This is a genomic window from Amycolatopsis balhimycina FH 1894 (assembly GCF_000384295.1).
GTDB classification, from domain to species: Bacteria; Actinomycetota; Actinomycetes; order Mycobacteriales; family Pseudonocardiaceae; genus Amycolatopsis; species Amycolatopsis balhimycina.
This window is the reverse complement of record NZ_KB913037.1, coordinates 6,894,939-6,950,176: the sequence shown is the minus strand read 5'-3', so window position 1 is coordinate 6,950,176 and position 55,238 is coordinate 6,894,939. Positions and strand designations below refer to the sequence as shown.

The following is a 55,238-nucleotide window of genomic DNA, read 5'->3' as shown; positions in this document are numbered from 1 at the left end:
CCCGCGCGGAAGCCGGGAAAGTCCTGGTAGAACCCGGTGGGCGACACCAGTGGCCAAATTCCGACCACGGCCTCGACCAAGCCGAAGACGACGAGCAGTACGCGGGTGATGGTCCGTTGCATGACCACGGAACGAGACGGCGGGGCCGGGCGTGACACCCGCTAGGGTCGCGGAGGTGACCACCCCAGCCACCCGGGCCGAGGCGCTGCACCTGACCGGCGAACGAACCGTCCCCGGCATCGCCGAGGAGAACTATTGGTTCCGTCGTCACGAAGCCGCGTACGTCGCCCTGCTCCCCCACTGCGCAGACGCGACAGTGCTCGAGGCCGGCTGCGGCGAGGGCTACGGAGCCGGGCTCCTGGCCACCACGGCCCACCGGGTGCTCGCGCTGGACTACGACGTCCTGACCACCGAGCACGTCGCCCGCCGCTACCCCGAAATCGACGTCGCGCGAGCGAACCTCGCGTTCCTCCCGGTGCGGGACGGCGTGGTCGACGTCGTGGCCAACTTCCAGGTCATCGAGCATTTGTGGGATCAGGACGGCTTCCTGGCGGAGTGCCACCGGGTGCTGAAGCCGGGTGGCCGGCTTTTGGTCACGACGCCGAACCGGCTGACCTTCACCCCGGACAGCGACACGCCGCTGAACCCGTTCCACACCCGGGAGCTGGCGCCGTCGGAGCTGGCGGAGCTGCTCACCAACGCCGGCTTCGGCGTCGAGACCTTGCACGGGCTGCGCCACGGCGACGCCGTGCGTGCCCTCGACGAGCGGTACGGCGGTTCGATCATCGACGCCCAGCTCGACGTCGTCATGGGTGAGCTGCCCGGGCAGGCCGTCTGGCCGGCGGCGCTGCTCGCCGACGTCGCCGCGATCGAGGCCACGGGGTTCGAGATCCACGGCGACGACATCGACGCGAGCCTCGACCTGGTCGCCGTGGCGGTGCGCCGATGACGGACTACGAGGGGACGTTCTGCGCCGTCCTGCACAGCCACCTGCCGTGGCTGCCGCACCACGGCAGCTGGCCGGTCGGCGAGGAATGGCTCTACCAGGCGTGGGCGCATTCCTACCTGCCGATGGTCGACCTCCTCGAACGGTTCGCCGCCGAAGGCCGCCGTGACGTGCTGACGCTCGGCGTGACGCCGGTGCTCGCCGCGCAGCTCGACGACCCGTACAGCATCCGCGCCTTCCACGACTGGCTCGGCCACTGGCAGCTGCGCGCCCAGCACGCGTCGACGCTGTGGCGCGGTGACCCGATCCTGCGTGAGCTCGCCGCGGCCGAACACCGGACCGCGGTCCGCGCGGCCGAAGAACTCGGCACCCGGTGGCGGCACGGCTTCGCCCCCATCCTGCGGTCGTTGGTCGACAAATCGACGATCGAGCTGCTCAGTGGCCCGCTGGCGCACCCGTTCCAGCCGCTGCTCGACCCGCGGGTGCGCGAGTTCGCGCTGAACGCGGGGCTCGCCGACACAGCCCTGCGGCTCGGGTCACGGCCCGAGGGGATCTGGGCACCGGAATGCGGCTACGCGCCTGGCATGGAAAACGACTACGCGGCCGCCGGCGTGCGGCGGTTCCTGGTCGACGGCCCTTCGCTGCGCGGGGCGACCTGGGCCGCGCGGCCGGTCGGCGGCACCGACGTCCTCGCCTTCGGCCGGGATCTCGAGGTCACCTACCGGGTGTGGTCCCCGAAGGCCGGCTATCCCGGCCACGCCGCCTACCGCGACTTCCACACCTGGGCGCACGAGGTGGGGCTCAAGGCGTCGCGGGTCACCGGCAAGACGGTCGAGCCGCAGGACAAGGCGCCCTACGACCCGGCGCTCGCCGCGGACGTGCTGGGGCTGCACGTCAAGGACTTCGTCGAGACTGTCGTGACGCGGTTGCGTTCGTTGAAGGCGCAACACGGCCGCGAGGCGCTCGTGGTCGCCGCTTACGACACGGAACTGTTCGGGCACTGGTGGCACGAAGGACCGGCCTGGCTGGAAGGCGTGCTGCGCGCGCTGCCCGAAGCCGGAGTGCGGGTCACGACGTTGAAGGGCGCGATGGAAGCCGGCCACGTCGGCGAGCCGATCGATCTGCCTTCGTCGTCGTGGGGCTCCGGCAAGGACTGGCGTGTTTGGGACGGCGAGCAGGTCAAGGACATGGTCGACGCCAACGCGGCGTTGCAGGAGCGGCTCCTCGGCCTCGTCGCCGGATTGGACACCACGGCCCGGGACACCGTTGCCGACCAGGCCGTGGCCGAAGCGATGCTGGCGCTGGAGAGCGACTGGGCGTTTATGGTCACGAAGGACTCCGCCGCGGACTACGCGCGGCGCCGCGCCCAGGTGCACACCGAGCGGTTCGACGCGCTGGCCGGGCTGCTGCGCCGTGGCGACCGCGCGCGAGCCGAAGAGCTCGCCGCCGCCTACCGCGCCGACGACGGACCGTTCGGGCACCTCGACGCCCGGGCGCTGAAGCACGACTGAAAGGGGACACATCCTCATGGGGATCCACGAAATCCCGGTCAAGACGCTCGACGGGCAGGACAGCTCGCTGGGGTCGCTGGCCGGCCAGGCGCTGCTCGTGGTCAATGTCGCGTCGAAATGCGGCCTGACCCCGCAGTATTCCGGCCTCGAGCGGCTGCAGGAACGCTTCGGCGGCCAGGGCTTCTCCGTCGTCGGATTTCCGTGTAACCAGTTCGCCGGGCAGGAACCGGGCAGCGCGGAGGAGATCCAGACGTTCTGCTCGACGACCTACGGCGTCACGTTCCCGCTGTTTCAGAAGATCGACGTCAACGGCGAAGACCGGCACCCGCTCTACGCGGAGCTGACCAAGACGGCCGACGCCGACGGCGCCGCGGGCGACGTCCAGTGGAACTTCGAGAAGTTCCTCGTCGGCGCCGACGGCGAGGTCCTGGCGCGGTTCCGGCCGCGCACCGAGCCGGAGGACGAGATGGTCGTCAAGGCCATCGAAGCCGCGCTGCCGTCCTGACCGGGACCTGCGATTCGCCCGCGGAGAGACCGATTGCCGGGGCGGCTCGGACCGCCCCGGCGCGGTTCCGTCGACAGCCACTGACGACCGCCTGGTGATCAGCATCACATTCAGCCAGGATGTCCGTGGTGGGCCACCACGGGCCCGTCGACCTTTTCCGACTCGCGAGTAACCTCTGCGCATGCGTGTGCTGATGCTGTCCTGGGAGTACCCGCCAGTGGCCATCGGCGGCCTGGCCCGGCACGTGCACGCGCTCGCCACCCACCTGTCCCGACAGGGCCACGAGGTCGTGGTGCTCTGCCGGCACGCCGCGGGCACCGACGCCGGGACGCACCCGCGCACCGACCGCGTCGTCGAGGGCGTGCGGATCATCCGGGTCGCCGAGGACCCGATGCACGTGACCTTCGAACGCGACCTTGTCGCCTGGACACTGGCCATGGGGCACGCCATGATCCGCGCCGCGCAGGACCTGCTGCGCACCTGGCAGCCCGACGTCGTCCACGCGCACGACTGGCTCGTCGCGCATCCGGCCATCGCGATCGCCGAGGCCGCCCGGGTGCCGCTGATCGGCACGATCCACGCGACCGAGGCAGGGCGGCACTCCGGCTGGCTGTCGCACCCGCTGAACCAGCAGGTTCACTCGGTCGAGTGGTGGCTGGCGAACCGCGCCGACGCGCTGATCACCTGCTCGCAGGCCATGCGCCGGGAGGTCGCGCACCTCTTCGAGGTCGAGGCCGACGACGTCACCGTGATCCACAACGGCATCGAGGAACGCGGCTGGCAGGTGCCGGCCGCGGAGATCGCGCACGCCCGCGAGGTCTACAGCCCGGCCGGGGCTCCGCTGTTGCTCTATTTCGGACGACTCGAGTGGGAGAAGGGCGTGCAGGACCTGCTGGCCGCGCTCCCCCGCATCCGGCGCCGTCATCCCGGCACGCGCGTGGTCGTCGCCGGAAAAGGACGACACTTCGACGAGCTCGTCGAGCAGTCGCGGAAGCTGCGGGTGCGGCGCGCCGTCGACTTCGTCGGGCACCTGTCCGATCGCGATCTGCGGGCGGCGCTGGCCGCGGCCGACGCCGTGGTGCTGCCCAGCCGGTACGAGCCGTTCGGGATCGTCGCGCTGGAGGCCGCCGCGGCGAAGGCGCCCCTCGTGGCGTCGACGGCCGGTGGGCTCGGCGAGGTCGTGGTGCACGGCGAGACAGGCCTGGCATTCAGCCCCGGCGATGTCGCCGCGCTGGCCGACGCCGTGACGACGGTGCTCTCCGACGCGGACGCCGCGGCCGAGCGGGCGCGGGCCGCGCAGTCCCGGCTGGCCGCGGACTTCGACTGGGGCCGGATCGCCGAAGCGACCGCCGCGGTCTATCGGCGGACGAAGCCGGGCGAGCCGGTCGAACTGCCCCGGCCCAAGATCGCCACCGGCAACGCCTTCGAACCGGTCCCGGCCGAAATCCCGGAAGTGTAGGCGGACGCTCGCTCAGAAGTGGCAGGGCCGGACGCAGTCCGGACCGGCCGGGACGGTCGTGGTCGTGATTCCGTCCACGGCGAACGCTAGCGAAAACACGACGAAGAAGGTGGCGACGGCAGCTCTCAACCTGCTGGTCATGGGGACTCCTCGGGGAACGGCGGCGCGATCGGCGCCTCGCAGCGAGCATCCGCGCCGCCTCCCGGGGAAACAATAAGCGGAACAGCAGGGGCCGGTACGTATTCGCCTTCCGTGATCGGTTCGTCCGGTTCACCGGGTTCCGGTCAGGAGGCGGACCCGGACCCGCTCGCGCAGCGGTCCGTGCGGGGCCACCGCGTCCCGGACGCGCTCGGTGAACGCCGGCCTCGCCTCCGGCGCGGGCAGCCGGTCCGGGCTCATCGCCGAAAAAACGCCACCGACGATTTCCTCGACGGTCAGCGGCGCGGAGTACTCGACGACTCGCGCGTCCACGGCGTAGCCGGCGACGGCCAGGGCGTCCGCGTACCGCTTCTGGCTCGCCTCGTCCGTGCCGCAGGTCCGGTGCACCGGGGTGCCGAGATAAGCGGCGAGGACCTCCCGCAGCGCGGCCGACCACGCACTGCTCTGCAGCCACAGCGGCTCGCCGTTGGTCACCACCGCGACACCGCCGCCGAGACGCAGCAGCGGGCGGACCGCCGCGAACAGCCGCTCGTGGTCCATCCAGTGCAACGCCTGCGCCACCGTCACCGCGGCCAGCCGGCCGGGCCCCAAGACCGCGGCCAGCGCGCCGACGCCGGTGTCCGCGCCGAGCAGCCAGCGGACATTCGGCTCGTCGGTCGCGAGACGGGCTTGAGCGAGCATCGCCGGTTCCGGATCCATGCCGAGCACCGCTCCGGCGCGGGGCGCGAGCACCCGCGTGAGCTGGCCGGTGCCGCACCCGAGGTCGAGCACGACGTCGTCGCGGGTCAGTGCGAAGGCCCTGGTCAGTTCTTCGGCCACTTCGGGCGGGTAGCCGCGCCGGAACTTCTGGTAGTACTCGCTCACTTCGCCGCCGAACGCCGATGCCGTCATGCCCCGAGCCTGCCCACGGCACGCAGCGGCCGGGTGTGGTTCCGCGGAGAGCGGACTCAGAAGATCGGCAGCAGGACGCCGTGTTCCGGCTCCGGGCGCGGGCCGAAGATCCGGCGGTCGGCTTCGTCGATCGGGACGTCGTTGATGCTCGCCTCACGCCGGCGCATCAGGCCTTCGTCGCTGAACTCCCACAGTTCGTTGCCGTAGCTGCGGAACCATTGCCCGCCGGCGGTCCGGGACTCGTACTGGAACCGGACGCCGATGCGGTTGCCGCGAAAGCCCCATAGTTCCTTGCGCAAGGCGTAGTCCAGCTCACGCGCCCATTTCTCGGTGAGGAACTCGACGATCTGCGCGCGCCCGACGACGTGGCGGTCGCGGTTCCGCCACACCGAATCCTCGGTGTACGCGAGCGCGACGCGCTCTGGGTCGCGCGTGTTCCACGCGTCTTCCGCGGCCTGGACCTTCTGCCGGGCGGTGTCTTCGTCGAACGGCGGGAACGGCGGGCGCGGGGTCATGACGGGCTCCTTCCGGACGCCGAGAACGTGCGTTCTCAGCTGATGCCGCTAGACTAGAGAACGATCATTCTCAGCGCCAGGGCAGGTGACATGAATTCCACCGAGGCGACCAGCCGGCTGCTGGAGGCCGCCGAAGACCTCTTCTACGCCCACGGCGTGCAAGCGGTCGGGATGGACGCCGTCCGCGAACGTTCCGGCGTCTCGCTCAAGCGGCTCTACCAGTGCTTCCCGGCGAAGAACGACCTGGTCGAGGCCTACCTCCTGCGCCGGGACGAGCGTTGGCGCGGGTCGTTGCGCGAATTCGTCCACGCCCGCGGCGACGACCCGCTCGCCGTGTTCGACTGGCTGAGGAGCTGGTTCGCCGAGCCGGGCTTCCGCGGCTGCGCGTTCGTCAACTCCTTCGGTGAGTTCGGCGAGCCCGCGCCGGGGATCGCCATCGCGATCCGCAAGCACAAGGACGAGGTCCGGGCCTACCTGCGTGGTCTCGTTCCCGGCCAAAACCTCGCCGACCAGCTGTTCTCCCTGATGGAAGGCGCCACCGTGCTCGCCGCGATCACCGGCGACCCCGGCGAAGCGGACACGGCCCGCGAAGCAGCGAAGGTCCTGCTGGCCGCTCAGGGGTAGAGCGTCAGCCCCGGATCGAGCGCGACCTCCGCCAGCTGGCCGAGGCTCAGTGGCGGCGACGGCATGTCCGGCGCGTCACCCAGATTCGCGTCCCTGGCGGTGTTCTGGGCCTCGACGATGACGCCGGTGCCGTCGGGCTTGGCGACGTTCACCCGGCTGACCGTGGGCCCGCTCGCCATGGTGAACGTTTCCTCGACGATCGTCTCGCCGTGCGGTCCGGTCCGGCGGTGGCACGAGCCCTGCGTGTCCGCGGGTGCCGGGCCGCACTCGGTCGCCGGGGAGGCGTTGCCGCCGAGCCGGGTGACGACGGCCCAGACGTTGCCCTTGTGCGCCTTTTCCGTGGTCGAGGCCGCGGCCATGAAGTAGTCCTCGCCGCCGCTGCACACGCCGCCGTCCTGCGGCACCAGCGCGGAAAAGACGTGGAAGAAGGACAGCGGCCCGTGCTGGGTGCCCTTCGGGTACTGCCCCAGCGTGTGGACGCCCAGCGTCGTGCCCGCGGCGACGCGCTGCCGGACGGCGTCGGTGAGCACCGTCGTCAGCCGGTCCGCCACCACGTTCGCTTTCTCGCGGAGCGGTGCCGTGGTCGGCCGCGGGGCGAGCCTGCACGCATCGGACGACGGGGGCGGCGGCGCCGCTCCCGTCGGCGCCGCTCCCGGCTGCACCACGCTCGGCGCGGGACCGCCCGGGGCGAGGACGAGCACCGCGCCGGCGGCCACCGCCGCGACGCTCGCGCCCGCGGCGGTCCACGGGTTCACGACGCGGCGCACCCGCGCCCGGCGGCGTTCGCGGTCCAGGACCTCCTCGACGTCCACTGTGGACGGTGGCACGACGCCGATCGCCGCGTCGAACTGTTCCCTGCTCATTTTCCCTCCATCAGCTCTGGCTCGCGGCGACGAGCGCGCGTAGCGAGTCGAGCCCGCGCGCGGTCTGGCTCTTCACGGTTCCGGGCGAACACTCGAGGATCTCGGCGGTCTCCTCGATGGACAGGTCGCAGTAGTAGCGCAGCACCACCGCGGCCCGGCGCCGCGGCGGCAGCGCGTCGAGCAGCTCCAGCAGGCCGAGCCGTTCCACGACGTCGTCGGTGGGCAGCACCGACGGCTCCGGCAGCGTCTCCGCCGGCTCCTCCCGCCGCCACGCCCTGGCCTTCTCGTCCAGCCAAGTCCGCACGAGGATCCGGCGGACGTAGGCGTCGAGGTGCTCCACCTGCCGGGCCCGCGACCAGTGCCGGTAGAGCTTGCCGATCGTGATCGACACGAGGTCGTCGGCGAGATGCCAGTCCCGGCACAGGAGGTAGGCCGTGCGGCGCATGACCTCCATCCGGGCCGTGACGTAGTCGCGGTACCCCGCCTCTTCCGACCGTTTCACCAGTTCCTCCTCGTCGCCCCCACACCTGTCGAACGGGGCTGGCGGGCGCGGGGGTTGCCCGGAGATCGAAATCCGGGCAACCCGCCGCCGCTCGGAGCCCGTTCCACGAACCGGGGGACAGACAGGGAGGAACCATTCCATGAGGAAACCGATCACCGCGGTCATCGCGGTGACCTTGGCCGCGGGCGTGCTCACCGCACCCGGCGCGGCGGCCGCCCCGGCGGGCGGACCGGCGGGCGGACCAGCGGGGACGCCGAGCCGGATCACGCTGGTCACCGGCGACCAGGTGCTGGTCGGCGGCACCGATGTCCGGGTGCTGCCCGCCCGCCGGGACCGCCCCGTGCCGTTCCAGCAGTACGTCCGGCGCGGCGACCATTACGTCCTCCCCGGCGACGCCGCCGGGCTGGTCCGCGCCGGACGGCTCGACGAGCAGCTGTTCAACGTCACCGGCCTGCTGCGCCAGGGCTACGACGACGCCCGCACACCGCACGTGCCGCTGCTGGTCCGCCAGGCGGGCTCAGCGGTCGCCGCCCGGACCGGCGTGGCCGCCCGGCCGGCCGCGCTCGGCTACACCGCGCTCGACGAGCCCAAATCCGGCGCCGCGGCGTTCTGGAACCGGCTCACCACGGAACCCGCCACGCTCGCGGCCGGCACCGCGAAGGTGTGGCTCAACGCGAAGGTGAACGCGAGCCTCGACCAGAGCGTGCCGCAGATCGGCGCCCCCGCGGCGTGGCAGGCGGGCCTGACCGGCCGCGGCGTGACCGTCGCGGTGCTCGACACCGGCATCGCCACCGCCCACCCGGACTTCGCCGGCCGCGTGGGCCCCAGCAAGGACTTCACCGGCAAGGGCAGCGTCGAGGACGGCGCCGGGCACGGCACGCACGTCGCCTCGACGATCGCCGGCTCCGGCGCGGCGTCAGGCGGGAAGTACCGGGGTGTGGCGCCCGACGCGACCCTGGCCGTCGGCAAGGTCCTCGACGACTCCGGCCACGGCACGTTCGACTCGGTCCTGGCCGGCATGCAGTGGGCCGCGACCGAGGCGCACGCCCGCGTCGTGAACATGAGCCTCGGCAGCAGCCCGTCGGACGGGACCGATCCGGTGTCCGAGGCCGTGAACACCCTGACCCGCGACCACGGGACGCTGTTCGTCATCGCCGCGGGCAACTCCGGCCAGGACGAAACCGTCGAGAGCCCGGCGGCGGCCGACGCAGCGCTCGCCGTGGCCAGCGTGTCCAAGAAGGACGTCCTGAGCCCGTTCTCCAGCCGCGGCCCCCGCCCCGGCGACGGCGCCGCCAAGCCGGACATCGCGGCTCCCGGCGAGTCGATCACCGCGGCGCGCCCGGCCGGGATCCCGCCGGAGGGCGAACCCGTCGGCGACGGCTACCAGACCCTGAACGGCACGTCGATGGCGACGCCGCACGTCGCGGGCTCGGCCGCGATCCTGGCCCAGCAGCACGCCGACTGGCCGGCGGAGCGGCTCAAGGCGGCCCTGACCAGCAGCGCGACGCCCATCGACGCCGGACCGGCCGCCGTCGGGACCGGCCGCGTCGACGTAGCCCGCGCGACGACCACGCCGGTCACCGCCACCGGCGGAGCGTCGGCGTACCTCCCCTGGCCCAACCACGGGCTGACCAAGAAGGCCACGGTCACCTGGTACAACTCCGGCCCCACACCGGTCACGCTGGCGCTCTCCACCGACCTCGGCGGCCTGGTCACTTTTCCGACGACCGTGACGGTGCCCGCGGGCGGCAGCACCCCCGTGGAACTCACGTTCGCCGCCCAGGACGGTGCTCCGGGCACCCACTCCGGCATCCTCACCGCCCGCGGGGACGGCGGCGTCAGCACCCGGACCGCGCTGTCGGTCCGGCAGGAGGGGGAGATGTACGACCTGACCATCGGCCTGCTCGACCGCGACGGCAAGCCGTGGGCGCCGACCGGCTACCCGCCGGTGGCGATCATCGACCTCGACACCGGCTCGTTGACCAACGCCGGGCCGGGCACCTACCGGCTGCCGCGCGGCCGGTACGCCGTGCACAGCATCATCGAGACGCCGCGGCCTGGTCAGGAGCCGTCGTACAGCTTCATCAGCCTGCCGGAACTGGCGCTCGACCACGACGTCACGCAGACTCTCGACGCGCGCGACGGCAAGCCGATGTCGCTCGAGCCGGACAACCCCGCGGCGCGCGGCGGCACGTACCGAGTCGACCTGCTCAACCGGGTCACCGCCTGCGCCTGCGTCTTCGCGGACAGCACGGACCTCGACCCGCGCTTCCACGAGGCCTTCGCCGCGACGGTGCCGGGGACCTCGTCGGCCACCTTCGCCTTCAGCCAGGAGCGCCGGGCCACCGAACCGGACCTGGAACTGACCGCGGACGACGGGAAGCCGTTCGCGATCCGGGGCATGTGGCTGGAGTCGACCGCGCCGGCCGGCAGCAGCACGCTGCCGGTGGTGTCCGGTGGGGCCGGCACCCCGGAGGACCTGGCCAGGATCGACGCCCAGGGCAAGCTGGTGGTCATCCAGCTGCCGGTGGACACGTCGGTCATCGAGGCCTATCAGCGGCTCGCGAACGTCGAGCACGCCGGGGCGAAGCTCGGCCTGGTCTCCGTCTCGGGCGACGCGGCCGCGGCCACGGTGCTCGGCGGCGGTATCCCGACGCTGACCATGCCGACGATCTCGAGCGGGGTGTCGGTGACCGGACAGCGCCTGGCGGAGCTGGCGAAGAAGGGCGGCGCTTCGGCGACGGTGGTCAGCCGTCCATCGCCGAATTTCCGCTACGAACTCGGCGACGGCGTCGAGCGGGCGGTGACGGCGGCCCGCGTGCAGCGGCCGAAGACGCGTGACCTCGCCGAGGTGCGCACCGCCTACCACGACAACGTCCCCTCGACCATCCGTTACGTCGCCGGGCGCGAGTTCTTCGGCCGGATGGTCGGCTACGGCTACACCGAACTCGTCGCCGACCAGCAGGAACGCACCGAGTACTACTCCCCCGGCCGGTGGGAGACGATGTGGACCGCCAGTCACTTCGGGGAGCTGACGGAGCGGCTCGACCTCGCCGCGGGCCGCAAGTACCAGCTCGCGTGGAACAAGGCCGTGGCCGGGCCGTCGTTGCGCGGGCTGACCGTGACCCACACCGGCGAGCAGCCGCGACCGTGGGCGTGGCGCAAGGACGGCGTCTTCGACATGTGGCTGCCGCTGTTCGGCGACGCCGCCGGACGGCCGCGCACGGCCGAGCCGGCCGCCGGGGACACCGGTTCGATGAGTCTCTCGAAGGACGGCGTCGCGATTCCCGTGTCACCGGACGAGCCGGGCCGGGCCTCGATCCCGGTGCCGGACGCCGACGGCGCGTACCGGCTCACCGCGGACGTCCACCGGCACGCCGACTGGTGGCCACTGTGGACGGACGTGTCGGCGGAGTGGGGCTTCCGCTCGTCGGCCGCCGCGGACGGCAAGGCCCTGCCGCTGCTCACCGCCCGGTTCGACCCGGCGGTCGACCTCCGCAACCGCGCGCCCGGCAACTGCGTCCTGACGTTCCCGGCCTACGTGGAGCGCCAAGGCGGTGGGGTCGGCAGCAAGCTCGCCGTCGAGACGTCCACGGACGACGGGCACACCTGGCAGCCCGCGCCAGTTCTGCGGACCGGCGATCACTGGACCGTCGTGGTGCGGAACCCGGCGAGCGGTTTCGTCTCGCTGCGGGCGAGCGCGTCGGACAACGACGGGAACACCGTGCGGCAGACGGTGATCCGGGCCTACGCGATCTCCTGACGCGGAAATGAACCGGTCCGGTGACGGGGAGCCGCCGTCACCGGACCGGTCCGGACCACACCATCCCAATCAGTGTGGATCCGGCCGCCCCTCGTCAGGTAGGGGCGACCGGGGCCCCTGCTACCGGGCGTCCGTGAGGTACCGCGCGTAGGCACCCGTGGTGAGGAAGCTCGGCAGCTTCTCGCCCAGCGCGGTTTCGGTGAAGATCTCGTACGCGTCGTCAAGGCGGTTGCCCGCACCCAGCTCGGCGCGCACCGACGCGAGTTCGTCGTTCAGGAACTCGACCGCCAGCTCGTGGGTCAGCGCCGTGCCGTCCTCGAGCTTCGTGCCGTTGCGGATCCACTGCCACACCTGGCAGCGCGCGATTTCCGCGGTGGCGGCGTCCTCCATCAGGTTGTGGATCGCCGCCGCGCCGGTGCCGCGCAGCCACGCGTCGACGTACCGCAGCGCGACGTTGATGTTCGCGCGCACGCCCGCCTCGGTGACCTCACCGCCGGCGCTGGCCACGTCCAGGAGGTCTTCGGCGGTGACATGGACGTCTTCGCGCAGCTTGCCGAGCTGGTTGGGCCAGCCGCCGAGCACGTTGTCGAAGACCTCGCGGCAGATCGGGACCAAGCCGGGGTGCGCGACCCACGAGCCGTCGAAACCGTCGCCGGCCTCGCGTTCCTTGTCCGCGCGGACCTTCTCGGCCGCGGTCGCGTTGACCTCGGGGTCCTTGCTCGGGATGAACGCGGCCATGCCGCCGATGGCGTGCGCGCCGCGCCGGTGGCAGGTGCGCACCAGCAGCTCGGTGTAGGCGCGCATGAACGGCACGGTCATGGTGACCTGCGCGCGGTCCGGCAGCACGAAGTCGGCGCCGTGCGCGGCGAAGTTCTTGATCATGCTGAAGATGTAGTCCCAGCGACCGGCGTTCAGTCCGGCGGCGTGCTCACGCAGCTCGTAAAGGATTTCGTCCATCTCGAACGCGGCGGTGATCGTCTCGATCAGCACGGTGGCGCGGATGGTGCCGCGTGGGATGCCCAGCTCGCGCTGCGCCAGCAGGAAGACGTCGTTCCAGAGCCGCGCTTCGAGGTGATTCTCCAGCTTCGGCAGGTAGAAGTACGGGCCGACGCCGCGGGCGAGCAGCTGGCGCGCGTTGTGGAAGAAGAACAGCCCGAAATCGACCAGGCTCGCCGACACCGGACGGCCGTCGATGCGGATGTGCTTCTCCACCAGGTGCCAGCCGCGGGGCCGCGCGACGATCGTCGCGGGGTCGTCGCCGATCGTGTAGTGCTTGCCCGCCGACGTGCTCTTTCCCGCGGAGGCGGCATTGGACACGGCCTCGGTGGTGAAGTCGATGTTGCGGCGGATCGCGTCGAACAGGTTGAGCTGGCCGTCGATGACGTTGTGCCACGTCGGCGACGTCGCGTCCTCGAAATCCGCCAGCCACACCTTCGCGCCGGAGTTCAGCGCGTTGACCGTCATCTTGCGGTCGGTCGGGCCGGTGATCTCGACGCGGCGGTCCTCCAGGCCCGGTGCAGTCGGGGCGACGTGCCACGACTCGTCGTCTCGGATCCGGCTGGTCTCCGGCAGGAAGCCGAGCGGCTTCTCCCCCGACTGCAGTTCCTCGCGCCGCACGCGGCGGGCGTCGAGCAGCTCGCGCCGGCGGCCGGCGAACGTGTTGTCCAGCTTGGCCAGGAAGTCGAGTGCCGCCGGGGTCAGGATCTCCGCGAACCGGCCCTCGACCGGGCCGGTGACCTCGATGCGGTAGTTCAGCCGATCAACCATGGTGTGCCTCCGCGAGCTGTGGGCGGGGAAGGAAGAAGGGGAGGGTCGCGGCCTGACGACGGAGGGGGGTGCCGTCGTCAGGCCGCGGCCGGGGTCAGTGGAACTGCGCTTCCTCGGTGGAGCCCTTGAGCGCGGTGGTCGAGCTCTCCGGGTTCAGCGCGGTGGCGATCTTGTCGAAGTAGCCGGTGCCGACCTCACGCTGGTGCTTGGTCGCGGTGTAGCCACGGCTCTCCGAAGCGAACTCGCGCTCCTGCAGGTCGACGTAGGCGGTCATGCCCTCGCGGGCGTAGCCGTGCGCCAGGTCGAACATCGAGTAGTTCAGCGCGTGGAAGCCGGCCAGGGTGATGAACTGGAACTTGTAGCCCATGTGGCCGAGCTCGCGCTGGAACTTCGCGATCGTCGCGTCGTCCAGGTGCTTCTTCCAGTTGAACGACGGCGAGCAGTTGTAGGCCAGCATCTGGTCCGGGAACTTCGCCTTGATCGCCTCGGCGTACTTGCGCGCCACCTCGAGGTCCGGCTCGGAGGTCTCCATCCAAAGCAGGTCCGCGTACTGGGCGTAGGCCAGGCCGCGCTCGATGCACGGCTGGATGCCGTTGGTGACCTCGTAGAAGCCCTCGGCGGTGCGGCCGCCGGTGAGGAACTGCCGGTCGCGCTCGTCGACGTCGCTGGTCAGCAGCGTCGCGGCCTGCGCGTCGGTGCGGGCGACGATCAGCGACGGCACGTTCAGCACGTCCGCGGCGAGGCGCGCGGCGTTCAGCGTGCGCTCGTGCTGCTTGGTCGGGATCAGCACCTTGCCGCCGAGGTGACCACACTTCTTCTCGGACGCGAGCTGGTCTTCCCAGTGCACGCCCGCGGCGCCGGCCGCGATCATGCCCTTCATCAGCTCGAACGCGTTGAGCGGACCACCGAAGCCGGCCTCGGCGTCGGCGACGATCGGGGCGTACCAGTCAATAACATCACTGCCGGTGTTGGCGCTGTTGAATCCTTCAGCCCAGCTGATCTGGTCGGCGCGGCCCAGCGCGTTGTTGATCCGGCGGACCACGGCCGGCACCGAGTTGGCCGGGTAGAGGCTCTGGTCGGGGTAGGTCTGGCCGGACAGGTTGGCGTCGGCCGCGACCTGCCAGCCGGACAGGTAGATGGCCTGCAGGCCCGCGCGGACCTGCTGGACGGCCTGGTTGCCGGTGAGCGCGCCGAGCGCGTGGATGTAGTCCTCGGTGTGCAGCAGGTCCCACAGCTTCTCCGCGCCGCGGCGGCCCAGGGTGTGCTCCTCGACCACGCTGCCGCGCAGCTTGACGACGTCCTCAGCCGAGTAGGAGCGCTGCACGCCCGCCCAGCGGGGGTCGCTCGCCCACTGCGCGGCCAGCTCCGCGGCCGCCTGCTTGGCCTGTTCCGTCATCGGACTCTCCCGGTGTTGCGAAGTTTGCGATTGCTCGCCTTGCATGACCAGACCCTGACACGCCAGCGAAAACGAGGTCCAGTTGGCGAATTTGCCAATTTGTGCGAAGAGTCCGTACGCTCTTTGCAAAGGTTGCGAATCGACTGATTCGCAAGTGGTCAAGAATCTGCGTTCTTGACCGTTCACGTAACCGTTCAGGACCGGAAACCTTCCGGAAAGGAGGGCACGAATGGAGAAGACTTTCGCCGGCGCGCGGTTGCGGCACCTCCGCGAAAGCCGCTCGATGAGCCAGGCCGACCTGGCCCGTGTGCTGGAGATCTCACCCAGCTACCTCAACCAGATCGAGCACAACTCGCGCCCGCTGACCGTGCCCGTCCTGATGCGGATCACGCAGGCGTTCGGCGTCGACACCGAGTTCTTCGCCAACAACGACACGTCCCGGCTGGTCGCCGATGTCAAGGAAGCGCTGCTCGACGAGGTGCTCGGCATCGACGTCACGACCGGCGAGCTCAACGAGCTGGCGTCCAACCTGCCGGCGATCGCCCAGGCACTGGTCAAGCTGCACCGCAGCTACCGCAACGCCGTCGAAAACACCGCCGCGCTGACCACGGAAAACGGCCTGGGCCTGCACGGCAGCGCCGCCGCGCCGCTGCCGCACGAGGAGGTCCGCGACTTCTTCTACGAGCGCGAGAACCATGTCGCCGAACTGGACGAACGCGCCGAGAAGATGGCCGCGGACATCCCGCTGCGGCGCGGCCAGGTGCTGGGCGCCCTGAAGGAACGCCTTTCGCAGCGCTACGGCGTCGACGTGACCAGCGAGGGCATCGACGAATCCGCCGGCCAGCAGCACCGCTACGAGCCGGCCACCCGGGTGCTGCGGCTGGCGCCGAGCCTGCGGGTCGGGCAGCAGGCGTTCCGGATGGCCTCCCAGATCGCGCTGCTGGAGTACGACGACCTGATCACCGAGCTCGCCGACTCGTGGGCGTTCTCCGGCCCGGCCGCCCGGTCGCTCGCCCGCGTCGGCCTGGCGAACTACTTCGCCGGGGCGCTGATCCTCCCCTACGGCCCGTTCCTCGCCTCGGCCGAACGGTTCCGCTACGACATCGAGCGGCTGTGCGACCACTACGGCGTCGGTTTCGAGACGATCTGCCACCGGCTGTCCACGCTGCAGCGGCCCAAGCAGCGCGCGGTGCCGTTCTCGTTCGTGCGGGTGGACCGGGCCGGGAACATGTCGAAGCGGCAGTCCGCGGCCGGGTTCCACTTCTCCCGCGTGGGCGGCGCTTGCCCGCTGTGGAACATCTACGAGGCGTTCACCCAGCCGGGCAAGATCCTCACCCAGATCGCGACGCTGCCCGACGGCAAGAGCTACTTCTGGGTCGCGCGCACGGTGTCGCGCAACATCGGCGGCTACGGCAGCCCCGGCAAGACGTTCACCGTCGGCCTGGGCTGCGAGCTGCGGCACGCCGGGCGGCTCGTCTACTCGACCGGTCTCGACCTGGACGAGCCCGCCGCGGCGACCCCGATCGGCATGGGCTGCAAAGTCTGCGAACGCCCGGCGTGCTCACAGCGCGCGTTCCCGACGATCGGCAAGCAGCTCACCGTCGACGAGAACACCAGCACCTTCGTCCCCTATCCGGCGGTGCCGAAGAGCTGATCACCCGATCACGTGCGTGGTCCACTTCTTCTCGTCCGGGCCGAGCACCGTGATCCTGCTCAGGAGCTCCTTCGCGGTGACGCCCCCGATCTTCGGCTGGTTGAACGAGACGCAGGCCTTCAGCCCGTTCTTCGTCACGCACTCCGGTTCGCCGAGGCCGTCCGTGGGGCCGCCGGGGGGCGAGACGTTGATCGTCGCCAGCGCGCCGTCCGACGAGTACTGCAGCACCAGCCGCCACGGGACGCCGTCCTGGTCCGGGCGGCGCGTCAGGTAACCGTCGCTGAGCCGGAACGAGTCCGGCAGGCTCGAGATGCGCAGCGGCAGCGGCACCGCCTTGTTCCCGAACCGCACGTCGGCGGCGACCCGCGTCAGGACCTGCTGCAGGTCCGGGACCGCGAGGTAGTACGCGTGCAGCTCGGCCCACTGGCCGGTCGGCACCGGCCAGCGCAGGTAGCTCTGGCCGTGGTTCAGCGGGTCGTTCGCGTCGGTCGTCAGCCAGTAGCCGTCGCTGCCGCCGACCCGGACCGGGATCCGCGTCGGCTGTCCGCCCAGGTCGCGCGGGACGGGCGGTTCCTTGTCGTGGATCGACAACCAGATCATCGGGGGCAGCTCGCCGCGGCCGATGGCCAGCGTGGTGTCGCCGTGCGCGCCGACGGCGTACTCGACGCCCGTGATCTGCTCCGGCAGCCAGGCGAAGCTCGCCCTCGCCACGATCGGGTCGCCGAAGGGCGCCGGCACGACGGTCGCGGGGCTCGGTGCGGGCGCCACGGCCACCGGCGCGGGTGCTGCGGACGGCCGGAACACCGACACCGCCGTCACCCCGCCGGCCGCCACCACCGCGGCAGAGCCCACGACCAGCGCGGTGGTCCGCACGCGACGACGGCGTCCCCCGATCCGGCGAGCACGGTCGACGTCGATCCGGGGCGGCGGCGCGGGCGCGTCGGCCAGGTCCTTCAGCATCGTGGTCAGTTCGTGGTCGGTCATGGTCGTCCCTCCGGAATGCTGACGGGCTCGCGCAGCAGCTCGCGCAGCGTGTCGACGGCCTTCGCGGTCTGGCTCTTGACGGTGCCTTCGGAGCAGCCCAGCGCCCGCGCGGCGTCCGCGACCGGCAGGTCGCAGAAGTACCGCAGGACGACCGTGGCGCGCTGCCGCGCCGGCAGACGTTCCAGCGCGGCGCGCAGGTCGAGGGCCAGTTCGACGTCCGAGCCGGGGGCGGGTGGGTCCTGGTCGTTTTGGCGCAAATCCACGCGCCGCCACCACGACGTCCGCTGCTCCGCCAGGAACGTGTTGACCAGCGTGCGGCGGGCGTACCCATCCAGGTTGTCCGCCCGCCTGGCGCGATGCCAGTTCGTGTACAGGCGGGTGATCGCGGACTGGACCAGGTCGTCGGCCCGGTGCCAGTCGCCGCAGAGCAAGTACGCCACCTTGCGCAGCCAAGCCGCCCTCGTGGTCACGTACTCGGTGAAGCCGCCGTCCATCGGCGCCCCCCATCTTGTCGTCACCCCTTTGATGCGCCCGGGAGCCCGGGCGGTTGCCCGCGACACCCGAGTCGTAGATTCACCGGGGTGCACGACATCGACACGGTGACCGCGGCGACGATCGAAAAGGCCGCCGAGCGGCTGGCCGGGGTGGTGACCAGGACGCCGCTGGAACCGAGCGCCCGGCTGTCGGCCCGCGTGGACGCCCGGGTCTGGGTGAAACGCGAGGACCTCCAGACGGTCCGGTCGTACAAGATCCGGGGTGCCTACAACTTCCTCGTCCAGCTCGACGAGCCGACCCGCGAGCTCGGCGTCGTCTGCGCCAGCGCGGGCAACCACGCCCAGGGCGTCGCGTACGCGTGCCGGCGGCTCGGCGCGAACGGCCGCGTGTACGTCCCTGGCACCACGCCGCGGCAGAAGCGGGAACGCATCGCCACGCTCGGTGGCGCGCACATCGAGGTCATCGTCGTCGGCGAAACGTACGAAGACGCCTTCGCCGCGGCCAACGAGGACGCCCAGCGCACCGGCGCGACGCTGGTGCCCGCGTTCGACGACGTCCGCACGGTCGCCGGCCAGGGCACGGTCGCCCTGGAGGTCGTCGAGCAGCTGGGCTTCGTCCCGGACGTCGTGATCGTCCCGGTCGGCGGCGGCGGGCTGCTCGCCGGCGTGGGCAGCTGGCTGCGCGAGCGGCACCAGGGGGTCCGGATCGTCGGCGTCGAACCCGCGGGCGCGGCCTGCCTGGCCGCGGCCCTCGAGGCCGGCCACCCGGTGCGGCTGCCCGAGCTCGACTCGTTCGTCGACGGCGCCGCCGTGCGCGAGGCCGGCGCGGTGACGTACCCGCTGATCCGCGAAAGCGGCGCCGAGCTGACCGCGGTCGCCGAGGGCGCGGTGTGCACCGAGATGCTGGCGATGTACCAGTCCGACGGGATCATCGCCGAGCCGGCGGGGGCGCTCGCGGCGGCGGCGCTCGGCACGGTCGTCGACGTCGAGCCCGGCCAGACGGTCGTCTGCCTGATCTCCGGTGGCAACAACGACGTCAGCCGCTACAGCGAGATCCTCGAACGCTCGCTGATGCACGAAGGGCTGAAGCACTACTTCCTGGTCGGCTTCCCGCAGGAGCCCGGCGCGCTGCGGCGGTTCCTCGAGCAGGTCCTCGGGCCCGAGGACGACATCACCCGCTTCGAGTACGTCAAGCGCACCAACCGCGAGATGGGCCCGGCGCTGGTCGGCGTGGAGATCGCCCGGCCGGCCGACCTCCCGGGACTGCTGGCCCGGATGGACGCGAGCCCCCTGCAAGTCGAGCGGATCGAGCCCGGCAGCCCCCTGTTCCACTTCCTGCTGTGAGGACGTGGTCCACTAGTCGGATGGTGAAGGTCGACGGGGTCCGCAGTGTCGAGGCGTTGCGCGAAAAAGTCCACGAGGGTGCGGAGCCCGAGTACCTGCTGTTCTACGGCCACACGCCGTCGAAGTCGGGACGGGTGACGGCGAGCTGCCTGAGCCAGTGGTGGCTCGACCCGTTCGAGGCCGGCGGTGTCGTCTACCCGACCGCCGAGCACTACATGATGGCCGGCAAGGCGGAGCTGTTCGGTGACCACGAGAAGGCCGAGCTGATCCGGCAGACCCCCGACCCGAAGGCGGCGAAGGTGCTCGGCCGCGAAGTCGCCGACTACGACGCCGCGACCTGGGAACGGCACCGGTTCGACATCGTCGTCGACGGCAACCTGGCCAAGTTCCGCGCCCACCGCGACCTGCGCCGGTTCCTGCTCGGCACCGGCGACGCCGTGCTCGTCGAGGCGTCCAAGAAGGACCTCGTCTGGGGCACCGGGCTCGCCCGCGAGGAGAAGAACGCGACCAAGCCGGACTACTGGCGCGGGCTGAACCTGCTCGGCTTCGCGCTGATGGAGGTCCGCGAGCAGCTGCGGGCCCGGTAGCAGCGGGAAGTCAGGGACAGTCGGAGTCGCCGCCGCTCCGCTCGACGCAGTGCGCCGGCTCCGGCGGCGGTGGCGGTGGCGGGCCGGGATGGGTCTGGGCCCACCGGACCGCCGCCACCACGGCGACCACGACGACGACGCTCCCGTAGAACCAGGTCCAGCCCCATCGCCGCGTGGTCGCCGAAACGACCACGCCGGCGACCGGGATGCCCGCGCCGAGCCAGGACGCCCACCGGAAGGTGCCGCTCGCCGCCGCGGGGTCGCCGGGCCCCAGTCCCATGCCGCCCGCCGTCAGCGCGCCCTGGACGAACATCAGCGGAACGACGACCAGCCACGTCACCGCCCCCACGGCGAGCAGGGCGGACACGGCCACGTCCCGGAAGTCGCGCCACACGGGTCAGCCGCCCGGGCATTCGTTGGTGCCGCCGCTGTGCTCGACGCAGTGGCCGAGGAACCCGAGCAGCACCAGGAACGGGACGACGAGCAGCAGGACCACGGCGAACAACGCGAGCACAGCCGACGTCAGGACGGCCCGGTTCTCCCCCACCGGGCCAGTATGGCCGCCCGCTACTGGTCGCCGAGCGTCTTTTGGAGCGCTTTGTTGGCCTTCCGCGCCATGTCCGCGACAGCCTCGCGACGCGCGGCGTCGGCCGCGTAGTCGTCCTCGCGGTTGCGGACCACCCGGGCCGGCGCGCCGACCGCGATCGAGTAGTCCGGAATGTCACCACGGACGACCGAGTGCGCGCCCAGCACGCTGCCGCGGCCGATGCGGGTGCCCTTCAGCACGCTGACCTTGGTGCCGAGCCAGGTGTCCGGCCCGATCCGCACCGGCGACTTCACGATGCCCTGGTCCTTGATCGGCACGTGGATGTCCGAAATGACGTGATCGAAGTCACAGATGTACACCCAGTCGGCGACCAGCGTGGCCGCGCCGAGCTCGATGTCGAGGTAGCAGTTGATGACGTTCTGGCGGCCGAACACGGACTTGTCGCCGATCCGCAACGATCCCTCGTGACAACGGATCGCGTTGCCGTCGCCGATGTGGACCCAGCGGCCGATCTCCAGCCGCCCGTACCCGGGGCGGCAGTGGATCTCGACGTCTTTGCCGAGGAAGAGCATCCCCCGCAGGATGATGTGCGGGTTGGCCAGCCGGAACTTGAGCAGCCGGTAGTACCGGACCAGGTACCAGGGCGTGTACGCGCGGTTGCGCAGTACCCAGCGCAGCGAGTCGGCGGTCAGGAACTTCGCCTGCCGCGGGTCGCGGCGAGCGCTGCGCCAGGCCCGCACCCGCGACAGCGCGGGCGCACCCCACATCGACGTCATGCCCGTGACCGTAACCTGTGTGCGGGACGGGTTCGCAGGCAAGGGGAGCTGGATGGGCACGAAGCTGATCATCGACACCGACCCGGGCGTCGACGACGCGCTGGCGATCGCGCTGGCGGCGCTGTCCCCGGACGTCGACCTGCTCGGCGTGACGTCGGTTTTCGGCAACGTCCCGCTGGAGCGCACGACGTCCAACGCGCGGCGCCTGCTGGAGCTGTTCGGCCGCGCCGACGTGGCCGTGGCGGCCGGGGCTACGCGGCCGCTGGTGTACTCCAAGCCGCGTGACGCGAAAGCGGTCCACGGCGGTGACGGCCTGTCGGGCCACTCCTCCACGCTGCCCGAGTCGACCCGGCCCCTCGACGAGCGCGACGCCGTCCGCCTGATGCTGGACATCCTCGAAGCGTCGGACGAGCCGGTGACCATCGCGCCGATCGGGCCGCTGACGAACATCGCCGCGCTGCTCGCGGCGCACCCGGGCGCGGCGGCGAAGATCGCGCGGCTGGTGATCATGGGCGGTGGGGTGACGTTCGGCAACAGCACGACCGCCGCCGAGTTCAACATCTGGAGCGACCCCGAAGCGGCACGCCGCGTGCTGGTGGAGGAGGACGTCCCGGTCGTGCTGGTGCCGCTGGACCTGACGCACCGCTGCGCCGTCGACGGCGAGTGGCTGGCGAAGCTCGCGGCGTCGGGGCCGGTCGGCGCCACGCTCGAAGGACTGACGTCGACCTACCGGCAGCACTACACGCGCGTGTTCGGCGAAGACCGGATGGTCATGCACGACGCGGTCGCGGTCGCCGAGGCGATCTCGCCGGGCATCCTGCGCACCGAGACCTACCGCGTCGACGTCGACTGCGGGCTGGGCCCGGCCCGCGGGCAGACCCTGGTCGACCGGCGACGGCTCGGCGAAGACGATCCGCAGTTCGTGCCCGGCCGGCCGATCGAGGTGGCCGTGGACACCGATCTCGACGGCCTGCGCGGCTTCGTCCTCGACCGGCTGACCGGGGCCGCCCGGTGAGCGAGGAGCCCGAGGGCGTCCTGGAGGAGACGGCCGGAGAACCCCGTCGCCGCAAGCCCGTGGTGGTGATCGCCGCCGTGGTCGTCGTCGCGGCCGCGCTGGTGACCGGCGTCCTGCTCGCGCCGAAGCAGCAGGAAACCACGAACGCCGCCGCGACGGTCACGTCGACGCCGCCCAAGTCGCCGACGAGCACGCCACGGACCTCGCCGCAGACCGCAGCGCCGGCCTCGGCGCCGCCGAAGGTGCCGGATGCGAGCGAGTTCGACGCGTGGGCGTCCAAGACCAGCCAGTGGCTCGACGTCCCGCTGCGCGCGATGGTCGGCTACGCGAAGGCGACGACGAAACTCGGCAAGGACGTCCCCGGGTGTCACCTTTCGTGGGTCACGCTGGCCGCGGTCGGAAAAGTGACGACGGATCACGGCCGGGCGCAGGGCGGGCAGCTCGGCACCACCGGCGTGCTGGACAAGCCGCTCGGCACGATCGAGGTGCGCGACTTCTACAACAAGGTCGTTTCCACGGCGAACGCGGCCGGGCCGATGCAGCTGTCCCCGGCGATCTGGGGGAAGTACCAGGCGAGCGCGTCGGGCGGGAAGCCCGATGTCCAAAATATCGACGACGCCGCGTTGACCACCGGCCGCGCGCTCTGCGCCGACGGTCACGACCTGTCCCAGGGCCAGGTGTGGTGGAACTCGGTCAGCGCGCTGCAGCCGGCGCCGCTGTTCCTGCACCGCACGCTGGCCACGGTGAACGTCTACGGCACGGTCGGCCAGGGCTCGGCGGCGCCGAACGCGGCGGTGCTGAGCGCAGTGAACTTCGCCATCGACAAGATCGGCCTCCCCTACATCTGGGGCGGCAACGGCACCGGCGGCAACGACCCGGGCTTCGACTGCTCGGGCTTGACGACGGCGGCGTACGGAAGCGCCGGCGTCAAGCTGATGCGCACGGCCGACACGCAGTTCCGGAGCGTCCCGCACGTGACCGACCCGCAGCTGGGCGACCTGATCTTCTACGGCGAGCCGGCGACGAAGATCCACCACGTCGGCCTCTACATCGGCAACCAGCAGATGATCGATGCGCCGCAGACCGGCCAGGCGGTGCAGGTCCACTCGTACCGCAGGGACGGCGACGACTACGCGGGGGCGGGCCGTCCGACGAATTAGGCTTTATTGCAGCTGACGCAACATCGGCCGTGATTCGATGTCGCTTGTTCTTGCCGGTCAGTACGCGTTGCAGTGGGGACCCGCTGGCCGGGTCACGTGTCACGTCGGGCACACAATTGGCTGTGCGCGAACTCCGCACTCGTGGCAAGGGTTCCGGTCAGGTTCGGCTCAACTCCGGCCGGTGCGGGTCGATTGCTTCTCGTCGTAGTCGAGGCGTGCCTGTTCGACCTCGCCCAGGTTGACGGACCATTCGGCGAGTGTTGCGAACAGCGGTGCCAGGCTGCGTCCCAGTTCGCTGATCTCGTACTCCACCCGGGGTGGGACCTCCGGGTAGTAGGTGCGGCAGACGAGCCCGTCGCGTTCCAGTTGCCGTAGCCGCTGGGTCAGCACCTTGGGCGTGATCGTGGTGATGCGGCGTTCCAGCTCCACGAACCGGTGCCGCCCGTACTCGTTGAGCGTCCACAGAATCGGTGTGGTCCACCGGCTGAAGACGATGTCGACCACCGGGGCGATCGGGCACGCCTGCTCCGGAGCGACCTCAGTTGTGGTCTCGGTCACTGCAACCGTCACTTTCCTATAGGTACCTACTAGCTCCTCGACAGTAGCTTGACCGGGTCCGCAGAAGAAAGCCAGACAGGAGACCGAACATGATCGTGGTGACGGGAGCTACGGGGAATGTCGGGCGACCGCTCGTGCAGGCCCTCATTGAGGCAGGCGAGCCAGTGACAGTCGTTTCCCGAAGGGGGATCGACGTACCGGCGCAAGTCCGGTTTCACCAGGCCGACCTGACCGAGCCGGAAAGCCTCAAGCCCGCCCTCCACGGAGCCGAAGCGCTGTTCCTGCTGACCTCGCCCGACTTCATGGCGAACGGCAATCTCAATGACGTCGTCGATGTCGTGCGGGCAGCCGGCACCCGGCGAGTCGTTCTGCTGTCCTCCCAAGGCGTGGGCTCTGGGCGCCACCCGTCGAATCTGGAAGACGCCGTCAAACAGTCAGGTCTGGAATGGACGATGCTGCGGCCGGGCAACTTCAGCTCCAACGCGCTCGTGTGGGCGGAGATGGTCCGCGCGCAACGGATGGTCGCGGCGCCGTTCGGTGACGTCGCACTGCCGGCCATCGACCCGGCCGACATCGCCGAGGTCGCCGCCATCGCGCTGCGCGAGCCAGGCCACGGGGGCAACATCTACACGCTGACCGGGCCGGTACCGATCTCACCCCGGCAGCAGGCCGCTGCGATCGGGGACGCACTGGGCGAGCCGGTGCGCTTCGTTGAACAGAGCCGCGCGGAAGCGCGGAACCAGATGCTGGGATACATGCCCGAGCCGGTCGTGGAGGCCACCCTTGGCGCCCTCGGCACACCGTCCGCCGTCGAGCAGCGCGTCAGCCCCGATGTCGAGCGGCTCCTCGGCCGCCCGCCTCGCGCCTTCGCCGAATGGGCGGCACGCACCATCACGGCCTTCAAGTGACCCGTCGGCCTCCACTTGCCGGCCTCGGCCGAAGCGGACTCCGATGATCCGAAATGACGCCGCTCGACGTGGCGCAACTCCACCAGTTGCTTGAGCCCGGCTCACCTTTCCTGCGCCGCCCGGTGGACGACGTCGAGCCGGGCCAGCTCGTCGGGCGTGAGCCGGAGGGCCCCGGCGGCCATGTTGTCCTCGAGGTGGTCCGGGGTTCCGGTGCCGGGGATGACGAGCACGTGCGGTCCCCGGTGCAGCGCCCAGGCGAGACGGACCCGCACCGGGCCGGCGCCGTGCGCCCGGGCGATGGCGAGGACTTCCTCGGGCTCGTCGCCACCGGCGCCCGCCTCGCGCCCGGCGCCGGCGATCGCGAAGAAAGGCACGAACGCGACACCCTGCTCGCCGCAGCTGACGAGGAGCGCGTCCTGGTTCCTCCGGTAACCCAGGCCGTACGCGTTCTGCACGCACACCACCGGCGCTACGGCCTGCGCTTGCGCGAGGTGCTCGGGCCGCGCATTGGAGATGCCGAGGTGCCGGATCAGGCCTGCTTGCCGCAGCCCGGCCAGCACCGCGAAGTGCTCGGTGATCGAATCGAGCCCGCCGACCCGGAGATTGACCAGGTCCAGGTGGTCGCGGCCGAGCTGACGCAGGTTCTCTTCGACCTGCCCGCGCAGTTGCCGCGGGGTGGCCATGGGCAGCCATTCACCGGACGAGTCGCGGGCCGGGCCCACCTTGGTGGCGATGACCAGGTCGTCCGGGTAGTGCGCGAGCGCGCGGTTGATCAGCTCGTTGGCCGAACGCAGCGACGAGAAGTAGAACGCCGCCGTGTCGATGTGGTTCACGCCGAGTTCGACGGCGCGGCGCAGCACGGCGATCGCCTGGTCCCGGTCGCGTGGGACGGCGCCGGGAGCGAACGCCTGACCCTGCTGCGGCAATCGCATCGCGCCGAAGCCGATGCGGTTGACCGTCAGGTCACCGAGCGTCCAGGTACCGGCGGTGTCCGCGGCGAAGGTCACGAACGGAGTCTGGCACGGACGCGTTCTCCCCGAGGCGGACCGCCTCAGGCCGGGCCGGCGAGACCGATCAGGTTGCCTTCCGGGTTGGCGAAGTGGGCGACCACCAGGTCCCCGTGATCCGGACCGACCCGCCGACGTTGAACGCCCTGCTGGAAACGCCGTCGGACCTCGGCGCCGCGATCACCGGCGGCCGTGTCGAAATCGACGGCGACCGCGAAGCCGTCCGGCGGCTCCTGCGCGAACGGGAGGAATGACCGCTCGGGCGAAGTCCGGTCCTCACCGCGTGAACGCGGCTTCCCGCACCCGCAGCGAAGGCGCGAGAAACAGAATCCCGAAAGTGACCACGACCGCCGACGACAGCGCCCAGTGCAGGCCGACGCGGGTGGCGAGCGCCCCGACCAGCACCGGCTCGACCAGGAAGCCCAAGTACCCGCAGGCCGCGACGGCAGCGACCGCCCGGCCCGGTGCGTCCGCCTGCTTCCGGCTCGCCACGCTCCACGCGATCGGCACGATCCCGGCCACGCCGAGCCCGACCACCGCGAAGCCGAACACCGCCGCGAGCGGCCACGGCGCGGCGAGGACCACGGCGAATCCCAGCACCGCGACGATGGTCGCCACGCGGACGAACCGCACCGCGCCCGTCCGCGCCACGACGCGGTCGGCCACCAGGCGGACCGCGATCATCGTCCCCGAGAAGGCGAAGTAGCCGAGCGAGGCGAGCGCGGGCGCCGCGCCGGTGACGTCGGCGAGGTACACCGCGCTCCAGCTGTTGACCGCGCCTTCGGCGACGAACCCGCAGAACGCGATCACGCCCAGCGGCACCAGCGCCCGGCTCGGCCACGCGAACGCCGCGTCGCCCTGGCCGCGGTCGGCGCCGGTGAGGAACCGGGTCCGCGCCGCCCACAGCGCGAGCGCGAGCAGGACCGCGCCGGCGACCGGGAAGTGCACGGACACCGGGACTCCCGTGGCCTCCATCAGCGCGTCGACGCCCGAACCCGCGAGGCCGCCGATGTTCCAGAAGGCGTGGAAGCCGGCGAAGATCGGGCGCCCGTAGCCGTCCTCGACGCGGGCCGCGTGCGCGTTCATCGCGACGTCGAGCAGGCTGTTGCCCACCCCGAGCACGACGAGCGCAGCGACGAACACCGGCGCCGCCCACGCGAACGCCACCACCGGCAGCCCGGCGCACAAGACGACCGCGCCCAGCACGACGGCCGCGCGGCTGCCGATCCGGGCGAGCAGCGCCCCCGCGCCCAGCAGCGCCAGCACCGACCCGGCGGCGAGGCCGAACAGGCCGGTCGCCAGTTCGCCCGTGCTCAGCCCGAGCTGCTCCTGCACCGCAGGCACCCGGGCCAGCCAGGTCGCGAACGCCGCGCCGCACACCGCGAACACGACCGAAACGCCCGTGCGGGCCCGCTTCAGCTCCCCAGTCACCCGGCCACCCTACGGATCTTCCGCCCTCCCGCGATGACTGTCCAGGTCCGGGTGCCGTGTCAGGGTCCTGACAGCCGCAGCATGTGTAAGGTTCCTGTCATGAGTGAACCCCCGACCGGCGATCGGCCCGGCTACTTGATCAAACGTGCCCAGCAGGCGTTGAACCAAGCCTGCACCGATCGGCTGCGCCCCGTCGAGTTGTCGATGTCGCAGTACGCCGTGCTGCGGGCGCTCGACGACCACCCTGGTGCGTCGTCGGCCGAACTGGCCCGGATCACCTTCGTCACGCGGCAGTCGCTGCGAGACGTCCTGGGCGGCCTGCGGTCGGCCGGGCTGGTCACCGTCGCCGAGCAGGCCGCCACCGGTCGCGCGCGGCCGGTGGCGTTGACGCCGCCGGGCCGAGCGAAGCTGCGGGCCGCCGAGGACCTCGTCACCGAGGTCGAAACTCGGATGCTCGGCGACCTGTCGGCCGACCAGCGGCGCTATCTGGCGGACCTGCTGCGCACCTGCGTCGACAACCTGGCTTGACGGTCGTCGTATAGTCGGTTCCGACTAATAGGGAGCGACCAGTGCCACGCAAGATTCGCAACACCCTCGCCTTGGCCCTGCTCGGCCTGTTGCTGGAACGCCCGATGCACCCGTACGAAATGGCGTCCACGCTGCGCGAGCGGTACAAGGACTCGACGTTCAAGATCAACCCGGGCTCGCTCTACGACACGGTGGAGTCGCTGGCGAAGCACCGCTGGATCGAGCCCGTCGAAACGGTCCGGGAGGGCAACCGGCCGGAGCGGACCGTCTACGCGCACACCGAACTCGGCCGCCAGGAGTTCATCGCCTGGCTCGACGAACTGGTCCGCGAGCCGGTGGCGGAGTACCCGAAGTTCGTCGCGGCCGTGAGCTACCTCGGCGCGCTCGGCCCGGAACGCGCCGCCGACGCGCTGGAGGAACGCGCGCGCCACCTCGCCGAACGCATCGACGGCGCGGACACGGCGCTGGCCGACACCGTCGGCAAGGGGGCGCCCCGGCTGTTCATGATCGAGGTCGAGTTCGTCCGGCACGCCTGGCGGGCCGAACTCGACTGGGCCAGCCGCACCGCCGCCGAAATCCGGTCCGGCTCCCTGCCCTGGCCCGAACACTTCTGAGGGGAAGACCCGTGCCCGAAACCGATGTCCTCATCGCCGGCGCCGGCCCCGCCGGCCTGCTGCTCGCCGCGGAGCTCGCGCTGGCCGGGGTCCGCACCACGATCGTCGAACGCCACCCCGAGCGCCCGCCGTACTGCCGCGGCTTCAACCTCAACGCGCGCTCGCTGGACCTGCTGGCCCGCCGGGGGCTGGCCGGCGGACTGGTCGCCGAGGGCCACCGGGTGCCCCACGCGCCGGTCACCGGCCTGCCCGGGCCGCTGCTGCTCGCGGACGCGGCGACGGACCACCCGTTCTCCCTGGGCATCCCGCAGACCCGCGTGGAGGAGGTCCTGGAGGCGCGGGCTCTCGACCTCGGCGCCGAAATCCTGCGCGGGCACGAACTGCGGTCGTTCACCCAGGACGGCGACGGCGTCACGTCCGTTGTCCACAATGGACATTTTCGGTCCCGGTACCTCGCGGGGTGCGACGGTGGGCGCAGCACCGTGCGCAAGCAGGCGGGCATCGGCTTCCCCGGCGTCGACGCGCGTTGGTTCGCACTGCTCGGCGACGTCGAATGCGATCTGCCTTACGGGCCAGTCGCCGGGCAGGACGGCCGGAGCTTGTTCGTCATCCCACGGCCCGGGTACGTCCGGATCGTCGTCCGGGAGGACGACCCGCCCGCGGACAAGGACACCCCGGTCACGCTGGACCGGCTCCAGGCGCAGGTGGACGCCGTGCTGGGCCGGCACGTCGAACTGCGGGCACCCCGCTGGCTGAGCCGGTTCGGCGACGCGGCGCGGCTGGCCGAGCGGTACCGCGCGGGCCGGGTGCTGCTGGCGGGCGACGCGGCGCACATCCACCCGCCGGCCGGGGCGATCGGCGTGAACGTCGCCCTCGACGACGCGTTCAACCTGGGCTGGAAGCTCGCGGCGACGGTGCTCGGCACGGCGTCCGCGGGCCTCCTCGACACCTACCACGAGGAGCGGCACGCGGCGGGCGAGCGGATCCTGGCGAACACGCGGGCGCAGGTGGCGCTCGAAGAGGCCGGCGCGGAGCCGTGGGCCGACTTGATGCGCCGCGTCGCCGCGCACCCGGCGGGCAACCGCGCGCTCGCCGAGATCATCACCGGACTGGACGCCTGCTACGAGCCGGCCGGGCACCCGTGGCTGGGCCGCTTGGCGCCGGACGTGCCGTTGACGGTTTCCGGGACCGAAACGCACCTGGCCGCGCTGCTGCGTTCCGGGCGGCCGGTGCTGCTGGACCTGACGGGCACCTTCGCGTCGTGGTCGACGGCGATCGACGTGGTCGCCGCGTCGAGTCCGTCCACTTCGGACGTCGATGCGGTGCTGCTGCGGCCGGACGGGCATGTCGCTTGGGCCGGCACGCCGGGCTCGGGTGCTGCGGGGCTGGCGGAGGCGGTGCGTCGATGGGTCGGCGATGTTCCGGTTCCGGCCTCCGGCTGAGCCGGGTTCAGCTCGGGCGGTCCAGGACCGCCCGCTGCTCGACCCGGCCGTCCAAGGTGAACTTGCTGTGCGGGGTGAAGCCGAGCTTCTCCACCACTCGTGCCGACGCCTTGTTCACCGGTTCGTACACCGCCAGCAGCCGGTCCGCCCAGCCGGCCTCGAAGGCTTTGTCGCGCACCGCCGCCGTTGCTTCCGTCGCGTAGCCGTGGCCCCAGCCCGACGGGGCTATCCACCAGCCCATTTCCACCGCCGGGAGGCCGAGGCCCGACTCCGTTGCGCTGCGGCGGACCAGGGACACCACGCCGTCGAAGGAACCCGGTGCCGTTGATACCGCGAACCAGCCGAAGCCGTGCTCAGCCCAATGCGAGAGCGTTGCCTCGTGCTTGGCGCGCGTGTACTCGCGGGTCCACGGCTCGCCCGTGCCCACGTACCGGACCGTCTCCGGGATCTGGGCAATCGCGAACAGGCCGTCGAAGAAGTCTTCGGACCACGCGTGCAGCGTGAGCCGTTCCGTGGTGATCAGCACCGCGTCCAGTCTAGTGTTCGCCCAGCAGCACGGCGATGCCGTCGAGCTGGCGGCGCAGGCCGAACTCGAAGGCCTCGTCGAGGTCGACGTCCTCGAGGCCGGTCAGCACCTCCGCGAGCACCGGGAACCGGCCCGATTCCAGGTAGCCGGCGAGCAGGGCCATGTCCGACGCGAGCCGCTGATCACCCGTGATGCCGGTGTCCTGTTCGGCCTGCACCTCGAACGCGTTGCTCACCGCCAGCCCGCCGACCCAGCCGTTGAGCGTCATCACCACCTGCAGCTTCACCCGCCGCTTCAGCCCGGTGCCGGCCAGCGCGCGCAGCGACCAGTCGACCAGCCGCAGCCCGGCCGCCAGTACCGGCGGCCGGACCAGCGAATTCAGCAGGATCGGCGCGAGCCACGGGTGGCGCCGGTAGGCCAGCCACTGCGCACGGCCGGCCAGCTCGAGCCGCGGCCGCCACTGCGCCGGGCCCGGTTCCGGCAGCTCCGCCTCCCCGAGCGCCACGTCGGCCATCAGCCGGAGCAGCTCGTCCTTGTCCGGCACGTGCCGGTACAGCGCCATCGGCCCGACGCCCAGCTCGGCGGCGAGCCGTCGCATCGACAGCGCGGCAATGCCTTCGGCGTCGGCCAGCGCGATGGCCGCGCGCACCAGGGCTTCCCGGCCGAGCGGCGGCTTGACCGGCGTCCGGTCGGCGACGACCGTGCCGCTGCCCGGCACCGCGCGCACCCAGCCCTGCTCGCCCAGCGCGGACAGCGCTTTCGCCGCCGTCGCCATCGCGACGCCGAACTCGCGCACCAGCGCGCGGGTCGACGGCACGCGGTCACCCGGCCGCAGCTCCCCCGCGGCGATCCGGCGGCGCAGGTCCGCGGCGATCCGCTGGTACGGCGCTTCGGCCACGAACCCCTCCATCCGTACTAGAACAGTTGGCAGGCAGACCTAGAACGGTTTCAGGGTAGTCCCCCATTACTCAGCGGAAGGATTGCCGTTCGACGACACCGTTCATACGGTTCGAATACACCGTACGAACGAGGGGGAAGCGTGACGACCATCGACCAGCCGGCACCTCAGGTCCGGCACCCGAAACCGTGGTGGCGACGCCCGTGGGTCTTCCCGCTGGGGCTGCTCGTCGCGGTGTTCCTGGTGTATTCGCTCCCGCCCTACCTCGGGCTGGACCCGGCGCGGTCGCGGATCCCGGCCCCCACCGGCTGGTACTACCCCGTCCTCGTCACGCACATCGGCTTCGCGACGATCGCGATGGTCACCTGCGCCCTGCAGATCTGGCCGTGGCTGCGGCAGAAACACCCGGCACTGCACCGCCGCACCGGGCGCGTCTACGTGTTCGCCGGTGCGATCCCGGCGTCGATCGCGGGGTTCACCATCGCGCTCACGGCACCGTTCGGGCCGGTCGGCGCCGTGTCGAACGTCCTGCTCGCGACGCTCTGGTTCGGCTGCACCGTGCAGGGCTACCGGATGGCGCGGGCCCGCCGGTTCGGCGATCACCGCCGCTGGATGGTCCGCAGCTTCGCGCTGTGCATGTCGATCATCAGCAACCGGATCTGGGGCGTGGTGTGGGCGATCGTCCTCGCCCCGCAGGTGGACACCACCTTCGGCGGCAGCGAACTGGCGATGGGCCAGGCGATCGCCGGGATCACGACGTGGACCGGCTGGGTCGTCCCGCTCCTGGCGGCGGAGTGGTGGCTGACGCGGAGCCGGGGACGCAAACCGGCCTGACGGGTTCCCGGTCAGCGGGGTACCCCGATCGGCCTATGGTCCGGACCATATTAATGGTCTATACCAATCATGACCGGAACCCCGTCGTCGTGGAGGTTTCCCCATGCGTCTCCGTTCCCTGCTCGCCACTCTGGCCGGCGTCACCCTGCTGAGCACCGGGCTCGCCGCCCCCGCCGGCGCCGCGGCCGGCTCGCCGATCCCGGTCGGGCCCTACGTCGACATGGGCGCCTGGCCGACACCCAGCCTGTCGGGAATGTCCGCCGCGAGCGGCGTCAAGGGCTTCACGCTCGCGTTCGTCAACTCCTACGGCTGCAAGGCCAGCTGGTTCGGCGCCTACGACCCGCGCACGGCGTGGCAGAAGGACGAGATCACCAAGATCCGCAACGCCGGCGGGGACGTCAAGATCTCCTTCGGCGGCGCGTCCGGCATCGAGCTGGCACAGGCGTGCACCACGTCCGCGCAGGTCGCGGCCGAGTACGACGCCGTCGTCAAGGCGTACGGCCTGAAGTACGCCGACTTCGACATCGAAGGCGCGGCCGTCGCCGATCCTGCGTCGATCGCGCGCCGGTCCCAAGCCTTGAAGACACTCCAAACCAACAACCCCGGCTTGAAGATCTCGCTGACGCTGCCGGTGCTGCCGAACGGCCTCGACGCGAACGGGCTCAACGTCGTCAAGGCGGCCAAGAACGCCGGCGTGAACCTCGACCTGGTGAACATCATGGCCATGGACTACTACCAGGGCGCCGGCGACCAGGGCGCGAAGGCGATCTCGGCGGCCAAGGCGACGCAGGCGCAGCTGAAGTCGCTGTACGGGCTGAGCGACGCGGCGGCGTGGAAGAAGGTCGGCGTGACGCCGATGATCGGCGTCAACGACTCGCAGAACGAGATCTTCTACCAGAAGGACGCGAAGGCGCTGGTCGCCTTCGCCAAGACCGTCCACCTGGGCATGCTGTCGTTCTGGGAGCAGGGCCGCGACGCCAACGCGTGCACCGGCGCGCTCTACAAGTGCACCAACGTGCCGCAGTCGAAGTACGAGTTCGCGAAGATCTTCGCCGGCTACACCGGGTGAGTCACCACCGGGCGGCGTCCGCGAGCAGTGCGTCCCGCACGGCCGCCGGGCCCGCCCGGCACGGCTCGGTCCGCGTCACCGCGAAGAGCGTGTTGATCGGCGGCTCCTCGGGCTCCAGCAGCGCGACCAGCTCGCCGGACGCCAGCTCGTCCGCGCAGAGGTACCGCGGGAGGACGCTGACGCCGAAGCCGGCCAGCACGCACGTCAGGACCGCGCGCAGGTCCGGGACGACGACCGCGGGCCCGGACGGCGGCCGCCCGCCCAGCACCGCACGCCAGTAGCGGCGGATGATCGGCAGGTCCTCGGCGTAGGCCACGAGCGGCGCCGTCCTGGGGTCGCCGTCGAAGCCGTGGCGGGCGACCAGGACGAACTCCTCGTCGGTCAACGGCGTCGCCGTGAACCCGCGGCCGCGGGGCCGGATCGTGGAGACCACCAGGTCGAACCGCCGCTGGACGAGGCCCGCGAGCAGGTCGTCGGCCAGTCCGAACGTCACCCTCAGCCGCAGCCCGGACGCCACCAGGCCACTCAACGCGGGCAGCACCCGCACGGTGGTCAGCTCGGCCGGGCCGGCCAGGTGCACCGGTGCCGCGAACGGGTCCGCCGGGCCCAGCGCGACCTCGGACAGCGCGTCCACGTGCGGAGCGACCCGGGCGGCCAGCTCGTCGGCCGCCGGGGTCGGGGTGACGCCCCGGGCGCGGCGGACGAACAGCTGCCGCCCTAACTGGTCCTCCAAGGCCCTGACCTGCGCGGTCACCGTCGGCTGGGACAACCCCAGCGCCGGCGCCGCGCCGGTCAGCGAACCTGCCCGGTGGACGGCCAGGAACGTCCTCAGCAGGTCGAGGTCCAGCTCAGTCCTCGACCAGCTCGATGTCCACGACGTTCGGGTAGAAGGCGACGTGGTCCTTGATCGGCGCCACCGCGTCGTAGGGCTTCTCGTACGTCCAGATCGCGTTCTCGGCCTTCACGTCACCGGCGTTCAGGCTGTAGTAGCCGGCCTCACCCTTGTACGGGCAGTACGTCTCGTGGCCGGTCCGCTCCAGCACCGCGGAGTCGACGTCCGCCAGCGGGATGTACTGGACCGCCGGGTACGTCGATTCCTGCAGGGTGAGCGCGTTGCGGCTGTCGGCGACGACGCGCCCGCCGGCCTTGACCACCACGCGGGCCTTCGTCGGCTCGACGGTGATCGGGTGGTCCGGGCCCGGCTGCAGAACCTGCTTCGCCATGTCAGCTCCCTAAGAGTCCTGTGTTCTTGTTCCAGCACGCCGGGAGCGTCGGTTATTCCGGCTCGAGGCCGCTCGTCGTCCGTTCGGCACGGCAGAGGAAGGCCACCGGCGATCGCCCGATCCGCGTCAGCACCACCGACGCTTCCGCGGCGCCCCGGGGCTTCAGCCGGCGCCGCAGTGCGTCCGGGTCGACGTCCAGCCCCCGCACGAGGATTTCCAGCCGCCCGACGTCGTGTCGCTTGAGAACGGCCTTCAACGCCTTCTCGCTGTAGGGCCCTTGCTCCAGAATCCGGAAGGCCCGCACACCCGGCGGCGGGGTGTCCCCGGTCAGGTACGCGATGCGCTCGTCCAGCTGCCACAGCCCGTGCCGCGCCGCGTAGTGCCGGACCAGCCCGGCTCGCACGACGGCGCCGTCGGGGTCGACGATCCACTCCCCCGGCTCGCGCTCGGGCAGGTCGTCCGGTTCGGCGTCGGTGACCGTCCACTGTGTCCCGTCCGAACGCAGGACCGTGGCACGCCGGGTGACGCCGTCGCCGAGGCCGCGCCAGAGGCAGGACTCGCGCACCTGGCCGTCCAGGGACACCAGTTCGACCTCGTCCGCCCACGGTGTGAGCGCGAAGTCGAGGCCGGGCGCGCACTTGATCGCCAGCTGACGTCCGGGGTGGGCGTCGACGAGTCCGTCCAGGGGCGGGGCGAAGTCGGCGGGTTTCCACGCCCTGCGTCCGGCGGAGTCGCGGCGGGCCGGATCGGCGACGACGACACCGGAGCGGCTCACCGGGCGCAGCGCGTCGGCGCGCGCGAGCCCGAACGCGACTCCCGCGGCGAGCCCGTTGTGGCGAGCCATTTCCAGCCGCACCGGGTCCACATCGGATCCGAGGGCGCGCCGCGCCACGCGTGCGATCTCGACGAGGTCCGCGCCGACCGAGCACGTGACGTCGTGGACGTCGAGCCCGGTCAGGCGCGCCGCCCGGTGCCGCGCCACGATCGACGCGCTCGCCTGCTGAAGCGCGTCGGAGGTGAAGAGCCAGTCCACACCGGACAGCTTGCCGACGGCTTTCCGGCGCAGCAGCACAGTTTCCAGCACCGCGGCCGCGTACTCCTCGCCCACGAGGCGACGGACGGCGGCGACGGACGCGATGTGATCGGTCAGCGGCAGTGCCGAAACCTCGGCGAGCGCCGCCGCACCCGCGCCGGAGCGCAGGTAAGCGACGTCGCCGAGGCTGAACGAATAACCCAACTCAGGACGGCCGCTTGGTCCCGGTGATCATGACGTTGTAGAACAGCTCGCGCGGCAGGATCTTCGACAGCACCTTCTTGTCCACAGCGGACAGCCGCAGCCACAGCTTGTAGGCGAACAGCCGCCAGCGGACGGTCAGCTTCTCCTGCGGCACCGCGGCCTCGAACGTCCGGATCGGCCAGCCCGCGAGCGCCGCGGCGAACTCCTCGGTGACCGCGTGGACGTCCTGCGCGCCGGCCCCGCGAGCCCACGTCTCCAGCTCCGAGGGATCGAAGGTGTGGATGTCGACGACGGCTTCCAGCGCGGCTGCGCGCGACGACTCGTCGAGCTCCTCCTGCGGACGGCGCCAGCCGCTCAGCGCGGGCAGCTTCGTCACGCGGGTCGTCAGGAACCAGGTGAACTGGCCGAGCTTGCGGGCGTAGAAGTCGCCCACCTTGGTCGGTTCGCCCGCGAAGACGAACCGGCCGCCCGGCTTGAGCACGCGCAGCACCTCGCGGAACGCCGCCTGGACGTCCGGGATGTGGTGCAGCACCGCGTGCCCGACCACCAGGTCGAAGGTGTTGTCGTCGTAGGGGATGCGCTCGGCGTCGGCGACCCGGCCGTCGACGTCGAGGCCGAGCTTCTCCGCGTTGCGCAGCGCGACCTGCACCATGCCGGGCGACAGGTCGGTGACCGAGCCCTTCTTGGCGACGCCGCCCTGCATCAGGTTCAGCAGGAAGAAGCCGGTGCCGCTGCCCAGCTCCATCGCGTGCTGGTAGGGCTGGCCGTCCTCGCCCGCGACGGCGTTGAACACGTCGGTGGCGTAGGAGATGCAGCGCTCGTCGTACGAGATCGACCACTTCTCGTCGTAGGTGCCGGCTTCCCAGTCGTGGTAAAGCACGTTCGCCAGCTTGGGGTCGGCCCAGGCCGCCTGGACCTCTTCGGCGGTGGCGTGCGGGTTCGGGGCCGGGTCGTTCACGTCGGTCAAGGCGTCATTTCCCTTCGAAAGTGGCCTTGCCGGGCCCGTTTTCGATGAACGACTTCATGCCGTTCTTCTGGTCTTCGGTCGCCCAGAGGGCGGCGAACAGGTGCGATTCGAGCTTGAGCCCGTTCGCGAGGTCGGTGTCGAGACCGCCGTCGATGGCCGCCTTCGCCGCGCGCAGCGCGATCGCCGGGCCGCTGGCGAACTGCGAGGCCCATTTGTGCGCGGCCGCGTAGACGTCGTCCGGGGCGACGACCTGGTCGACGATCCCGAGCTGCAGCGCCTCTTCGGCCTTGACGAACCGTCCGGTGTAGACGATGTCCTTGGTCTTGCTCGGGCCGATCAGCCGGGCCAGGCGCTGGGTGCCGCCCGCGCCGGGGATGACGCCGAGCTGGATCTCGGGCTGGCCGACCTTGACGTTGTCGCCGGCGACCCGCCAGTCCGCGGCCAGGGCCAGCTCCAGGCCGCCGCCGAGGGCGTACCCGGTGATGGCGGCGACGACCGGCTTCGGGATGTTCGCGATGGCGGCGACCGTGCCGGTGAGGGTGGCGCCGAACTTCGCGATCTCCGGGTAGGTGCGAGCGGCCATCTCCTTGATGTCCGCGCCACCGGCGAAGGTCTTCTCGCCGCCGTAGAGGATCACCGCGCGGACGTCGTCACGCTCGGACACCTCCTTCGCGAGCTCGGCGAATTCGGCGGTGACCTGGGCGTTCAGGGCGTTGACCGGAGGCCGGTCGAGCCGGATCGTGCCGACTCCGTCCTTGACCTCCAGCGATACGAACTCTCCCACGCCCATTCCTCCTCGGTTGACGAATCGCCTTCGCCTCGAACCACTCTTTACCGGTGAGAGGCCATTCAGCAGAGCCTACCCACCGGTAAGCGTCAGCTTAGCGACGGCGGGCGAAGAAGCGATCGCCGGAGCGCTCCAGCACGAGGTCCTGGTCGAACGTCTTCGACAGGTTTTCGCTGGTGATGACGTCGTCGACCAGGCCGGACACCACCGCGTGGCCGTCGCGCAGCAGCAGCGCGTGGGTGAATCCCGGCGGGATCTCCTCCACGTGGTGGGTGACCAGTACGAGCGCCGGCGCGTCCGGGTCGAGGGCCAGCTCGGACAGCCGGGCGACCAGGTCTTCGCGGCCGCCGAGGTCGAGGCCGGCGGCCGGCTCGTCGAGCAGCAGCATCTCGGGGTCGGTCATCAGCGAGCGGGCGATCAGGGCCCGCTTGCGCTCGCCCTCGGACAGGGTGCCGAAAGTGCGCTCGGCGAGCTGGCCGATGCCCATCGCTTCGAGCAGTTCGGTCGCGCGGGCGGTGTCGAGGGTGTCGTATTCCTCACGCCAGCGGCCGAGCACGGCGTACCCGGCGCTGACCACGACGTCCTTGACCAGCTCGTCGCCCGGCACGCGCTGGGCGATGGCCGCGGAGGTGAACCCGATGCGGGGGCGCAGGTCGAAGATGTTGACCCGGCCGATCCGCTCGCCGAGCAGGTCGACCTCGCCGGTGGTCGGGTGCAGTTCGGCCGCGGCGAGGCGCAGCAGGGTGGTCTTGCCCGCGCCGTTCGGGCCGAGCACCACCCAGCGCTCGTCCAGTTCGACGGTCCAGTCGAGGCCGGCGAGGAGGTCGTTGGTCCCCCGGCGGACGCCGACACCGGCCATCCGGACCACGAGGTCGTCAAGTTCGCTGGGCTGGATCGGCTCGCTCACGAGGCCCATTCTGTCTGCCGTCGCGCGCGCGTGCGCACCCGCCCGGGTGAGACCGCGAACGGGCAGGTCGGAGCGTTCCACGAGGTGGAACGCCGCGGGCAGTACGGCCGGGTTGTGGCAGGATTCCCGCCATGTCCGCCGACGCGCCCGTGCCCCCGGTGACCCGGGGCTCGTTCTGGCGCCGTCGCGCGATCGACCTGCTCCTCGTCGCTTCGGCCGGGTGTACGCGGGCGCGGCTCCGCTGATCCCTCGCGTCCTCTTCCGGCGCGTGCGGTGCCGCGCTGTCCCGGCGTCCGATTCCCCTTCGCGTCCGAGGAGCACCCGCGTTGACCACGTCCATCGTCCGGCCGTCCGTCGAGATCCACCCGCAGCTGACCGACCCGCTGCTGCCCGAGCTGCTGCACCCTTCGCGGCTGCTCTGGACCCCGCGTGAGCTGGCCGACCTGACCAGCACCGTCACCACCGAGCTGACCGCGGGCCTGCGGGGCATCCTGCGGTTCGACGAAGACCGCCGCTGGTGGGCCCGGCTGGCCCTGACCGACGGCGTCGAGCTGTGGCTGCTGTCGTGGCTGCCCGGCCAGCGCACGAAGCCACACGACCACGGCGGCGCGTCCGGCTCGTTCACGGTCCTGCAGGGCGAGCTCGGCGAGGAGTACCGCTACCCGGGCGGCCCGATCCGGCGCCGTACGCACGTCACCGGCGAAGCCATCGGCTTCGGCGCGGGCCGCGCCCACCAGGTCACCGGAATCGGCGACCAGCCCGCGGCGAGCGTCCACGCGTACTCGCCGCCGCTGGTGTCGACGCGGGAGTACACCTCGCTCGCCGACGTTCCGGCGGAGATCCCGCCGCTGCCCGCTATCGTCCACGGATGAGCGCCATCGATTCTTTCTTGACGCAGGCCCGGTCCGGCCTGCACCGGGTCGGCCCGGCGCGCGCCCTCGAGCTGCAGGAAGCGGGCGCGCTGCTCGTCGACATCCGGCCGTTCGCGAACCGGCAGGCCGAGGGCGAGATCCCGGGCGCGGTGATCGTCGAGCGGATCCACCTGGAGTGGCGGCTGGCCCCGGACAGCGAGTGGCGGCTTCCGCCGGTGACCCCGGAGTCGACGGTGATCGTGCTGTGCAACGAGGGGTACTCGTCGAGCTTGGCGGCGGCGGACCTGCAACGGCTGGGGCTGCGCAACGCGACGGATCTCGAAGGCGGGTTCCGTGCCTGGGCCGCCGCCGGCCTGCCCGTGCAGACCGGCGGCAGCCCAGCGGTGCCTTAGGCCAGTGCCGGTGCGACCTGCGAGGCGAACAGGTCGATGCCCGAGCGGTCGTACGCCGCCTCCGGGAAGTTGAAGATCGCGTACGACATGCCCAGCTCGCCCATCGCCGCGAGCTTCTCGGTGACCTGCTCGGGCGTGCCCGTGGTCGGGCTGCTGACGAAGACACCGTGCCAGCGCTCGGCCGCGTCCGCCGGGGCGTACTTCTCCAGGTGGGACTTCAGCCAGGCCAGTTTGTCCTGGACGTCCTTTTCGGTCTCGCCGATCACCACGTTGTGGTTGGCCGACCGGACGATCGCGTCGAAGTCGGTGCCGACGTCCTTGCAGTGCGCGGCGAGGATCTCCGACTTGCGGGTGAACGTCTCCGGGTCGGCGGCGAAGTTCGTGTACTTCGCGTACTTCGCGGCGATCCGGAGCGTCTTCTTCTCGCCGCCGCCGGCGATCCACAGCGGGAGGCCGCCTTCCTGCGGCGGCAGCGGGCGCAGGATGGCACCGTCCGTCCGGTAGTGCTTGCCGTCCAAAGTGGACGTTCCGGTGGTCCAGAGGTCGCGCATGATCCGCACGCCCTCGTCGAGCTGGCCGAGCCGCTCGCCGGCGCCCGGGAAGCCGTAACCGTAGGCGCGCCACTCGTGCTCGTACCAGCCGGCGCCGATGCCCATCTCGACGCGGCCGCCCGAGATCGTGTCCGCGGTCGCGGCCACCTTCGCCAGGTAGGCCGGGTTGCGGTACCCCATGCAGGTGCACATCTGGCCGAGGCGCACGGTCTCCGTCGCGGCGGCGAACGCCGAGATCAGTGACCAGGCCTCGTGCGTGGCTTCCTCGGTCGGGACCGGCACCGTGTGGAAGTGGTCGTAGACCCAGATCGATTCGAAGGGCCCTGCCTCCGCGTGTTTCGCGAGGCCGAGCATGGTCTTCCAGTGGTCCGCGGGATCGATGCCGGCGAGGTCGAGGCGCCAGCCCTGCGGGACGAACATTCCGAAGCGCATGCGTTCAACTTAACGCCGCCGGAAGCCACACGCGTCGTGATTTCCGGCTGGAGCGACTCCAGGTCAGGACCCTCGCGCGAAGAAGTCCAAGACCGCGTCGGAGAGATCCTGCACGTACCGCGGGTCGCCGAACCGCGGCACCCGGCGCTCGTCCGACAGCGCGCGCTCCGGTGCCGCGGTAACCGGAACGGAAACGGGCTCGGGCAACGCTGTGCGGATCGCTTCGAACCCGCGCGCGGCCTCGCGCCACGCCGTTTCGAGGCACTCGGCGGCCTCGACGCGCTGCTGTTCCAGCCGGGCGAGGGCGTCGGACGCCGTCTCGTACCGTCGGCGGGCGGCCAGCTCGGCCAGGATCCGGACATAGTTCTCCGCGGCGCCCGCCGCCGCTTCGTAAGCCGCCGCGCCCGTCCGGCACTGCTTGGCCACTTGGTCGCGCAGCTCGCCGTAGGCGTCGGCTGCCCGGCCGGCCCAGCCTTCGGGCGCCACCGACCGCAGGTCGGACGCCAGCTCGTCCAGCATCTCCGCGATGTCGGCGAGCCGGACCGCCTCGTCCTGCAGCAGCTTGATCGTCCCCGGCGACCACGTCCGGTCCGGTCCCATGTCCCCCTCGCTCAGTCCGCCGTGCCGGGTTCGGAGGCGAGCCGCTCGAGCCGCTCGCGGACCTCGTCCTGGTAGTCCACGTAGCGGCGGGCCGCCGTCTCCAGCCGCTCGCCGAGCCCTTCGATGTCGGACAGCAGGATCTTGGTCGCGGCGGACGACGCTCGCTGCAGGTCTTCCAGCGCCGCCGCGAGCAGCGCGTCGCCGACGAGCTCGGGCCGGGCCGAATACCGCAGTGCCGCCCGGTCGCGGGCGTCCCGCGCCAGCGAGCCGAGCCAGCTCGCGGCGGCACTCAGCCTGGCGGGATCGGCTTCGTAGCCGTTCATTCGTGGCAGGTCCTTGTCGTCAGCGGCGGACGGTGATCGACCTGGCGAGCAGGAAATGGGGCAGCGCCTGCGACTCGGCGGCCCCCGTGGCCCGCCGGCTGCTCGGGTTGACGAGGATGCCGGCGGGCTCCGGCCGCACGAGCGCAGTGCCCACGAGCTCCCGTCCCTTGCGGACGATCTCCGCAGGCCACGGCGCGCCCGTGACCGCGCGGTATTCGGCCAGCCTGGCCGGGGTGTCGAAAACGCAGACCCACGAGCCCCGCGGCCCGAGCGCGACGGGCACCGGGTCGCCGTCCGGACCGGTCGGGACGCACCAGGTGCGAGCGGCGAACGCACTGACGAAGCCGGGGTCCGGGAAAGCGTCTTCCGGCGGCGGCCCGCTTTCGCGCCGATCGGATTCCTCAGTCGCCGGGCTCGGCTCGAACCGGCGTTCCGCCCGCCGGACATCGTCGGGCGAGAGCACCGGCTGCAGCCCACCGAGGCTTTTCGCCAGCGCCTTCTGGAACGGCTCGAGCCACCGGTCGCACGTCCGTGGCGAAGGAGCGCCGGACAGGTTCTTCAGCCGGTCGCCCTTGTTGCCGGCCAGCGGCCGGGATTCCGTGTTGTACGCGGCCCGCACGATCTGTTCGAGCTTCGGCCGGTTCACCTGGTCGAGCACCGCCTCGAGCCGCAGGAACACGATCGCGGCCACCCGGCACGGCGGGTCGTCGTCGGCGATGTGCCAGACCCGCCGCAGGTCGGGGCCGAGATCGCCGTGGAGGTCGAGCCGCCGGACCCCGTCGCCCTTCTGCAGGCTCGCGGCGGCGTCGGCGGCGCGCCCGACCGCGGCGGCGGGCTTCCCACCACCGTTCCCAGGCCGCGTCGTGCCGATCATCGCCCTCCCCCTACCCCTATCGAAGTGAGCATCATAAAGGACCGATCCCCCATTCGTGCAACGCGTGTTCGGTGCCGCGGACAACGAAGATAAATCGGTCTGACCTGCGGTTTTGCCAATTCCATGACATTTCCCGGACAGCGGCGGCGCGGCTTTCGCCATGACGGGTTTTCCCGTCACGGCAAACCGTACGTCCGTTCCCTGACTTGTTCCTGACCGAAAGCGCTGATCACGAGCCCGGAATGGGCCGGTGTGCCTACGGTGGATTTCGGCGGCCGCACCGGAAGCGGCCCACGAACCCGGGGAGAACCATGGAGAACACCCTGATCGTCCTGGTCACCGCGCTCGCCTTCCTGGCGGGCGTCCTGACCGCGACGATGGCGACCACCTGGTGGGCGCGAAACCGCTACAGCGAGGTGCGCCGCGGGACGGCGTGCGGGCGTCCGGGCACCTGCTGCCGCACCGCGACGCGCTGGTGAGCCGGGCGGGCGCTAGGCCAGGACGACGCGGGCGAGCTCCGCCGGCGCCGCCAGCAGGCCGTGCTTCGGGAGCACCCGGACCGTGTAGCCGATCGACCCCGGCCGCGGGAGCTTCAGGCGGGCCGCGAACGCGCCGATGCCGTCGGCGGTCATCGGGACCGTCACCGTGTCGCGCAGCTCGTCGTCGTCGCCGACGCGGCCGACCACCGCCTGGATGTCCACTTCGGACGGATCAAGGCCGGCCAGGTCGATGCGGGCCCTGATCGTCACCTCGGTGCCGACGACCAGGCGCTCGGACGCCTCCACCAGCAGCTCCGAGTCGAAGATCCGCAGCCGCGGCCACGACACCTCGAGCTTGGTGCGGTAGTCCGCCAGCGACAGGGCGCCGCGGTAGGCGTCACCGGTCGCCGCCGCGACCATCCGGGATGCCGGGAGGTAGCCGTTGTCGACGTACTCGCGGACCATCCGGGACGCCTGGACCCGCGGGCCCAGCGTCTCCAGTGTGTGCCACACCATCGACAGCCAGCCAGTGGGCACGCCGCCGTCCGAGCGGTCGTAGAACAGCGGCGCGATCTGCTGGCCGAGCAGCTCGTACAGCGCCGCGGCCTCGAGGTCGTCGCGGCGCAGGGGATCGGCGACGCCGTCGGCGGTCGGGATCGCCCAGCCGTTGCTGCCGTCGTAGCACTCGTCCCACCAGCCGTCGCGGATCGACAGGTTCAGCCCGCCGTTCAGCGCCGACTTCATCCCCGACGTCCCGCACGCTTCCAGCGGCCGCACCGGGTTGTTCAGCCAGACGTCGCAGCCTCGGTAGAGGTACCGCGCCATCGACATGTCGTAGTCGGGCAAGAAGACGATCCGGTGCCGCACGTCCGCGCCGTCGACGAACCGGACGATCTGCTGGATCAGCTGCTTGCCGTTGTCGTCGGCCGGGTGGGACTTGCCGGCGACGACGACCTGGATCGGCCGGTCCTCGTGCAACAGCAGCGTGCGCAGCCGGTCCGGGTCGCGCAGCATCAGCGTCAGCCGCTTGTACGTCGGGACGCGCCGGGCGAACCCGACGGTCAGCACGTCCGGGTCGAACACGGAGTCCACCCAGCCCAGCTCCAGCGGTGACGCGCCGCGCTGCAGCCAGGCCGCGCGCACCCGGCGCCGCACCTCGTGGACCAGCTTCTCGCGCAGCTCGCGCCGCAGCTCCCACAGCTGGGCGTCGGAAACGCCGTCGCGCAGCGGCCCCTCGCCGACGTCGAGCCCCCACTCGCGCCCGAGCAGCGTGCTCAGTTCGCGAGCGACCCACGTCGGGCCGTGGACGCCGTTCGTCACCGACGAGATCGGCACCTCGTCGTGGTCGAATCCGGGCCACAGCCGGGAGAACATCTTGCGCGTGACGCGCCCGTGCAGCTGCGACACGCCGTTCGCGCGCTGCGCCAGCCGCAGGCCCATGTGCGCCATGTTGAACAGGCCGGGGTTGTCCTCGGCGCCGAGGGCGAGCACGCGCCGCGGGTCGATGTCCGGCACCAGCCTGCCGTCGTTGAAGTAGCGCTGCACCAGGTCCACCGGGAACCGGTCGATGCCGGCGCTGACCGGGGTGTGCGTGGTGAACAGCGTCCCGGCCCGGACCGCGGGCATGGCTTCGTCGAACGCGAGGCCGTCGGCCTGGACGATCTCGCGGGCCCGCTCCAGCCCGAGGAAGCCCGCGTGCCCCTCGTTCGTGTGAAACACCATCGGCTGCGGGTGGCCGGTCAGCTCGCAGTACTTCCGGACCGCGCGGAACCCGCCGATGCCGGCCAGGATCTCCTGCCGCAGCCGGTGGTCGGCGTCGCCGCCGTAGAGCCGGTCGGTGACGCCGCGCAGGTCTTCGTCGTTGGCCTCGGTGTCGGTGTCGAGCAGCAGCAGCGGCACCCGCCCGACGCGGGCCTGCCAGATCTGCGCGCACAGCTCGCGCCCGCCCGGCATCGCGACGCCGATCAGCACCGGCCGCCCGCCGGCGGTCAGCAGCTCCAGCGGGAACGCGTTCGGGTCGATCACCGGGTAGTGCTCGACCTGCCAGCCGTCGAGCGACAGCGACTGCCGGAAGTAGCCGTTGCGGTAGAGCAGCCCGACGCCGATCATCGGCACGCCCAGGTCGGACGCGGCCTTGAGGTGGTCGCCTGCCAGGACGCCGAGGCCGCCGGAGTAGTTCGGCAGGGCTTCGGTGACGCCGAACTCCATGGAGAAGTAGGCGACGGCGGGCGGGAGGTCGTCGTCCCGTTGCTGGTACCAGCGCGGCTCCGACAAGTACCTGTCGAGGTCCTCGGCCGCGGCTCTCGCGCGTTCGAGGAAGTCGTCGTCGACGGCGAGCTCGTCGAGCCGGGCGGGCGGCAGCGCGGTGAGCATCCGCAGCGGGTCGCGCACGGCGTTGAACAGCTCGGCGTCCATCGACGCGAACAGGTCGCGCGTCGGCGGGTGCCACGTCCAGCGCAGGTTGGTGGCCAGCGCGCCCAGTCCGGACAGGGACTCCGGGAGGCTGGCGCGAACGGTGAACCGGCGGACTGCACGCATGGGAAGCGACGATATCGGGCTGCGGCCCGCGCTGCGCAGGGACTAGTTCGGGGATAACGCGCACGCCCCGCGTAAGCCCTGGGTAGGGTCCTGCCGTCGGGTACGGGTGGGCACGAGAGCGAGTGAACGAAGATGATCCCAGGGGGAGGACGGCGCGCGCTGGTCGCGTTGCTCGCGGTTGCGGCCGTGGCCGTGAGCGGGTGCAGCGGGAAGGGTGGTTCCGGGCCGGTCAAAGACACCGGTGCCGGGTCCGTCGCCGGGCTGGCGGTGACGCACTTCGAGAGCGGCCTCAAGCCGGACGCGCCGACGCCGCAGATCGACGTCCGCAACGCCGCGGGCACCGAGGACGACAAGCTCGCCACCGCCGCGATCGACGACGTCCAGACGTACTGGGGCGAGCGGCTGCCCGCCGACTTCGGGCAGCAGTTCGAGCCGGTGAAGTCGCTGCTGTCCTACGACTCGCAGACCGACACCGAACAGACCGGCTGCGGCAGCGTGAAGAAGCTCGTCAACGCGTTCTACTGCGCGGCCGACGACTCGGTGGCCTGGGACCGCGGCGTGCTGCTGCCGATGCTGCGCCAGCGGTTCGGCCCGATGTCCGTGGTCGTCGTGCTGGCGCACGAGTTCGGCCACGCGGTCCAGTACCGGCTCGGCGACAAGGCCGGGCTGACCAAGAGCACCCCGACCGTGGTCAAGGAGCAGCAGGCCGACTGCTTCGCCGGCGGCTACTTCCGCTGGGTCGCCGAGGACAAGAGCAAGTACTACCGGGTGTCGACGTCCGAGGGCCTGAACCAGGTGATGGCCGCGATGTTCCTGATCCGCGACCAGGCGGGCACCAGCGGCGCCGACCGCGGCGCGCACGGCACGGCGTTCGACCGCACGTACGCGTTCCAGGCCGGGTTCGAGAAGGGCCCCAAGGAGTGCGCGGGGATGACCACGGAGAACGTCAAGGCGCGGCTCACCGAGCGCCCGTTCGACAAGGGCGACAAGGGCAAGGGCGACGCGAAGTTCGACGGCAAGACCGTCGACCTGCTGAAGAAGAGCCTTGACGAGGCGTTCCAGCGGGCCGGGGTGGCCGGGCCGGCGATCACCGACGGCGGCAGCTGCCAGACCACGCCGCCGGCCTCGTACTGCCCGAACGACAACACCGTGAGCATCGACATGGCCAAGCTGGCCCAGCTCGCCCAGCCGATCGACCGCGCGGCCGAGATGAAGGGCGAGGACCCGGGCGGCATGGGTGACTTCGCGGCGTTCTCCGAGGTCGCTTCGCGGTACGCGCTGGGCATCCAGAAGGGCGTCGGCGCGTCGATCGACAACGCCAACGCGGGCCTGCGCACGGCCTGCCTGGTGGGTGCGTGGGCGGCGTTCACCAACCGCCCGGGCGACCTGCGCCTGTCGGCGGGTGACCTCGACGAGGCCATCGCGGACCTCCTGCAGCCGGAGAGCCTCGTGTCGGCGGACGTCAACGGGAAGCGCCCGGACAGCGGTTTCGACCGGGTCGAGTCGCTGCGCCGCGGTTACCTCGAAGGCTCGTCGGTCTGCTCGAAGCAGTACGCCTGAGCTGTGCGAAGGCCCTCGCCCGGTGGTCCGGGTGAGGGCCTTCGCGCTGTTCAGAGACTCCGCGCTGTTCAGAGACCCCGTGCGGTGATGTCGCCGACGCTGGTGCTCGCGTGGATGGCGAGCTGGGCGGTGCCGCCGGCGTTCCGGAGCGAGTTGCGGATCCGGCCGTGGGAGGTGCCCGCGTCCAGGGACGCCGAGACGCCGGCGGCGGCGCCGACCTCGACCTCGCCGGCGTCGGTGCGCAGCACGACCGCGCCGCGGACCGCCTCGGCGACGCGGATGTCGCCCTTGCGGGTGCGGATCTCCGCGGGGCCGGTCACTCGGGCGATCGAGACGTCACCGGCGGCCGTGGTGAGGCGGGCGCTCGTGGTCTCGTCGAGGGTGATCGCACCGTGGTCGCTCTCGACGACGACGTCGCCGAGCCGTCCGGTGGTCCGCAGTTCGGCGCTGGCCGCCTTCACCTCGACGCGGGATCCGGCGGGCAGGTGGACCGTCACGTCGACGGTTCCGGAGGGGCCGAAGTACTGGTTCTTCGCCGAGGCTTCGACCCGCAGGACGCCGTCGCGGTACTCGACTGTCGTCTGCTCGGCGACCTTCACGTCGCGGCTCTTCGAGGCGTCCGCGGGGACGATCTCGACGGTGGTGTCGGCCCGGTCGGCGGCGACCAGGTGGATGCGTCCCGCCGGGATGGCGACGACGGCGGAGATCGGGGCGGGAGTGGTGAAGGTGGTCATGGCTGGTGTCTCCTGAGTGGTTGCCGGTCTGTTGGAAACCACCTTCGTCGGCCCGCCTGACACGGCCCGGTCACCGGGCTGACGCGGCCACTGACACGCGAAAGGCCCCCACCCGAAGGCAGGGGCCGTTGGCTTGGGCTCTAGAAGAGGGCGCTGGCCAGATCGCGGCGGGCCTTCATCACGCGCTCGTCGACCGGGTCGAAGAGGTCGAACAACGCGACCAGGTGCTCGCGGACCTTGTTGCGGTCCTCGCCCGCCGTGCGGCGGACCACGTCGATCAGGCGCTTGAACCCGGCTTCCACCTGGTTCTCCGCGATCTCGAGGTCGGCCGCGTCGAGCTGGGCCGTCAGGTCGGACGGGTCGGCGTCGGCCTTCGCGCGGGCATCGGGGTCCGCCTTCTCCGCGCGGGCGGTGAACTTCACCTGGGCCAGCGCGTTCTTCGCCAGCTCGTTGGCCGGTTCGACGTCGAGGATGCGCTCGTACGCGGCCTGCGCGGCGGCGAAGTCGCCCCGCTCGAAGGCCTCTTCCGCTTCGGTGAAGCGCGGGTCCTCCGGCTCCTCGACCGCACCGCCCGCCGCCGCGTCACGGATCCCCGGCAGCTTGTCGCGCAGGGCGTCGAGCAGCGAGTTGATCCACTTGCGGATCTCCGGCTCGGGCAGCGCGCCGGAGAAGGCGTCGACCGGCTGGCCGCCGGCGATCGCGACGATCGTCGGGATGGACTGGGCGCCGAACAGCTGCGCGATCCGCGGGTTGGCGTCGACGTCGACCTTCGCGACGACCCACGCGCCACCGGACTCGGCCGCCAACCGCTCCAGCACCGGGGACAGCTGCTTGCACGGGCCGCACCACTCGGCCCACAGGTCGACGACCACCAGCTGGTGCAGGGACCGCTCCACGACCTCGGCCTGGAAGGTCGCCTCGGTGACGTCGATCACGGCCTCGCCCGACGGCGGCGGTCCGTCGCCCGAGGGGGCAGGGGGGCCCGCGGAAGGGGCCGGCTGCTTGCGCGCCGCTTCGGCGCGGGCCTTGAGCGCGGACAAGTCGACCGCGCCGGACAGGGCGGCGGACAGGGCCGCTGACTTCGCTGCAGATCCGCGTGGTTGGGTCACGGTTCCATCCTGGCACGCGTGCCGGAGCGTTTCACCGGGTGTCCATCCCGAGCGGCGTTGCCCGCTTGGCAGGACGGCGCCGCTGGGGCAGGCTCGGCGGGTGCACATCAGGCGTGACGTGAAGGTCGGCCTGTCGATCGCGGCGGCCGCCGCCTGGATCGGCGCGGTGACGCTGCTCATCGTGCACGAACCGGACCCGGGTGCGGCCTCCCCCGCCGAACTGCGCGACCGGCTCACCGCGGCGCTCGGCGCCCGCGACTCCGACGCGCTCGCCGGCCTGCTCGACTACCCCGGCTCCGGCGGCGGCGACTTCGCGAAGAACTACGTCGGCGCGCTGGCCGGCCACGGCGTCCACGACGTGCACGTCGAGCTGGGCCCGGACGCGGCCGCACCGACCCGCGCGACGATCGCGGGCACCCTCGCCGACGGCCGGCCGTTCAGCTACCCCCTGGCGGTGACGACCGAAGACGGCCGCTGGACGATCGCCTTCACCCCGCCTCTCCCCTGACCCGCTTGAGACTCAGGCGTCGCGGAGGTGGGCTTCGATGCGGTCGACCTTCGCTTCCAGCTGGCCCTCGAAACCAGGGCGGATGTCGGCCTTCAGGACCAGGCCGACGCGGGCCGAGCCTTCGCCCGCGGCCTCGACCGCGCGCTTGACGACGTCCATGACTTGATCCCACTCGCCTTCGACGTTCGTGAACATCGCGTTGGTCGAGTTGGGCAGCCCGGACTCGCGGACCACCTTCACCGCGCGGGCGACGGCTTCGCTGACGCCGCCGTCGGGATCCCCGCCGGACGGGCTGACACTGAACGCGACGATCATGCTCGGAAGTCCCTTCTTCGGTGTTCTTTCCGCCGGTCGTGCGACACCCGCCGGTACCCGCTGGTAACTTCGCGTGTCATGAACCGTCCGCTGCCGTTCGACCCGATCGCCCGCGCGGCCCGGCTGTGGGAGGACCGCATCGGGCCCTCCGGGACCATGGCCGCGGTGACCGGGGTGATGCGGGTCCAGCAGATCATCCAGTCCGCGGTGGACGGCGCGCTCAAGCCGCACGGCCTGACCTTCGCCCGGTACGAAGCGCTGGTGCTGCTCACCTTCGCCCGCAGCGCCAGCCTGCCGATGCGGGTGATGGGCGAGCGGCTCCAGCTGCACCCCACCAGTGTCACCAACATAGTCGACCGGCTGGAGCGCGACGGGCTCGTGAAGCGCGTCCCGCACCCGACCGACCGCCGCACGACGCTCGTGGAGATCACCACCGAAGGCCGGACGCGCCGCGAGGCCGCGACCGAAGCCGTCACCGCGATCGACTTCGGGCTGAACGGGCTGACCGAGCGGCAGACCGAGCAGCTGACGGACCTGCTGACGAAGGTGCGCCGCGCCGCGGGGGACTTCACGGAGTAAGCGTTCCGTCCGCAGGGGAGCAGGGAACAGGGAACAGGGAGCAAGAAAAAGGCCCGCGCCGGAAGCGCGGGCCTTTCTCACGTCTTGGGAATCAGGCGGCGACGGGTTCCTTCACCTGGAACAGGCCGACGCCACCGTGGGACAGCCGCTGCGGGCCGTCGAGCTTGCCGTTGCGCAGCGCCCACTTCTCGAACAGCCACGTGAACAGCGGCGGGATGCTGGCGAGGAGCGCCAGGACCAGCGTCTTCGGGCGCCAGCCGAGCGGCTTCGCGACGGACAGGGAGGTCACCACGTAGAGGACGAAGATCACGCCGTGCACCATGCCGAGGACGGGAACGCCGCCTTCGTGAGAGGAGTGGACGACGTACTTGAGGAACATCCCGACCAGCAGCCCGGCCCAGGACAGGGCTTCGGCTACTGCGGCCACGCGGAACACTAGAGCGGCCTTGCTGGACACTTCTTCCTCCTGTGGGGTCTCACCACGTTGGTTCGTGACATGACAAACGTCCGACTGCACCGTCCAAGGCGGACTGCCTGTGGACGTCAACGGCGCTGTCGGACGTGCGGATACCAGTGTGAGGCGTGACGGCGCTCACCGGAACACCGGGGCCCGTGACGATGCTCACGGCCGTGGTCCACTGTGGTCTGGACCACGGCCGCAAGCGTCGGCCGTTACCCGGCGCAGGGCGAAGGCGGCGCGGACGACGGTGACGTCGCCCACGTCGCCTCCGCGGCGTCCGCGGTGAGGGAAAACTGCAGCGTGGCGCCGTGCTTCAGCTGATCGAAGCCGACGTACACGCGGTCGCTCGGCTTCGCGCCGACCTTGAGTCCCGAGACGTACTGCAGCTTCGCGCCGTCCGCGCCCGGCGCCTGGATCGTGACGTCCCGCCCGTTCTCCAGGTGCAGGACGGATTTCGCGAATCGCGGAGCGTTGAGCACGAAGTTCCCAGTCCCTGGGACGGCGGGATAGAGGCCGAGGGCGCTGAAGACGTACCAGGCCGACATGGTGCCGAGGTCGTCGTTCCCGGTGACGCCGTTGGGCGCGTTGGTGAACAGCGTGTGCGCCGCCCGCACGACCGTCGACGTCTTCGACGGCTGCCCGGTGAGCGCGTACATCCACGGCGAGTGCAGGTCCGGCTCGTTGTTGGGGTTGTAGCGGAACTGGTCGTAGTAGTCGTACGGGCCGACGACCCAGTTCTCGCGCACCGCCGTCGCCGGATTCTTCACCAGTTCGTCGTAGGCGAAGAAATCGTCCAGACGCTTGCCGGTGGCCGCCGGGCCGCCCATCCGGTCGACGAGCCCGGGCACGTCCTGCTGGACCAGCCACTGGTACTGCCAGGCCGTGCCCTCGTGGAAGCCGTCCTGACTCTGCGGGCTGTACGGCTTGTCGGCGGGCGTGAACCACGCGCCGCCGAGGACCTTCGGGCGGAAGAAGCCGGTGAAACCGCGGTCGGTCAGGCTTTCGTCCCACAACGTCCGGTACGTCCGGCCTTTTGCGGCCAGCGCCGCCGCGTCGTCCTTCTTGCCGAGTGCGGCCGCCATGACCGACAGCGAACAGTCACCGAGCGCGTACTCGAGGGTGGCCGACGCGCCGTGGTTCGGGTCGGTGTCCTGGCCTTTCTTCGGGAAGTCCGGGTCGTACTGGACGAACCCGTCCTTCTGGTAGCTCGCGTTGCCCGAGCGCCCCTGGAACGGCGACGACGCGGGCGGGATCTCGCGCGAGTTCTGCAGCAGCGCCTGGTACGCGTGCATCTCCTCGCCAGACAGCGCGCCGAAGCGCCACAGGTCGACCAGGAACGGCGTGACCGGGTCGCCGGTCATCGTGTTCGTCTCCTGGCTCGCGTACGCCCATCGCGGCAGCCAACCGCCCTGGTCGTGGATGGCGAGGATGCTCTTCGCGATGTCCTTCGCGCGGCTGGGCCGCAGCAGAGCCAGGAGCTGGTTCTGCGAGCGGTAGGTGTCCCACAGCGAGAAGAAGTCGTAATACGTCCAGCCGACCGCGCGGTGGATCTTCTTGTCGAAGCCGTAGTAGCGCCCGTCGGCGTCGTTGGCCGTCAGCGGCTGCAGCAGCGCGTGGTAGAGGGAGGTGGAGAAGACCGTGCGGTCGTCCGGCGTGCCACCCTTGATGTCCACAGTGGACAGCTCACGCCGCCAGGTGCGTTGCACGGCGTCTTTGGCCGCGTCGAACGACCGGACGCGCTCGGCCGCCAGGTTCACGCGGGGTCCGGCCGCGTCCACCTGGGAGATCGCGGTGGTCGCCGTGACCTGGCCACCACCCGCGAAGGTCAGCCACGCGCCACGCAGGCCCGCGCCACCTTCGGAGGAACGGGAGCCGGGCGTGCCGCCGGTCGGCGACCACGTGCCGAACGTCTTGAACGGCTTGTCGAACTTCGTCGTGAAGTACGTCGTGTACGGCTTGCCGCCGCAGAACGCCTGGGACTCCACAGTGCCCTCGACGGTCCGGTCGTCGACCACGCGGATGCTGCTGCCTGTCACCGGCTCCTTGTCGTTCGCCTGCCCGACGTTGACGAAAACGTTGGCATCACCGGGTTTCGTGAAGGTATACCGCTCGACACCGGCGCGGGTCGCCGCGGTCGTCTCGACGTCGACGCCGCCGTAGCCGGTCAGGTGGACCTTGTAGTAGCCGGGTTTGCCGACTTCGCCGTCGTGGGTGAACGGCGAGGCGTACTGCTTCTGGTCGAAGGTGGCCGGGCGAGCCGTGTCGAACGCCTTGCCCGGGCCCACTTCCCCGGTCGTCGGCAGGGTCGAGACCAGGCCGCCCTGCTCCCAGCAGCCCGCGCCGGACAGGAAGAAGTGCCCGAAGCCGCGGATCGCGGTGTCGGTGTAGCGGTAGCCGGCGTAGTGCGAGGTGATCGGGCTGACCTGCGTCATCCCGAACGGCGCCGAGGCACCCGGGAACGTGTTGCCCTCGTCCTGCGTGCCGATGAACGTGTTGACGGCCTCAAGGGCATCGCCACCGGCCGCGACTGCGACGGCGGGACTCACCCCGGTCGCCACCACGGCGAGCGCCAGCGCACCCGCCAAAACCTTGCTGCTCACAGCTTTCCTCCCTGGAAAGCCGTGAATGGCACATTGAGGGACTTGAATTCCCTCAATGTGCCATTCACGGACTTGGAACTACGCGCCGACGGCGATCGCGAAAACGTGCAGGGCGCCGCCGCTGACATTCGAAGGCAGCGTCACGCTCGCCACGGTCTTGCCCGCATCGAGGGTGATCGGGTTGGTACCGAACACCATCGTGCGGATCTGCTGCGGGTCGCCGCCCGAGGCGTTGCGGTACGGCGTGGACAGCACGATCCGGTTGCCGAACGACGGCTGCGCGTTCCCGCCGCCGAGGGTCCAGTCGGAGAACCCGATGGTGGCGGTGGACCTGCTGCCGTCGGTGTAGGTGACCGTCAGCGTGCCGGACGCGTTGCCGTTCGACGCCGAGCCGAGCAGCGCGAGCCGTCCGGAGCCGCTCACGTTCACCGTCTGCCCGGAAGCGATCACGTTGTCCGGGTCGCCGGCCGGGAACGACGGCCAGGTGAACCCGAGACCGTCACTGGTGACCGTCGCGCCCGGGGCGGCCCCGGCCGCGGCCAGCGCGTCGGCGGAGTAGCTCCAGCCGCCGCCGTCGAAGTTCGCCGCGGTGGGCTTCGAGTCGGGCGAAATGCCGGCGTTGTTCACCGTGGCCGGCCAGCTGTTCGGCTGGGCCACGAGCACGGTCAGCACGGCCTGCGAAGAGGCCACGCCGGGCGCGGAGAACGTCACCGGGATGCGGCGCGGGCCGTCGGCCAGCCCCGCGGGGACCGAAACCGTCAGCTCCACCTGGGCTTTGCCCGCGGCGGGCACGGCGATGCCGCCGGTCGCCGGGGCCAGCGTGATCCCGTCCGCGCTGCCCGCCGAGTACGTCCAGGTCCGGGCCGTACCCGAGAGGTCCTGGACGCCGACCGAGACCTTGGACGTCGACCCCGACGGCGTCACCGCCCGCGCCGGGTTCACGAACGACAGGCTCGGCTTCTCCTGGTCGCGGAAGGACGGCGGCGCGTCGGCCGGCGCGCTGCCCCACGCGGTCGGGGCCGCCGACAGCGTGTAGTCCAGGGTGCCGCCCGTGGACACCAGAGCCTCCGGCATCCACGCCTTCGCCGCGGCCCCGCCGTTGACCTTCAGGCCCGCGATGTAGTCGCCGGTCCCGGACGTCGTGACGGTGATCTTCTTGCCCGCGCCGGTGGTCAGCACGGCCTTCGGGAACAGCGGCGTGTTGAGCACGAACTCGGCGCGGCCCGGGATCTCCGGGTAGATGCCGAGCGCGGCCCAGACGTACCACGACGACATCTGGCCGAGGTCGTCGTTGCCGATCAGGCCTTCGGGACGCGGGTTGTACAGCTCGTTCATCGAGCGCCGGACGATCGACTGCGTCTTGGCCGGCGCGCCCGCGTAGGAGTACACCCACGGCGCGTTCGAGTTCGGCTCGTTGCCCATGAACGCGTACGGCAGCTGCGTACCCGCGTTGAGCTGGGTGAAGAAGGTGTCCAACCGGGACTGGGCCGCGGTGCTGCCGCCGAACGCGGTGACCAGGCCACCGAGGTCGTAGGGCACCATCCAGTCGTACTGGGCGCCGTTGCCCTCGACCCAGCCCTCGGAACTCGCTGGGTCGTACGTGCCGGCGAAGGAGCCATCGGCGTTGCGCGGCTGCAGGTGGCCGGTGCCCGGGTTGTAGAGGTTCTGCCAGTTCTGCGCGCGCTTCATGAACGTCGTGTACGTCGCGGAGTCGCCGATCCGCTTGGCGAACTGGGCGATGGCGAAGTCCGCGCTGGTGTACTCGAGGGTGTCGGCACCGGCGCCCGGGACGTACCCGAGGGTCTGGTAGTCCTCGAGGCCCGGCCGCTCGGTGTAGCCCTGCGTCGGCTGCGTGGCGCCCTTGATCATGAGCAGCAACGCCTTCTGGGCGTCGAAGTCACGCGCGCCGAACGC

General features: G+C 71.2%; 59 protein-coding genes (2 of these 59 cut by a window edge). 24 read left to right on the top strand and 35 right to left on the bottom strand.

Annotated features, from left to right (window positions below; all coding sequences use genetic code 11):
* Positions 1-122, bottom strand: partial view of a hypothetical protein gene (locus tag A3CE_RS0131895; protein WP_020644167.1) — the beginning only. The gene continues 304 nt to the left of window position 1, outside the view; the window shows 122 of its 426 coding nt (coding positions 1-122); the start codon lies at positions 120-122; its stop codon lies beyond the left edge, outside the window.
* Between the two features lie 53 nt (positions 123-175).
* On the opposite strand from A3CE_RS0131895, the gene A3CE_RS0131890 reads away from it, so the two are divergent.
* The 4 genes from A3CE_RS0131890 to A3CE_RS0131875 all read left to right on the top strand — a co-directional run bounded on the left by A3CE_RS0131890 (position 176) and on the right by A3CE_RS0131875 (position 4,421).
* Positions 176-949 carry a class I SAM-dependent methyltransferase gene (locus tag A3CE_RS0131890; RefSeq protein WP_020644166.1) on the top strand — a complete coding sequence of 258 codons (774 nt, stop codon included), beginning with the start codon at positions 176-178 and terminating at the stop codon, positions 947-949.
* Entirely contained in the window at positions 946-2,457 is a 1,512-nt protein-coding gene (locus A3CE_RS0131885; RefSeq protein ID WP_020644165.1) for a 1,4-alpha-glucan branching protein domain-containing protein, read from the top strand. Before A3CE_RS0131890 ends, A3CE_RS0131885 begins: the two co-directional genes overlap by 4 nt.
* Positions 2,458-2,473: 16 nt before the next feature.
* Positions 2,474-2,962 carry a glutathione peroxidase gene (locus tag A3CE_RS0131880; RefSeq protein WP_020644164.1) on the top strand — a complete coding sequence of 163 codons (489 nt, stop codon included), beginning with the start codon at positions 2,474-2,476 and terminating at the stop codon, positions 2,960-2,962.
* A gap of 181 nt (positions 2,963-3,143) precedes the next feature.
* Entirely contained in the window at positions 3,144-4,421 is a 1,278-nt protein-coding gene (locus A3CE_RS0131875) for a glycosyltransferase family 4 protein (RefSeq protein ID WP_020644163.1), read from the top strand.
* Positions 4,422-4,433: 12 nt separating this feature from the next.
* Here A3CE_RS0131875 and A3CE_RS59380 read toward each other — a convergent pair whose 3' ends face one another.
* The 3 genes from A3CE_RS59380 to A3CE_RS0131860 form a co-directional block, all read right to left on the bottom strand.
* Positions 4,434-4,562, bottom strand: coding sequence for a hypothetical protein (locus A3CE_RS59380; protein WP_020644162.1), 129 nt, complete (start codon positions 4,560-4,562; stop codon positions 4,434-4,436).
* Positions 4,563-4,691: 129 nt separating this feature from the next.
* Positions 4,692-5,471: a class I SAM-dependent methyltransferase gene (locus A3CE_RS0131865; protein WP_020644161.1), complete on the bottom strand. Its 780-nt coding sequence runs from the start codon at positions 5,469-5,471 to the stop codon at positions 4,692-4,694.
* Positions 5,472-5,527: 56 nt separating this feature from the next.
* Positions 5,528-5,986: a nuclear transport factor 2 family protein gene (locus tag A3CE_RS0131860; RefSeq protein WP_020644160.1), complete on the bottom strand. Its 459-nt coding sequence runs from the start codon at positions 5,984-5,986 to the stop codon at positions 5,528-5,530.
* Between the two features lie 90 nt (positions 5,987-6,076).
* On the opposite strand from A3CE_RS0131860, the gene A3CE_RS0131855 reads away from it, so the two are divergent.
* Entirely contained in the window at positions 6,077-6,610 is a 534-nt protein-coding gene (locus A3CE_RS0131855) for a TetR/AcrR family transcriptional regulator (protein ID WP_020644159.1), read from the top strand.
* Here A3CE_RS0131855 and A3CE_RS0131850 read toward each other — a convergent pair.
* Both A3CE_RS0131850 and A3CE_RS0131845 read right to left on the bottom strand, forming a co-directional pair.
* Positions 6,601-7,473, bottom strand: a complete 873-nt coding sequence (locus A3CE_RS0131850; RefSeq protein ID WP_020644158.1) for a hypothetical protein — start codon at positions 7,471-7,473, stop codon at positions 6,601-6,603. The two genes, A3CE_RS0131855 and A3CE_RS0131850, sit on opposite strands and share 10 nt — an antisense overlap.
* A gap of 10 nt (positions 7,474-7,483) precedes the next feature.
* Positions 7,484-7,975, bottom strand: a complete 492-nt coding sequence (locus A3CE_RS0131845) for a SigE family RNA polymerase sigma factor (RefSeq protein ID WP_020644157.1) — start codon at positions 7,973-7,975, stop codon at positions 7,484-7,486.
* Between the two features lie 139 nt (positions 7,976-8,114).
* On the opposite strand from A3CE_RS0131845, the gene A3CE_RS55505 reads away from it, so the two are divergent.
* Positions 8,115-11,738, top strand: a complete 3,624-nt coding sequence (locus tag A3CE_RS55505) for a S8 family serine peptidase (protein ID WP_020644156.1) — start codon at positions 8,115-8,117, stop codon at positions 11,736-11,738.
* Between the two features lie 120 nt (positions 11,739-11,858).
* Here the strand turns inward: A3CE_RS55505 and aceB are convergent, their stop codons facing one another.
* Together aceB and aceA are read right to left on the bottom strand one after the other, a co-directional pair.
* The gene (aceB, locus tag A3CE_RS0131835; protein ID WP_020644155.1) at positions 11,859-13,505 is read right to left on the bottom strand and encodes a malate synthase A; all 1,647 of its coding nucleotides are present in this window, start codon (positions 13,503-13,505) and stop codon (positions 11,859-11,861) included.
* Between the two features lie 94 nt (positions 13,506-13,599).
* Positions 13,600-14,901, bottom strand: a complete 1,302-nt coding sequence (aceA, locus tag A3CE_RS0131830) for an isocitrate lyase (RefSeq protein ID WP_020644154.1) — start codon at positions 14,899-14,901, stop codon at positions 13,600-13,602.
* Positions 14,902-15,130: 229 nt separating this feature from the next.
* Between aceA and A3CE_RS0131825 the strand changes: the two genes are divergently transcribed.
* The gene (locus tag A3CE_RS0131825) at positions 15,131-16,555 is read left to right on the top strand and encodes a short-chain fatty acyl-CoA regulator family protein (protein WP_020644153.1); all 1,425 of its coding nucleotides are present in this window, start codon (positions 15,131-15,133) and stop codon (positions 16,553-16,555) included.
* Here A3CE_RS0131825 and A3CE_RS0131820 read toward each other — a convergent pair whose 3' ends face one another.
* The gene (locus A3CE_RS0131820; RefSeq protein WP_020644152.1) at positions 16,556-17,539 is read right to left on the bottom strand and encodes a hypothetical protein; all 984 of its coding nucleotides are present in this window, start codon (positions 17,537-17,539) and stop codon (positions 16,556-16,558) included.
* Positions 17,536-18,033: a SigE family RNA polymerase sigma factor gene (locus A3CE_RS0131815; protein ID WP_020644151.1), complete on the bottom strand. Its 498-nt coding sequence runs from the start codon at positions 18,031-18,033 to the stop codon at positions 17,536-17,538. Before A3CE_RS0131815 ends, A3CE_RS0131820 begins: the two co-directional genes overlap by 4 nt.
* Positions 18,034-18,120: 87 nt before the next feature.
* On the opposite strand from A3CE_RS0131815, the gene ilvA reads away from it, so the two are divergent.
* Together ilvA and A3CE_RS0131805 are read left to right on the top strand one after the other, a co-directional pair.
* Entirely contained in the window at positions 18,121-19,377 is a 1,257-nt protein-coding gene (gene ilvA / locus A3CE_RS0131810; RefSeq protein ID WP_020644150.1) for a threonine ammonia-lyase IlvA, read from the top strand.
* 20 nt (positions 19,378-19,397) lie between these two features.
* Positions 19,398-19,964 (top strand): riboflavin biosynthesis intermediates N-glycosidase, encoded by a 567-nt coding sequence (locus A3CE_RS0131805; protein ID WP_020644149.1) that lies wholly within the window; start codon positions 19,398-19,400, stop codon positions 19,962-19,964.
* A 10-nt stretch (positions 19,965-19,974) separates the two neighbouring features.
* Here A3CE_RS0131805 and A3CE_RS0131800 read toward each other — a convergent pair whose 3' ends face one another.
* From A3CE_RS0131800 to A3CE_RS0131790, 3 genes are read right to left on the bottom strand one after another with little or no spacing between them, the layout of a single operon-like run.
* Positions 19,975-20,331 (bottom strand): DUF6234 family protein, encoded by a 357-nt coding sequence (locus A3CE_RS0131800; RefSeq protein WP_245589619.1) that lies wholly within the window; start codon positions 20,329-20,331, stop codon positions 19,975-19,977.
* 30 nt (positions 20,332-20,361) lie between these two features.
* Entirely contained in the window at positions 20,362-20,511 is a 150-nt protein-coding gene (locus tag A3CE_RS57495) for a hypothetical protein (protein WP_020644147.1), read from the bottom strand.
* A gap of 20 nt (positions 20,512-20,531) precedes the next feature.
* The gene (locus A3CE_RS0131790) at positions 20,532-21,287 is read right to left on the bottom strand and encodes an acyltransferase (protein WP_020644146.1); all 756 of its coding nucleotides are present in this window, start codon (positions 21,285-21,287) and stop codon (positions 20,532-20,534) included.
* A 52-nt stretch (positions 21,288-21,339) separates the two neighbouring features.
* On the opposite strand from A3CE_RS0131790, the gene A3CE_RS0131785 reads away from it, so the two are divergent.
* On the top strand, positions 21,340-22,302 hold the full coding sequence (locus tag A3CE_RS0131785; RefSeq protein ID WP_020644145.1) for a nucleoside hydrolase: 963 nt from the start codon (positions 21,340-21,342) through the stop codon (positions 22,300-22,302).
* Between the two features lie 59 nt (positions 22,303-22,361).
* On the top strand, positions 22,362-23,462 hold the full coding sequence (locus tag A3CE_RS0131780; RefSeq protein ID WP_020644144.1) for a C40 family peptidase: 1,101 nt from the start codon (positions 22,362-22,364) through the stop codon (positions 23,460-23,462).
* Positions 23,463-23,630: 168 nt separating this feature from the next.
* Here A3CE_RS0131780 and A3CE_RS0131775 read toward each other — a convergent pair whose 3' ends face one another.
* Complete coding sequence (locus A3CE_RS0131775) at positions 23,631-24,020, bottom strand: winged helix-turn-helix transcriptional regulator (RefSeq protein ID WP_020644143.1); 390 nt, start codon at positions 24,018-24,020, stop codon at positions 23,631-23,633.
* A gap of 89 nt (positions 24,021-24,109) precedes the next feature.
* On the opposite strand from A3CE_RS0131775, the gene A3CE_RS0131770 reads away from it, so the two are divergent.
* Positions 24,110-24,928 (top strand): NAD(P)H-binding protein, encoded by an 819-nt coding sequence (locus tag A3CE_RS0131770; protein ID WP_026469076.1) that lies wholly within the window; start codon positions 24,110-24,112, stop codon positions 24,926-24,928.
* A 101-nt stretch (positions 24,929-25,029) separates the two neighbouring features.
* Here A3CE_RS0131770 and A3CE_RS0131765 read toward each other — a convergent pair whose 3' ends face one another.
* The gene (locus tag A3CE_RS0131765) at positions 25,030-25,935 is read right to left on the bottom strand and encodes an oxidoreductase (RefSeq protein ID WP_020644141.1); all 906 of its coding nucleotides are present in this window, start codon (positions 25,933-25,935) and stop codon (positions 25,030-25,032) included.
* A gap of 92 nt (positions 25,936-26,027) precedes the next feature.
* Between A3CE_RS0131765 and A3CE_RS55500 the strand changes: the two genes are divergently transcribed.
* Positions 26,028-26,189, top strand: a complete 162-nt coding sequence (locus A3CE_RS55500; RefSeq protein WP_020644140.1) for a hypothetical protein — start codon at positions 26,028-26,030, stop codon at positions 26,187-26,189.
* 22 nt (positions 26,190-26,211) lie between these two features.
* On the opposite strand, the gene A3CE_RS0131755 is transcribed toward A3CE_RS55500, so the two are convergent.
* On the bottom strand, positions 26,212-27,366 hold the full coding sequence (locus A3CE_RS0131755) for an MFS transporter (protein WP_020644139.1): 1,155 nt from the start codon (positions 27,364-27,366) through the stop codon (positions 26,212-26,214).
* Between the two features lie 99 nt (positions 27,367-27,465).
* Here A3CE_RS0131755 and A3CE_RS0131750 point away from each other — a divergent pair, with 99 nt between their 5' ends.
* Genes A3CE_RS0131750 through A3CE_RS0131740 form a run of 3 tightly spaced genes read left to right on the top strand, consistent with a single transcriptional unit; the run spans position 27,466 to position 29,950 of the window.
* Complete coding sequence (locus A3CE_RS0131750) at positions 27,466-27,894, top strand: MarR family winged helix-turn-helix transcriptional regulator (RefSeq protein WP_020644138.1); 429 nt, start codon at positions 27,466-27,468, stop codon at positions 27,892-27,894.
* 41 nt (positions 27,895-27,935) lie between these two features.
* The gene (locus tag A3CE_RS0131745) at positions 27,936-28,508 is read left to right on the top strand and encodes a PadR family transcriptional regulator (protein WP_020644137.1); all 573 of its coding nucleotides are present in this window, start codon (positions 27,936-27,938) and stop codon (positions 28,506-28,508) included.
* An 11-nt stretch (positions 28,509-28,519) separates the two neighbouring features.
* Positions 28,520-29,950, top strand: a complete 1,431-nt coding sequence (locus tag A3CE_RS0131740) for an FAD-dependent monooxygenase (RefSeq protein ID WP_020644136.1) — start codon at positions 28,520-28,522, stop codon at positions 29,948-29,950.
* 7 nt (positions 29,951-29,957) lie between these two features.
* On the opposite strand, the gene A3CE_RS0131735 is transcribed toward A3CE_RS0131740, so the two are convergent.
* Both A3CE_RS0131735 and A3CE_RS0131730 read right to left on the bottom strand, forming a co-directional pair.
* Positions 29,958-30,476, bottom strand: coding sequence for a GNAT family N-acetyltransferase (locus tag A3CE_RS0131735; protein ID WP_020644135.1), 519 nt, complete (start codon positions 30,474-30,476; stop codon positions 29,958-29,960).
* A gap of 10 nt (positions 30,477-30,486) precedes the next feature.
* On the bottom strand, positions 30,487-31,374 hold the full coding sequence (locus A3CE_RS0131730) for a TetR/AcrR family transcriptional regulator C-terminal domain-containing protein (RefSeq protein WP_026469075.1): 888 nt from the start codon (positions 31,372-31,374) through the stop codon (positions 30,487-30,489).
* Positions 31,375-31,515: 141 nt separating this feature from the next.
* Here A3CE_RS0131730 and A3CE_RS0131725 point away from each other — a divergent pair, with 141 nt between their 5' ends.
* A complete protein-coding gene (locus A3CE_RS0131725) occupies positions 31,516-32,208 on the top strand; it encodes a DUF2306 domain-containing protein (RefSeq protein WP_020644133.1) in 693 nt (230 codons plus the stop codon).
* 103 nt (positions 32,209-32,311) lie between these two features.
* Complete coding sequence (locus A3CE_RS0131720; protein ID WP_020644132.1) at positions 32,312-33,277, top strand: chitinase; 966 nt, start codon at positions 32,312-32,314, stop codon at positions 33,275-33,277.
* 1 nt (position 33,278) lies between these two features.
* Here A3CE_RS0131720 and A3CE_RS0131715 read toward each other — a convergent pair whose 3' ends face one another.
* The 6 genes from A3CE_RS0131715 to A3CE_RS0131690 all read right to left on the bottom strand — a co-directional run bounded on the left by A3CE_RS0131715 (position 33,279) and on the right by A3CE_RS0131690 (position 38,407).
* A complete protein-coding gene (locus A3CE_RS0131715; protein WP_260473806.1) occupies positions 33,279-34,109 on the bottom strand; it encodes a LysR family transcriptional regulator in 831 nt (276 codons plus the stop codon).
* A 16-nt stretch (positions 34,110-34,125) separates the two neighbouring features.
* Positions 34,126-34,500 (bottom strand): DUF427 domain-containing protein, encoded by a 375-nt coding sequence (locus tag A3CE_RS0131710; protein WP_020644130.1) that lies wholly within the window; start codon positions 34,498-34,500, stop codon positions 34,126-34,128.
* Positions 34,501-34,552: 52 nt separating this feature from the next.
* Positions 34,553-35,737, bottom strand: coding sequence for a class I SAM-dependent methyltransferase (locus tag A3CE_RS0131705; protein WP_020644129.1), 1,185 nt, complete (start codon positions 35,735-35,737; stop codon positions 34,553-34,555).
* 1 nt (position 35,738) lies between these two features.
* On the bottom strand, positions 35,739-36,704 hold the full coding sequence (locus tag A3CE_RS0131700; RefSeq protein WP_020644128.1) for a class I SAM-dependent methyltransferase: 966 nt from the start codon (positions 36,702-36,704) through the stop codon (positions 35,739-35,741).
* A 4-nt stretch (positions 36,705-36,708) separates the two neighbouring features.
* On the bottom strand, positions 36,709-37,488 hold the full coding sequence (locus tag A3CE_RS0131695; RefSeq protein WP_026469073.1) for an enoyl-CoA hydratase/isomerase family protein: 780 nt from the start codon (positions 37,486-37,488) through the stop codon (positions 36,709-36,711).
* Between the two features lie 97 nt (positions 37,489-37,585).
* On the bottom strand, positions 37,586-38,407 hold the full coding sequence (locus tag A3CE_RS0131690; RefSeq protein ID WP_020644126.1) for an ABC transporter ATP-binding protein: 822 nt from the start codon (positions 38,405-38,407) through the stop codon (positions 37,586-37,588).
* A 317-nt stretch (positions 38,408-38,724) separates the two neighbouring features.
* Here A3CE_RS0131690 and A3CE_RS0131680 point away from each other — a divergent pair, with 317 nt between their 5' ends.
* Together A3CE_RS0131680 and A3CE_RS0131675 are read left to right on the top strand one after the other, a co-directional pair.
* Complete coding sequence (locus A3CE_RS0131680; RefSeq protein ID WP_020644124.1) at positions 38,725-39,270, top strand: cysteine dioxygenase; 546 nt, start codon at positions 38,725-38,727, stop codon at positions 39,268-39,270.
* Positions 39,267-39,662: a rhodanese-like domain-containing protein gene (locus A3CE_RS0131675; protein ID WP_020644123.1), complete on the top strand. Its 396-nt coding sequence runs from the start codon at positions 39,267-39,269 to the stop codon at positions 39,660-39,662. Before A3CE_RS0131680 ends, A3CE_RS0131675 begins: the two co-directional genes overlap by 4 nt.
* Here the strand turns inward: A3CE_RS0131675 and A3CE_RS0131670 are convergent.
* From A3CE_RS0131670 to A3CE_RS0131655, 4 genes are all read right to left on the bottom strand, one after another.
* Positions 39,659-40,645 carry an LLM class F420-dependent oxidoreductase gene (locus A3CE_RS0131670; RefSeq protein WP_020644122.1) on the bottom strand — a complete coding sequence of 329 codons (987 nt, stop codon included), beginning with the start codon at positions 40,643-40,645 and terminating at the stop codon, positions 39,659-39,661. The genes A3CE_RS0131675 and A3CE_RS0131670 overlap by 4 nt on opposite strands.
* Positions 40,646-40,708: 63 nt before the next feature.
* Positions 40,709-41,245: a putative T7SS-secreted protein gene (locus A3CE_RS51935; RefSeq protein WP_020644121.1), complete on the bottom strand. Its 537-nt coding sequence runs from the start codon at positions 41,243-41,245 to the stop codon at positions 40,709-40,711.
* An 11-nt stretch (positions 41,246-41,256) separates the two neighbouring features.
* Positions 41,257-41,568 carry a hypothetical protein gene (locus A3CE_RS0131660; RefSeq protein ID WP_020644120.1) on the bottom strand — a complete coding sequence of 104 codons (312 nt, stop codon included), beginning with the start codon at positions 41,566-41,568 and terminating at the stop codon, positions 41,257-41,259.
* A 19-nt stretch (positions 41,569-41,587) separates the two neighbouring features.
* Entirely contained in the window at positions 41,588-42,442 is an 855-nt protein-coding gene (locus A3CE_RS0131655) for a hypothetical protein (protein WP_020644119.1), read from the bottom strand.
* 311 nt (positions 42,443-42,753) lie between these two features.
* On the opposite strand from A3CE_RS0131655, the gene A3CE_RS56795 reads away from it, so the two are divergent.
* Positions 42,754-42,921: a hypothetical protein gene (locus A3CE_RS56795; protein ID WP_020644118.1), complete on the top strand. Its 168-nt coding sequence runs from the start codon at positions 42,754-42,756 to the stop codon at positions 42,919-42,921.
* Between the two features lie 12 nt (positions 42,922-42,933).
* On the opposite strand, the gene glgP is transcribed toward A3CE_RS56795, so the two are convergent.
* The gene (gene glgP, locus A3CE_RS0131645) at positions 42,934-45,459 is read right to left on the bottom strand and encodes an alpha-glucan family phosphorylase (RefSeq protein WP_020644117.1); all 2,526 of its coding nucleotides are present in this window, start codon (positions 45,457-45,459) and stop codon (positions 42,934-42,936) included.
* A gap of 132 nt (positions 45,460-45,591) precedes the next feature.
* Between glgP and A3CE_RS0131640 the strand changes: the two genes are divergently transcribed.
* A complete protein-coding gene (locus A3CE_RS0131640; RefSeq protein ID WP_043791182.1) occupies positions 45,592-47,019 on the top strand; it encodes a neutral zinc metallopeptidase in 1,428 nt (475 codons plus the stop codon).
* Between the two features lie 68 nt (positions 47,020-47,087).
* Here the strand turns inward: A3CE_RS0131640 and A3CE_RS0131635 are convergent, their stop codons facing one another.
* Entirely contained in the window at positions 47,088-47,753 is a 666-nt protein-coding gene (locus A3CE_RS0131635) for a DUF4097 family beta strand repeat-containing protein (protein WP_020644115.1), read from the bottom strand.
* Between the two features lie 140 nt (positions 47,754-47,893).
* Positions 47,894-48,862, bottom strand: a complete 969-nt coding sequence (locus A3CE_RS0131630; RefSeq protein WP_020644114.1) for a tetratricopeptide repeat protein — start codon at positions 48,860-48,862, stop codon at positions 47,894-47,896.
* A gap of 100 nt (positions 48,863-48,962) precedes the next feature.
* On the opposite strand from A3CE_RS0131630, the gene A3CE_RS0131625 reads away from it, so the two are divergent.
* Positions 48,963-49,370, top strand: a complete 408-nt coding sequence (locus A3CE_RS0131625; RefSeq protein WP_020644113.1) for a Cif family virulence factor — start codon at positions 48,963-48,965, stop codon at positions 49,368-49,370.
* A gap of 12 nt (positions 49,371-49,382) precedes the next feature.
* Here the strand turns inward: A3CE_RS0131625 and A3CE_RS0131620 are convergent, their stop codons facing one another.
* A complete protein-coding gene (locus tag A3CE_RS0131620; RefSeq protein WP_020644112.1) occupies positions 49,383-49,685 on the bottom strand; it encodes a thiamine-binding protein in 303 nt (100 codons plus the stop codon).
* 78 nt (positions 49,686-49,763) lie between these two features.
* On the opposite strand from A3CE_RS0131620, the gene A3CE_RS0131615 reads away from it, so the two are divergent.
* Positions 49,764-50,264 (top strand): MarR family winged helix-turn-helix transcriptional regulator, encoded by a 501-nt coding sequence (locus A3CE_RS0131615; RefSeq protein WP_020644111.1) that lies wholly within the window; start codon positions 49,764-49,766, stop codon positions 50,262-50,264.
* Positions 50,265-50,355: 91 nt separating this feature from the next.
* Here the strand turns inward: A3CE_RS0131615 and A3CE_RS0131610 are convergent, their stop codons facing one another.
* From A3CE_RS0131610 to A3CE_RS0131600, 3 genes are all read right to left on the bottom strand, one after another.
* Positions 50,356-50,721 (bottom strand): DUF3817 domain-containing protein, encoded by a 366-nt coding sequence (locus A3CE_RS0131610; protein ID WP_026469069.1) that lies wholly within the window; start codon positions 50,719-50,721, stop codon positions 50,356-50,358.
* A gap of 215 nt (positions 50,722-50,936) precedes the next feature.
* Complete coding sequence (locus tag A3CE_RS0131605) at positions 50,937-53,324, bottom strand: GH92 family glycosyl hydrolase (protein WP_020644109.1); 2,388 nt, start codon at positions 53,322-53,324, stop codon at positions 50,937-50,939.
* 78 nt (positions 53,325-53,402) lie between these two features.
* Positions 53,403-55,238: the 3' portion of a GH92 family glycosyl hydrolase gene (locus tag A3CE_RS0131600; protein WP_084642147.1), read on the bottom strand. Its footprint extends 1,389 nt past the window's final position; only the last 1,836 of its 3,225 coding nucleotides appear in the window; the start codon falls outside the window, past its right edge — the gene reads right to left on this strand; the stop codon is at positions 53,403-53,405.

Bases quoted from the DNA above. Each gene is read 5' to 3' on its own strand.
- A3CE_RS0131660 (WP_020644120.1), bottom strand. From the start codon at position 41,568: ATGAACGGCTACGAAGCCGATCCCGCCAGGCTGAGTGCCGCCGCGAGC.
- A3CE_RS0131860 (WP_020644160.1), bottom strand. From the start codon at position 5,986: ATGACCCCGCGCCCGCCGTTCCCGCCGTTCGACGAAGACACCGCCCGG.
- A3CE_RS0131855 (WP_020644159.1), top strand. From the start codon at position 6,077: ATGAATTCCACCGAGGCGACCAGCCGGCTGCTGGAGGCCGCCGAAGAC.
- A3CE_RS0131675 (WP_020644123.1), top strand. From the start codon at position 39,267: ATGAGCGCCATCGATTCTTTCTTGACGCAGGCCCGGTCCGGCCTGCAC.
- A3CE_RS0131875 (WP_020644163.1), top strand. From the start codon at position 3,144: ATGCGTGTGCTGATGCTGTCCTGGGAGTACCCGCCAGTGGCCATCGGC.
- A3CE_RS0131750 (WP_020644138.1), top strand. From the start codon at position 27,466: ATGAGTGAACCCCCGACCGGCGATCGGCCCGGCTACTTGATCAAACGT.
- A3CE_RS55505 (WP_020644156.1), top strand. From the start codon at position 8,115: ATGAGGAAACCGATCACCGCGGTCATCGCGGTGACCTTGGCCGCGGGC.
- A3CE_RS0131655 (WP_020644119.1), bottom strand. From the start codon at position 42,442: ATGATCGGCACGACGCGGCCTGGGAACGGTGGTGGGAAGCCCGCCGCC.
- A3CE_RS0131865 (WP_020644161.1), bottom strand. From the start codon at position 5,471: ATGACGGCATCGGCGTTCGGCGGCGAAGTGAGCGAGTACTACCAGAAG.
- aceA (WP_020644154.1), bottom strand. From the start codon at position 14,901: ATGACGGAACAGGCCAAGCAGGCGGCCGCGGAGCTGGCCGCGCAGTGG.
- aceB (WP_020644155.1), bottom strand. From the start codon at position 13,505: ATGGTTGATCGGCTGAACTACCGCATCGAGGTCACCGGCCCGGTCGAG.
- A3CE_RS0131880 (WP_020644164.1), top strand. From the start codon at position 2,474: ATGGGGATCCACGAAATCCCGGTCAAGACGCTCGACGGGCAGGACAGC.
- A3CE_RS0131815 (WP_020644151.1), bottom strand. From the start codon at position 18,033: ATGGACGGCGGCTTCACCGAGTACGTGACCACGAGGGCGGCTTGGCTG.
- A3CE_RS0131820 (WP_020644152.1), bottom strand. From the start codon at position 17,539: ATGACCGACCACGAACTGACCACGATGCTGAAGGACCTGGCCGACGCG.
- A3CE_RS0131720 (WP_020644132.1), top strand. From the start codon at position 32,312: ATGCGTCTCCGTTCCCTGCTCGCCACTCTGGCCGGCGTCACCCTGCTG.
- A3CE_RS0131635 (WP_020644115.1), bottom strand. From the start codon at position 47,753: ATGACCACCTTCACCACTCCCGCCCCGATCTCCGCCGTCGTCGCCATC.
- A3CE_RS0131670 (WP_020644122.1), bottom strand. From the start codon at position 40,645: ATGCGCTTCGGAATGTTCGTCCCGCAGGGCTGGCGCCTCGACCTCGCC.
- A3CE_RS0131790 (WP_020644146.1), bottom strand. From the start codon at position 21,287: ATGACGTCGATGTGGGGTGCGCCCGCGCTGTCGCGGGTGCGGGCCTGG.
- A3CE_RS0131825 (WP_020644153.1), top strand. From the start codon at position 15,131: ATGGAGAAGACTTTCGCCGGCGCGCGGTTGCGGCACCTCCGCGAAAGC.
- A3CE_RS0131640 (WP_043791182.1), top strand. From the start codon at position 45,592: ATGATCCCAGGGGGAGGACGGCGCGCGCTGGTCGCGTTGCTCGCGGTT.
- A3CE_RS0131885 (WP_020644165.1), top strand. From the start codon at position 946: ATGACGGACTACGAGGGGACGTTCTGCGCCGTCCTGCACAGCCACCTG.
- A3CE_RS0131690 (WP_020644126.1), bottom strand. From the start codon at position 38,407: ATGGGCCTCGTGAGCGAGCCGATCCAGCCCAGCGAACTTGACGACCTC.
- A3CE_RS0131770 (WP_026469076.1), top strand. From the start codon at position 24,110: ATGATCGTGGTGACGGGAGCTACGGGGAATGTCGGGCGACCGCTCGTG.
- A3CE_RS0131850 (WP_020644158.1), bottom strand. From the start codon at position 7,473: ATGAGCAGGGAACAGTTCGACGCGGCGATCGGCGTCGTGCCACCGTCC.
- A3CE_RS0131615 (WP_020644111.1), top strand. From the start codon at position 49,764: ATGAACCGTCCGCTGCCGTTCGACCCGATCGCCCGCGCGGCCCGGCTG.
- A3CE_RS0131805 (WP_020644149.1), top strand. From the start codon at position 19,398: ATGGTGAAGGTCGACGGGGTCCGCAGTGTCGAGGCGTTGCGCGAAAAA.
- A3CE_RS0131710 (WP_020644130.1), bottom strand. From the start codon at position 34,500: ATGGCGAAGCAGGTTCTGCAGCCGGGCCCGGACCACCCGATCACCGTC.
- A3CE_RS56795 (WP_020644118.1), top strand. From the start codon at position 42,754: ATGGAGAACACCCTGATCGTCCTGGTCACCGCGCTCGCCTTCCTGGCG.
- glgP (WP_020644117.1), bottom strand. From the start codon at position 45,459: ATGCGTGCAGTCCGCCGGTTCACCGTTCGCGCCAGCCTCCCGGAGTCC.
- A3CE_RS51935 (WP_020644121.1), bottom strand. From the start codon at position 41,245: ATGGGACCGGACCGGACGTGGTCGCCGGGGACGATCAAGCTGCTGCAG.
- A3CE_RS0131620 (WP_020644112.1), bottom strand. From the start codon at position 49,685: ATGATCGTCGCGTTCAGTGTCAGCCCGTCCGGCGGGGATCCCGACGGC.
- A3CE_RS0131785 (WP_020644145.1), top strand. From the start codon at position 21,340: ATGGGCACGAAGCTGATCATCGACACCGACCCGGGCGTCGACGACGCG.
- A3CE_RS59380 (WP_020644162.1), bottom strand. From the start codon at position 4,562: ATGACCAGCAGGTTGAGAGCTGCCGTCGCCACCTTCTTCGTCGTGTTT.